We start from the raw sequence: 56,701 nt of genomic DNA, 5'->3' as shown, positions 1-56,701 counted from the left end.
GTCGAGCGGACCGTCGGTTGGATGGACGAGGACGATGACTGACTCAACACAGCGGATCCGCGCTCGCGAAGAGCTGCAGCACGGCAAGTTCGACGTCGTCGTGGTCGGCGGCGGCATCCTGGGCATCGCGACCACGTGGGCCGCGGCCCGTTCGGGACTGCGGGTCGCGCTGATCGAGAGCGGCGACTTCGCGGGCGCCACGTCGTCCGCGTCGTCCAAGCTCGTGCACGGCGGCCTGCGCTACCTCGCGATGGGCCCGTCGGCCGTGCCGATGGTGCACGAGAACCACAAGGAACGCCGCGCGCTGGGCGACCACCTGGCCCCGCATCTGGTGCGCCCGCTGCCGTTCCTCGTCCCCGTCTACAAGGGCGGCCCGCACAGCCGGTTCGTGCTGGGCGCGGGCGTCACGTTGTACTCCGCGCTGTCGGGCTTCGGCGACGGCATGGGGAAGGTGCTGTCGGCGCGCAGGGCTGCGGAGTGGGTGCCTGACCTGCGCGCCGACGGTCTGCGCGGTGCCGCGATGTACTACGACCACCAGATGAACGACAGCCGTGTGGCGATCACCGCCGCCCGCGCCGCCGCCGAGGCCGGTGCCGTGCTGCTCAACCACATCTCGGTCGTGGGCCTGCGCAAGACCGGCGCGAAGGTCACCGGTGTCGACCTGCGCGACTCGCTCGGCGAGTTCGGAGTGGACGCTCGCGTGGTGGTGAACGCGACCGGCCCGTGGCTCGATGTGCTGCGGCGCATGGAAGATCCCGCCGCCGACCCGTCGATCCGCCTGTCCAAGGGCTCGCACCTGGTGCTGAAGCAGACCTCGGAGTGGAAGGCCGCGCTGACGATCCCGGTCGACGACGTGCGCGTGTCGTTCGCGATCCCGTGGGAGGGCCACCTCCTGCTCGGCACCACCGACGAGGCCTACGAGGGCGACCCGGCGGCGGTCGCCTGCACCGACGACGACATCGACCAGATCCTGAGCGAGGCGGGCGTCGCGGTGTCCGGTTTGGACCGTGCGCGCATCGCGTACACGTTCGCGGGCTTGAGGGTTCTGCCCGGCGGCCCCGGCGACACCTCCCACGCCAAGCGCGAGACGGTGATCACCGCCGGCTCCGGCGGCATGATCAGCGTGGCCGGTGGCAAGTGGACGACGTTCCGCAAGATCGGCGCCACCGTCCTGGCCCGCGTGAACTCCGAACTCGGCCGCACCTTCGACGGCCCGCTCGACGGCGTCGCACTGCCCGGCTCGGCGCAGCCCGACACCGTGGGTTCCGTGCTGGGCCACGCTTTCGACGCGCTGCCCGACGACGTGGTCCGCCACCTCGCCACGCACTACGGCACGACGTCGCACGAGGTCGTCGCCCTCGGCCTGGAGAACCCGGCACTGCTGGAGCGCGTCCACCCGGACGGCCCGGACATCTGGGCCCAGGTCGAGCACGCCCGCCGCACCGAGTGGGCGTCCGAAGTGGACGACGTGCTGCGCCGCCGCACCACCGTGATGGTGCGCGGGCTCGACTCCCCCGAGGTGCGTTCGCGGGTGTCGGAGTTGCTGGCTTCTTAGAGTTTTATGGCGCGTTCCACGAGGTAGTCGGCCAGTTCGGGTGCCGAGTGGAACGCGCTGCGCAGCGCCAGCGTCCCGTCGCAGCCGAGCACGACCGGCAGACCGCCGCCGCCGTCGTCGGTGCGACAGGCCGGAGCATCACGCGAGTCAGCGGTACGGGTCGGTGATCTCGCCGAGCATCTCCAACGCCTCGCGGAGCTGTGCCATGCGCCGCCTGCCCAGGTGCCGTTCCCATTCCACTTCGATCCTGGCCAGTTCCTCGTTCGCGACGGGCACCGCGCCCAGTGCCTTCCCGGTGACCTTCACGAGCCGCGCCCTGCCGTCCGCCGGGTCGGGCACGCGTTTCACGTACCCGGCCTTCTCCAACTGGTCCACCAGGAAACCGGCGGTCTGCTTGGTCACCTGGGCCGCCTCCGCGAGCACGGTCAGCCGCGTTCCCTCCGGGTCGACGCGCATGAGCACCCGCGCCTGCGCCTGCGTGACGTCGAAGCCCGCCGCGTTGACCGCCGCCAGGACGCGGTTCTCCACGTCGCGGTTCGGGATGAAGAGCAGCAGCCCGATGTTCACGCGAACTCCCGTTGCTTTTAGTCAGATGCTCTGATTAAAGTAGTCAGTCACTCGAACTAAATCAAGAGGAGGACGGCCATGGACGACACCCAGATGTGGCAGACGATCGACTCCGAACGCGCGGCGACCGCGGACCTGCTCGCCGGACTCAGCGACGTCGAGTGGACCTACCCGTCGCTCTGTGAGGGCTGGACGGTGCGCGAGGTCGCCGCCCACCTGTCGCTCGCGCACCGGATCAGCGTCGGCACGGCGTTCAAGGCGTTCGTCCGGGCTCGCGGGAGCTTCAACCGCATGATCGACCAGACCGCGCGCGACGAGGCACGCAGACCGGCCACCGAACTCGTCGCGGAACTGCGCGGCGCCGTCGGGCACCACCGGCTCGCGCCCGGCCAGACGCTCAAGAACGCGCTGATGGACACCATGGTCCACACTCAGGACATGGCGCTGCCGCTCGGCATCGAACGCCACATGCCCCTCGACGCCGCCGTGGTCGCGGCGGACGACGTGTGGCGGATCGGGTTCCCGTTCCACGCGCGCCGCAGGCTGGCCGGGCACCGGCTCGTCGCCACCGACGCCGACTGGGCCGTCGGCGAGGGTGCCGAGATCAGCGGGCCGATCGAGGCGCTCCTGATGCTGCTCGCCGGGCGCACCGCGACGATCCCGCGGCTGACCGGCATCACGGTCTGAGTTCGCGCACCATCCTGCGGCACACGTGGACGCGCTCGAACCGTTGGCGCATCTCGGCTTCCCGCTCGATCCGGGCGTGCAGGAACGCCCCTGCCGGCACCAGCCCGTGCCTCGCGGTGAGCACTGTGCCGAGCTCGTCGGCGGACGCGTGCACGTGCAGGTAGTGCTCCGACTCCGTGAAACCGTTGCGCGCAAACCAGTTCAGCGCGGGTCCGTCCTCGCGGGTCCAGGCGTCGAGCGTCCGCACCCCGCACCGCTCCAGCCGCGGCACCGCCTCCGCGAGCAGTGCCGTCGCGATTCCCTCGCCCTGGCGGTCGGGATGCACCACCACTGTGTCGATGGTGGCGTCCGCGCCGGGCACCGAGACGTCCAGGATTCCAGCGATCACGTCGCCGTCGAGCGCGACGAGCTCCAGGTCCGTGCGGCGCTTGGCCTGGCAGACGTCGTCGAAGTGGTTCGTCGCGAGGAATCCGAGCACCCGGCACCTCAGCCAGGACGCCTCGTCGGCCGGTTCGTAGTTCCTGATCTCCGCTGGCCGCCCCGGCGTGCCTCTGGACCTGCCCGACGCTCCCAGCAAGCACACTTCCCCGGGTCGCCCCGGTGCGGCGTCCACCACTCGTCCCCCAGTCCACTTCCCGCCGGACGTCTCCGGCACGGTCCAGGGTTCCTGATGCCGGGACCGCACGCACGCCTGTTTCCGCGTCACCGTTTGCCAGGAACATACTCGGTATGCATACTCAGTATGCATGTCGGTCAAACACGGTCTGCTCGCGCTCCTGGGGCGCGGCCCCATGTACGGCTACCAGCTGCGGACGGCGTTCGACTCGGCCACCGGCGGCACGTGGCCGTTGAACATCGGGCAGGTCTACACGACGTTGTCGCGCCTGGAACGCGACGATCTGGTGGGCGCCCTCCCCGAGAACGAGGGCCAGCGGCCCTACGAGATCACCCCGCACGGCCGCGACGAGCTGAAGAGGTGGTTCGCCACGCCCGTCCAGCGCAGTGACCGCCCCCGTGACGAGGTGGCGATCAAGCTCGCCCTCGCCATCACCACGCCGGGCGTCGACGTCGCCAAGGTCGTGATGACCCAGCGCACGGCCACCATGCGCACGCTGCAGGAGTACACGAGGCTCAAGACCCAGCCGGGCGACCTGCCGTGGCTGCTCGTGCTCGACGCGATGATCTTCCAGGGCGAGGCCGAACTGCGCTGGCTCGACCACTGCGAGGCGAGCCTGCTGCGCGACGCGCACCGCGCAATGCCCTCATACCGGGCGTATTCGGGCTTTGCGGCGGTGCCGTCTCCGGGGCCCTCGGCCGCGACTATCGCGGACGAGACCTGCAGGACAGGGCCTAGGCTCGCCACATGACCACCTTCGCCATCGCGCACGGAGGGGGCGACGTCGGCTGGTCGTGGCACCTGGTAGCAGAAGCCTTGCAGGCCAAGGGCCACACAGTCGTCGCCCCCGACCTCCCCATCGAAGACGAGTCGAAAGACCTCACAGACTGGGCACGAACGCTGACCGACGCGCTACCGTCCACAGAGGACGTAGTAGTGGTGGGCCACTCTTTCGGCGGCTTCGTAGCGCCGCTGGCCGCGGCCAGCATCAACGCCAAGGCCTTGATCTACGTAACGGCGATGCTTCCCACCCCGGGCGAAGCGCCAGGCGACTGGTGGGACAACATCGGCTACACCGACTCGGGCCTGGAGGACAAGTTCTTCCACGACGTCCCCGCTGACCTGGCCGCGGAGGCGCAGAAGCGGGAACGCGGCATGTCCGAGAACTCGATGGCCAAGCCGTGGCCGTTGGACGCGATGCCGGACGTGCCCACGCACTTCATCCTGTGCACGGAGGACCGGTTCTTCACCCCGGACTTCATGCGCAAGGTGGTGGCCGACCGGCTGGGCGTCGAGCCGGTGGAACTGGCCGCGGGCCACTGCGCGTCGCTGAGCAAGCCGAACGAACTGGCAGAGCTGCTGGTGGCCTGCGCGGGCTGACACGTCGCAAAGCGGAAGGTCCCTGGGAAGAACATCCCAGGGACCTTCCGTAGCAAACAGACCTACTTGGACTCGTCGTCCGGCGGCAGCTCGACGTCCTCGACGGCCTTGCCGTCCTTGGTGGGCGCGGGCATCAGACCGTCCAGCGCGGCACCGGCGATCCGCCGGAACGCGCGCCGAGGCCGAGCCCGCTCCAGCACCGCGACCTCGAGCTTCGCGGCGGGAAGGATCTCAGCGGCCCCGTTCTGAGTGGACGGAGACCCGGCGGACAACGCCTTCACCGCGACCGGAACGGCCTCCGCCAGCGAAAGCCCGTCGGCGAAGGCTTCCTTCAACGCCGTGTTGGCGGCATCGACGGTGCCACCCATCACGATGTACTGGGGCTCGTCCACGATGGACCCGTCGTACGTCAGCCGGTACAACGTGTCCGTAGCGGCGGTGTCGCCCACCTCGGCGACGGCGATCTCCACCTCGAAGGGCTTGATCTGCTCGGTGAAGTAGGTGCCGAGCGTGGTGGCGTAGACGTTCGCCAGCGAACGGGAAGTGACGTCGCGCGGGTCGTTCTGGTACCCGCGGACGTCGGCGAACCGGATCCCGGCCTGGCGGAGGTTCTCGAACTCGCTGTAGCGGCCCACCGCGGCGAAGCCGATGCGGTCGTAGATCTCCGAGACCTTGTGCAGCGTGCTGGAGGGATTTTCCGCGACGAAGAGAATGCCGTCGGCGTACTTGAGCACGATGACGCTGCGACCCCTGGCGATGCCCTTGCGGGCGTACTCCGAGCGGTCGCGCATCACCTGCTCCGCCGATGCGTACAGCGGCATCGTCATGGGTGGTGCTCCTGACGTCGAACCTGTGGGGGACTCAGCCTGCGGGGCGGGACCGGCGGCCTTCGACGACCGCGTTGGCGATCGTGGCGACCTGGGGTTCCGGCACCTCGACGGCACCGTCGGCGCCGTTGATGGTGACCACGATCGGGTAGAGGCGGCGGACCGGGTCCGGGCCACCTGTCGCCGAGTCGTCGTCCGCCGCGTCGTAGAGAGCTTCGACGACGGAACGGATCGCGGCTTCGACGTCCGCGTCCGGGTCGTAGAGCTTCTTGAGCGCCGACTTCGCGAACAGAGAGCCCGAGCCGACGGCCTGGTAGCCCTGCGACTCCTCGTAGCGGCCGCCGGTGACGTCGTAGGACACGATGCGGCCGGCGCGGTCCGAGTCGGTGGCCGAGGTGTCGTACCCGGCGAAGAGGGGCACCACGGCGAGGCCTGCCATGGCCGCGTCGAGGTTGCCCCTGATCATCGCCGAGAGGCGGTTCGCCTTGCCGTCCAGCGACAGCGGCACGCCCTCGATCTTCTCGTAGTGGCGCAGCTCCACCGTGTACAGGCGCACGATCTCGATCGCGATGCCGGCCGTGCCCGCGATGCCGACGGCCGAGTGGTCGTCGGTCACGAAGACCTTCTTCATGTCGCGCTGGGCGATCACGTTGCCCATCGTCGCGCGCCGGTCGCCGGCGATCACGACACCACCCTTGTAGGTGGCCGCGACGATCGTCGTCCCGTGTGGGGCCTGGACGGTCCCCTCCGGGAGCTTCCGGCCACTAGGCAGCATGTCGGGTGCCTGTGCCCGCAGGAAGTCCGTGAACGACGACGAGCCCGGCGTGAGGTACGCCGAAGGCAGCGCCGCGGCCGGGTAACGCCCGGTCGAGCTGTTGTCCATGTGTTGGTTGTTCTCCCGTCCCCGAGTTGGTCAACAGGCCCCCGAAGGCCTACTGACCACCCTTTTGCACGTATGCGCGGACGAAGTCCTCCGCGTTCTCCTCGAGCACGTCGTCGATCTCGTCGAGGATCGCGTCCACGTCCTCGCCGAGCTTCTCGCGGCGTTCCTGACCTGCGCCGGCGGCGTCATCCGCGCCGTCGTCGCCGTCGCCACCACCCTGGTGCTGCTTCTGTTCCTGGGACATCTCGGCCTCCCACTGACTCGCCTGACAAGAACACTACCCAGCGGCACCGACAAAAATCCTGAGCCACTCGGGTAGACGATCACCCGCGAGTCAGCGCGTCCACCAGTTGCTCGGCGGTGTCAGAGGCCTCCAGAAGGGCTCCGACGTGCGCTTTCGTCCCGCGCAGCGGTTCCAGCGTCGGAATTCGCACAAGGGATTCTCGACCGAGATCAAAGATCACCGAGTCCCACGACGCGGCCGCGACCGAGGTCGGGTAGCGCTCCAGGCACCGGCCGCGGAAGTACGCACGCGTGTCCTCGGGCGGCGAGGTGATGGCCGCGCGGACCTCTTCCTCGCTCACGAGCCGCTTCATCGAGCCGCGCGCGACCAGGCGGTTGTAGAGGCCCTTGTCGAGGCGGACGTCGGAGTACTGCAGGTCGACCAGGTTGAGCCGGGCCGCGCCCCACTCCAGGCCGTCGCGCTGCCGGTAGCCCTCGAGCAGCCGCAGCTTCGCGACCCAGTCGAGCCGGTCGGCGCACTCCGCCGGGTCGCGCGCCAGCGCGTCGAGGACCTCGCCCCAGATCCGCAGGACCTCGCGGTCGCCGACGCCCTCCTTCTCGACGAACGCCAGCGCCCGCTCGTGGTAGGCGAACTGCACGTCGAGACCGGTGAACTTGCGCCCGCCGGTCATCTCGACCTTGGTCTTCAGGGTCGGGTCGTGGCTGATCTGGTGCACCGCGCGCACCGGGTCGACCATGCGCAGGTCGTCGAACCGCTGCCCGGCCTCGATCATGTCGAGCACCAGAGAGGCGGTGCCGACCTTGAGGAACGTGGAGTACTCGGCCAGGTTCGCGTCGCCGATGATGACGTGCAGGCGGCGGTACTTGTCCGCGTCAGCGTGCGGCTCGTCGCGCGTGTTGATGATGCCGCGCTTGAGCGTCGTCTCCAGGCCGACCTCGACCTCGATGTAGTCGGAGCGCTGCGAGAGCTGGAAGCCGGCCTCCTCGCCGGACTGCCCGATGCCCACGCGGCCGGACCCCGTGATGACCTGGCGTGACACGAAGAACGGCGTGAGGCCCGCGATGACGGCCGTGAACGGCGTCGAGCGCTGCATCAGGTAGTTCTCGTGCGTGCCGTACGACGCGCCCTTGCCGTCGACGTTGTTCTTGTACAGCTGCAGGCGGGGCTGGCCGGGCACGGACGCGGCCTTGATCGCGGCCTCCTCCATGATCCGCTCCCCCGCTTTGTCCCAGATCACCGCGTCACGCGCGTTGGTGACCTCGGGTGCGGAGTACTCGGGGTGCGCGTGGTCGACGTAGAGCCGCGCGCCGTTGGTGAGGATGACGTTCGCCGCGCCCAGGTCCTCGACGTCGGAGTCGGCAGGGTGCCCACCGGGCGATCCCAGGTCGAACCCGCGCGCGTCGCGCAACGGTGACTCCACCTCGTAGTCCCAGCGCGCCCGCCTGGCGCGCGGTATGTCCGCCGCCGCCGCGTACGCGAGCACCACCTGTGTCGAAGTGAGCACCGGGTTCGCGGTCGCGTCACCCGGCACTGAGATGCCGTACTCGACCTCGGTTCCCATGATCCGCCGCATGCGCAACACCTTATGACCTGACCCCGGCACAAGCGTGTGGGGAGCCTCGCGTTGAAGCTCCCCCCACCCTATTCACCCGGATGCCCGATCCGGGGGTCAGCCGGAGGCGAGTCCGGCGGCCGGACGAATCCGCGACGCGCCGCGGGAAGGCCCGAACGCCGCCAGCACCGCGAGCACCACGACCGCCACCGCGCCGATGACCAGCGGCAACACGACCTTCAGGCCCGGCAGCGACATGTCGATGCCGGTCGAGAGGATCGCGATCTCCGCGTAGCCGAACCCGAGCACGCCGCCACCGATCACGCCGACCAGGGCCAGCATGATCGCTTCAGCGATGACTCCGCCCTGCAGTCCGCCCCTAGTGACACCCAAGGCGCGCCTTAGTGCGAGCTCCTTGCGGCGTTCCTGCACGGAGATGGTCAGCGCCGTGCCGATGCCGGTCACCGCGACCGCCACGGACAGTCCGAGCAGGACCGTCATCAGCACGGTGCCGAGGTGCATGTACCGGCCCGCCTCGGCGCGTTCGTCCGCGTCGGTCTGCACGATCACGGTCGGGTTGTTCGGCAGCGCGGCCTGCAGTCCCACCCGGAACCGGGCCGGGTCGACGCCGGGCTTCAACGCGACGAGCACCTTCTCGGCGGGTCCCGAGGTGGGGCCGGCGATGATCGGCGTGTAGCCGGTGATGCTGCCGGGGACCGTGCCCACGACCTTGTACTGCCTGCCGCCGGCCTCGACGAACGGCCGGTCCGCCCAGTGCGGTGGCACGATCGCGGTCCCGGCGGTGAGCTGCTCGGCACCGGACACGTTCTGCGCCTTCAGCCAGGCCTTGAACTCCTCGGGGTCGACGCTCGCGGCGCCGTCCGAGGTCTTGTGCAGCACGACGCTCGCGGCCACGTCCGGCTGCGCGGGGATCGCCGGCAACGGCCGGTCGCCCGCGTCCACCACGGTCGCGTCCGGGCGTTCCTCGTTGGCGTACTGGTACGTCATCTCCTGTGCTCCACCCAGCAGGACCAGGAAGAACGTCACCATCGAACTGGCCAGCAGCAGCGGCAGCGCCACGGACGCCGACCGCTGCGGCATCCGGCGCACTTCAGCGCCGGCGAGCTTCCATTGCGTGCCGCCGATCTTGCCGAACAGCCGGGCGATGAACGGCACCGTGACGGGGCCGAGGATCCAGAACAGCCCGGTCACCGCTGCGATCGCGGAGAACGTCACGGCGAGAGGAGCCGCGACGGTGCCCTTGGCGGCGATGGCCATCATCGCGAGCAGTGCGGCACCACCGGTGAACAGAACACCGAACACGAGCCGAAGGCGGCGAACGGACCGAGGCGGCACCTCACTGTCCGCGTCACGCAGTGCGGCCAGCGGCGACACACGCGCGGCGTTGATCGCGGGACGAACGGCCGCCATCACACTCAGCAGAGCGGCAACGACGACTCCGAGGATCACGTAGCCAAGCGACGGCAGCAGCTCGGGGCTGAGCTCCACCGCGCCGAACAGCGCCGAGATGCCGGTGGCGTCGAACGTCCGCGCCAGCAGCCACGCCATCGGCCCGCCGAGCAACGCGCCACCGACGCCCGCCGCCGCACCCGTCACGAACGCCTCGAACAGGCTCCTGCGCACCAACGGCCCGCGCTGGGCACCGATACACCGCAGCAACGCCGTCTGCCGCTGCCGCTGCGCGTAGACCGCGCGGAACGTGGCCGCCGCGACGAAGACCGCCGTGGCCAGCGCGAGCACGCTGAACGGCAGCAGGATGAACGTCAGGTCATTGCCGATGCTGCCGGCGTCCGGCACCGGGTCACCCACGATGTACGAGGCACCTGCAGCCGCCTTGACGGCGTCCCGCGCACCGCCGAGCACCCAGATCTCCTTGGTGAACGGCTCCGGGTCGATAGCGCGCGCCAGGTCCGGACCGGCGACCAGGATCGGCCGCGCGTCCATCCCGCCCTTCTTCATGACCCCGCTGACGGTCACCTCGACCGGCTTGCCGTCCGCGGCGGCGAGCTTGATCCTGTCGCCGGGCTTCAGACCCCGCTCGTAGGCGGTGATCTTGTCGACGGCGACCTCACCGTTCGCCGCCGGAGCCTTGCCCTCGGCCAGCGGCCAGCGCACCAGGTCCGGTTGCTGGACGTGCACTTCGGCCCGGTGCTGCCCCGCACGGCCGTTCGCATCGAGCAGGTCGGCCTGGGCCACCTGCACCGGCACCGCCCTGCCGACGGCGGAGAGCTTGGCCAGCACCGCGTCGTCCAACTTCGGCCGGTTCACCTCGGCGGTGCCGCGCTCGGCGGGTTTGGTGTCCACCACGTGACTCACCGACGACGGTGTGAGGGGCGCGCCCTCGTCGACCGAGCGGGTGAGCGCGTCGCTCAGCACGAGGGCGGCCAGCAGGCAGGCCACGCCGACGACGAGCGCGACGCCGGGCAGCAGCGCGCGGCCCGGCCGGGCGCGGAACTCGGCTACGCCGAGCCGCAGGGAAGTGGACACGAATCCTCCTCGGTGACGTCTGACGTTCACGAAGGTAGGAAGGAAGGCGATCAGCGGGCGTCGGACTGGGGTAGCAAGCTCGCGTACGACCACAGGAGGACACGGGGATGATCAACCTCTACGACGAGGCCGCGAACGTGGTCGGCGAGGTGACCCGCGAGCGGATGCGCGCGGAGAACCTCTGGCACGGCTGCGCCACGATCGTCGTGCTGTCCCTGAACGGCGAGCGCGTCTACGTGCACCGCCGCACCGACATCAAGGACATCTTCCCCGGCCTCTACGACTGCACGGCCGGCGGTGTGATCGACGCGGGCGAGACCCCCGGCGAGGCGGCGGTCCGTGAGCTGCGCGAGGAACTGGGCGCCGAGACACCGCTCACGTTCCTCTTCCAGACCACCTACGTCGACGAGTGGACGCGCTACCACGCGTGGATCTACGAGACGCGCTCCGACGGCCCGTTCACCCACCAGCCGGAGGAGGTCGCCTGGGGCGGGTGGATGAGCCTGGACGAGCTGCGCGGCAGGATCGAGGATCCTGGCTGGCCGCTCGTCCCGGACGGCCGGGTCGTGGCCCAGGAGTGGTTGCGCCGTACTAGTTCCAGGTAAGCCCGGAACGGATTTTCCAGTACTGTTCGGCGGGCTCGGACAGGTCCGGCAGGTCCACGTCGACGCGCAAAGCATCCACATTGGACCGCAGCTGCTCCGGGCTCGCCGCGCCGGACAGCACGACGTCCGCCCACGGCTGCCGCGCGATCGCCGCCAGCGCGACCGCGTCCGGCCCGACACCCAGCGCCTTCGCCTGTGCCGCAACCGCTTGCGGCGGCTCCACGACGAGCCGTCCGTTGGCCACGCCCTCCTTGACGATCACCCGGAGCCCGGCGTCGTGCGCCTCCCGCAGGGCCTCCCCGGCCGAGGTCTCCAGCAGGTTCCAAGTGGACTGGACGGACCGGAAGATGCCGAGGTCCAGGGCTTTGCGGATGGCGTCGGCCTGCTGCGGCCCGGACGTCGAAAACCCCAGCGGCACGCCGATCCCGGCCATCGCCTCCTGCAGCGCGCGGTCGGCGAACAACGGGCTGTCGGCCGTCAGCGAGTGCACCTGGTAAAGATCCACTCTGGGCAGCAGGGCCGAGGTCTCCTGCCACTGCCGGGCGAACCGGGCGAGCGAGTGCTCCTTGACCTCGTGCACCTCGGCGTCGGGCCGCCAGTCCGCGGTGTAGGCGTAGCCCCACTTGCTGGAGACCGTCACGTCGTCGTGGCCGGGCAGCCACGACGACAGGAAGTCCTCCGACAGTCCGTACGAGCGAGCCGCGTCGACCCAGCGGATGCCCAGTTCGTAGGCCGCGTCGAGCACGAGGTGGCACTGCGCGCGCATGGACTCGACGTCGCGCACGACCGGCAACGCGTCCTCTCGGCCGAGGTTGATGTACGCGGGACGACCGAGGGACGCGAGACCGAGCGCTAGTTGAGCCATGCCGTCAAAGGTAGGTCACCACTGGTCGGGCGACCGCACGACGTCCCGCACCCAGACGCCGGCCGGCTTGAGCTTGCTCGTGCCGCTGAACGACGTGCCCGAGCAGGTGCCGGCCTTGAACACCGCGCCCGAACGCTTGTCGTCCGAGAAGTTCCAGTTCGCCCACGAGATCTTCTTGCGGGCCATCAGGTCGACGTACTTCTTCGACATGGTGAAGTCGTTCGGGCCGTCACCGCTGGCATCCTGCGTGCCGAACTCCGTCACGAAGACCGGGACCTGGCTGGACACGCGGTCCAGGACCGCGAGGTGCGAGTCCCTGTGCTCGTTCGCGTAGAAGTGGAACGAGTACATGAAGTTCGTCGCCTTGACCCTGTTGTTCAGCACCACGGCCGGATCCTGCTGTTCGGAGTGCCCGAACGTCGACCAGCTGTTCGTGCCGGAGATGATCAGGCTGTCCGGGTCCTCCGCGCGGATGACCGGGATCATCTGCTCGGCGTAGGACTTGATCCTCGCCCACGACACGTGGTTCGGTTCGTTGGCGATGTCGTAGATGATGTTCGTCTTGTTCTTGTGCCGCTGCGCGATCTCCTTGAAGAACGTCTTCGCCTTGGCCGTGTAGACGTTCGGGTCACCGGGGTTGAGCTGGTGCCAGTCGACCAGGACGTACAGACCGCGCCTGGTCGCTTCCTCGATGTAGCTGTGCATCAGGTCCGTGAACTTGCGCGGGTCGGTCTCGTAGCCGCCCTCGCCTTTCGCGACGTACATCGCGACGCGGACGAAGTCGGCCTTCCAGTCGTTCTGCAGCGCGTCCCACCACTGGGACTTGTTGCAGCCGTTGAACCACTGGATGCCGTGCGTGCTCATGCCGCGCAGCTGGATGGCCCTGCCACTGCTGTTGCACAGCTGGACGCCACACACCTTCAACTGACCGTTGACCGCCGCGGGCGAACCCGGCGGCAACGCGGCCGCGGCGGTGGTGGCACCCACCGCGAGGCCGCTCAACGGAAGTGCGACCGCCGCGGCGAGCGCCAGGACAGACTTCTGCCAAGCCATTCGTGCATCCCCTCTAGACCACTTCGGCGGCGATGCACGAAAACTCCCCCACCCGAGCGGAGATGGTCAACGTACGGCGCTTGAAAATGCACCAAAGGGCAAGCGGTACAACGAAGAACGGCGGCCCCGGAGGACCGCCGTTCCACTGGCCCGCCGGGGCCGGTCGATCAGGCAGATCAGAAGTCGTCAGCCGTGCGGATGTGGTTGCGCACCCACTTGCCGGAGTCCTTCAGCGGACCCTCACCGGAGAAGCTGCTCCCGGAGCACGTGCCGCTCTTGAACACCGCACCCGTGCGGTGGTCGTCGGAGAAGTTCCAGTTCGTCCAGGAGATCTTCGCCTCCTTCATGAACGAGATGAACTTGTTCGCCATGGTGAAGTCGTTGGGACCGTCACCGGAGGCCTCCTGCGAACCGAACTCGGTGACGAAGACCGGCACCTGGCTCGAGACCGTGCGCAACGCGTTGAGGTACGAGTCGCGGTGGTCCTTCGCGTAGAAGTGGAACGTGTACATCAGGTTCGAGGCGTTGACCTTGTTCTGGCTGACCTCGTTGATGTTCCTGCCGTCGGACAGGCCGAACGTCGACCAGCCGTGCGTGCCGACGAGCACGAGGCTGTCCGGGTCCTCCGCGCGGATCGTCGGGATGACGGCCTCCGCGTAGCTCTTGACCCGCGACCACGTCACGCCGTTCGGCTCGTTGGCGATGTCGTAGATGATGTTCGTCTTGTCCTTGTGCCGCTGCGCGATCTCCTTGAAGAACGTCTTGGCACGCGTGGTGTTGTGGTTCGGGTCGCCCGGCGAGAGCTGGTGCCAGTCGACGAGCGCGTACAGGCCGCGCTTCGTGGCCTCCTCGATGTAGCCGTGCACCATGTCGGTGAACTTGCGAGGGTTGCTCTCGTAGCCACCTTCCTGGATGTACATCGAGATGCGGAGGACGTCCGCCTTCCAGTCGTTGGCGAGCGCGTCCAGGGACGCGGTCTTCACGCACTGGGAGTACCACTGGATGCCGTGCGTGCTCATGCCGCGCAACTGGATCTGCTTGCCGTTCTTGTTGCACAGCTTGACGCCACAGACCTTGAGCTGACCGTTGACCGCCGCGGGCGAACCCGGCGGCAGCGCGGCAGCGGCGAAGTCGCCCTCGGGAGCGGCGGCGACGGAGCTACCCGCCATCACACCGGTCAGCGGGAGCACAACTGCCGCGGCCAGCGCCACCACAGACTTCTGCCAAGACATACAGCGTCTCCTCTCGGACTGCTGGCGGCGGATTAGTTAGGTAAGTTTCCTTACCGTTAAAGGTATAGATGACCATAGGGCCGCCCCCAGGACGAGTCAAGCGTCTCGTCGCAGAAGAGTCACTGTTCCGGCACCCAGAGTCACCAATGCGTAAAGTGCCAAAACTGCAACGGCGGCCGATGGACCCAGCGGTGCGTCGTCGATGACGCCCGCGACCTCCCACACCAGGTACGGGACCATCACCGCGGACGCGTCCATGTTCCACGGCTCCGGCAGCATCGGCGTGATCGCGGGCAGACCCCACAGCAGCACGCCCACCACGACGATCGTGACGGCCGTCGACCTCACCGCGAGACCGATCCCGAGGCCGGCCAGACCTGTCACCAGGATCGACAGCACGGCGGCACCGGCCCACGGCAGCACGTCACCCAGGGCGTCCCAGGGCGCGATCGGTGGCGGCCGGTCCCCCATGATCAGCCAGCTGCCGCCCATACTGAGGGCGAGCGTGACGACGCCGATCACCACGGACACGGCGGCGACGAGCGCGGTCTTGGCGGCCAGCAGGCGTTTGCGGTCCGGCACCGCGGTCAGCGCGGTCAGCCTCGGGTCGGAGGTGGCGACCAGGGCGCCGAGCGCGGCGACGAGGAACTGGACGACCGGCGTGATCACCACGCTGTTGTCGGCCGACGCGAACCGCGCCTGCTCGGCGGCCGGGGACGTGTCGTAGTCCTGGACGATCAGCCACGACAGCAGCGCGCCCGCGACCACCATCAGGCCGACGGCACCGGCCAGCCCGTACGACGCGCGGACGGTCCGGAGTTTCAGCCACTCCGCGGCGAGCGCGTTCTTCACAGTCCCCTCCCGGAGGTGAGTTCGAGGTAGGCGTCCTCCAGCGAACCGTTGCGGGTCAACGCCTCCATCGGCGTCTCCTTGACCAGCTGTCCTCTTGCGACGATCACGACGTGGTCCGCGGTCAGCGCCATCTCGCTCATCAGGTGGCTGGACACGAAGACCGTGCGGCCCTCCTTCGCGAGCCCGCGCATCAGGTCGCGGATCCACCGCACGCCCTCGGGGTCGAGGCCGTTCACCGGCTCGTCGAACATCAGTACCGCGGGGTCGCCGAGCAGTGCCGCCGCGACGCCCAGCCGTTGCTTCATGCCGAGCGACAACGCCCTGATCCGCTTGTGCCGCACGCCTCCCAGGCCGACCTGTTCCAGCAGCTCGACCGCGCGCTCGCCGCCGATGCCGTTGCTCGCGGCGAGCCAGCGCAGGTGGTCGAGCGCCTTGCGGCCGTGATGCACGGCTGCGGGGTCGAGCAACGCGCCGACGTGCCGCAACGGCCGGTCCAGGTCCTGGTAGCGCCGGCCGGCGATCAGCGCCTCACCACCCGTGGGCCGGTCCAGGCCGAGGATCATCCGCATCGTCGTGGACTTGCCGGCGCCGTTCGGGCCGAGGAAGCCCGTCACCTGTCCGGGGTGGACGGTGAACGACAGGTCCTCGACTGCCGTCGTGTCCCCGTATCTCTTCGTAAGGTTCCGCACCTCGATCATGTGGAAGAGAGTCGGCCGAATCCTGCGGGAAGGGATCGGCCCGTGCTCCGATCCCGGGAATCAGACCGTGGTCCGAGGCGGTTCGGACGCACGCTCGTTACCGTCGGCGTCGTGATCGCGAGACTGCACCTCTATCTGGTCGACGTGACCGCGGCGCTGGTGATCGGCGTTCTCGTGGGCTACGCGATGCTGGAGCACCAGGAGCAGCCGTGGTGGCTCGTCGTCCCCGGCATCCTCCTCGTCGCGCTGCCCGTCGCGGTCCGCCGGATCTGGCCCGTGACCGCCCTGGTGGTCACCACGGTCGCCACGGCGGCGGTGGTGATCGCCGGGGTGCTGCCGACGGAGGCGCTCGGCGCCCCGGTCGGAGCCGTGTGCTTCGCGCTCTACACCGTGGCCGTCGACCGTTCCCGGACCTGGTCGCTCGCCGGACTCGCGGGCGCCGTGGTCGCGATCGCCGGCGTCTCCGGCGGCGAACCGGAGAACCTGCTGGTCGTCCTCGCGGCGATGAGCGCCGTCTGGGTCATCGGCTACACGACCCGGATGCGGCGGTCGTTCCTCGCACGGGAAACCGCGCAACAGGCCGAACAGGCCCTCTCCGACGAACGCCTGCGCATCGCCCGCGAACTGCACGACGTGGTGGCGCACAACCTCTCCCTGATCACCGTGCAAGCCGCGAACGCCGCACACGTGCGGTCACCCGAGCACGCGTACGAGGCGTTGCAGGTCATCTCGGAGACGAGCCGGGCAGCGCTGACCGAGATGCGCGGGCTGCTGGGCGTGCTGCGCTCCGACGCCGACCTGGCGCCCTCCCCCGGCCTCGGCGGGCTCGCCGGCCTGGCCGACCGCGCGTCACTCGCGGGCGTGCACGTCACGCTGGACATGCGTGGTGATGCCGCTGTGCCGGAAGGCCTCGGGTTGTCGGCGTACCGGATCGTGCAGGAGGCGCTGACGAACGTCGTGAAGCACGCGGCCCCCGCGTCGTGCACGGTGCTGGTAGACGTGACACCGGAAGCCGTCCGCGTCGAGGTGGCGGACGACGGGCCTGGGGTGAAGGAGCTCGGAGTGGGACACGGGTTGATCGGCATGCGCGAACGCGTGGCCGTCTACGGCGGCACGTTCAGCGCGGGCCCCGGTCCCGCCGGTGGTTTCCGGGTCGTCGCGGAACTCCCGCAACGATGACCCGGGTGCTGATCGCCGACGACCAGGCGTTGCTGCGCGCCAGCTTCCGGATGCTCGTCGACCACGAACCGGACCTCACCGTGGTGGGCGAGGCCGGCACCGGCGCCGAGGCCGTCGCGCTGGCGTCCGAACTGGAACCGGACGTCGTGCTGATGGACATCCGCATGCCCGAGATGGACGGCATCGAGGCCACCCTGCTGCTCGACGGGCCGCGCGTGCTCGTGCTGACGACGTTCGACCTCGACGAGTACGTCTTCGGGGCACTGCGGGCCGGCGCCTCGGGCTTCCTGCTCAAGGACACGCCACCCGCCGAGCTGCTGACCGCGATCCGCGTGGTGGCGTCCGGCGAGTCGCTGCTGTCGCCGACGGTCACGCGCCGGCTCATCTCGGAGTTCGTCCGGCGGCCCTCCTCGCCGGTGGTGCGCGGGCTGGAACGCCTGACCGAGCGGGAGAAGGAGGTGTTGCTGCTGATCGCCCGCGGGCGGTCCAACGCGGAGATCATGGCCGAGCTGCACGTCAGCACCGGCACCGTGAAGACGCACATCGGGAACCTGCTGGCGAAGCTGCACGCCCGCGACCGCGCCCAGCTCGTGATCGCGGCCTACGAGTCCGGCCTAGTTCGCTAGCAGAAACACCACCAACAGCGCTGCCAGCGTCAGCCACGACGCGGGATGGCCCAGGTTGAGCGTCCACCGTGAACCGACGCGCTGGTGCACGAGCAGCGCCGGGTCGGTGCGGTTCGCGTACACGAGACCGCCCACGTGCCAGTGGCGGTCGTCATCGCGTTGCGCCACGCCGGTGTTCTCGCTGTCGTCGCTGTCGAGGCGGTGTCCGGCGTCGCCCGCCCGGACCAGCCACACGACGGCGACGACGGCCGGTGCGGCCACCAGCGCGACGGTCAGCACGGTCCAGCCGACCCCGGACACGATTCCCCACATCTCCAGGGCTTTAACGGCCAGTGCGGCGATCACGGCCGTGGACAGCAACGTGACGATCCGCAGGTTTCCCGCCAGATAGGCGCGATAGGACCGTGCGGAGCTCTCCGGCCGTGCGGCGTCCAGTTCGGGGCGCGCTCGCGGGAGCGTCACCGCCACAAGCACGGCGATCACCAGCACGACGATCTGGTTCGTCAGCGGCCACAGCAGGTCCCACGGTGTGTCGCGGGCCAGACCGAGCACCGCCGTGCCCACGACCAACGCGGTGGCGGGCACCAGATGCGGCCAAGGCAGGCGGACCGGATCGGTGCGCAGGCCGGTGTCGGTCGTCACGCCCTGCCGGACCACGGGCCACGACCGCTTGGCCCGGGAGACGAAGCCCGCCGCGGCCCAGTGCGCGAGCAGGCACGCGACGACGAGGGCGGCCACAAGTCCGGCGGCGCCGAGCAGTGTGGCGACCGCGGCGACAACGCCGAACGCCACGACGGCGAGCCGGTAGCCGACGCGGATCGAGTGGACCTCGCCCGTCCGCTCGTGCGGCACCCGGACGCCGAACGGCAGCGTCGGCCTGGCCGTCGACGGCAGCACGAGGAACGCCGCCGTGACCAGCACGAGCCAGCCCACCTGCCCGGTCATGCGCGTGCCCCCTCGAAGCCGTTCAGCACGTCCTGGCTGCGCCCGAGCACGTCGTCGCGGGAGAGACCCTGCGTCGTCGCCTCGGCGAGCAGTGTGCGCAGCCTGGCCTGCCACGCGTCGGCGAACCCCGCGTCCGGTGGCCCGGAGCCGTGGTCGCGCCGCACGACGGCGCCGCTCTTGCGGTTGATCCGGATCACCCCCTCCTGCCGCAGCAGGTCGTAGGCCTTGCTCACGGTGTGGAAGTTGATGCCGAGATCGACCCCGAGCTGCCTCGTGGACGGCAGCGGGTCGCCCGCCTTCAGCGTCCCCGTGGCGACCGCTTCCACCACCCGGTCGCGGATCTGCTGGTAGATCGGCGCGTCGCTGTCGAGGTCGATCGTCAGTAGCACGACCTCAAGTCTATCTGTTATACAAGTAATAGAACAGATGCTCACCGGGGAGGAAGCGTCCATGGCGACAACAGCGATCCACGACGGCAGGCTCGTCATCGAGTTCACCGCGTGGGAACGGATCTTCACGTGGCAGCGGCGCTTCGAAGTGCCGCTGGGGGCGATCCGCGAGGTACGACGAGAGCGGCACCCGTTCCTCACGTTGCACGGCGTGCGCATCGCCGGCGCCGAGATGGCGGGGATCGGCAAGGCGGGCATCTGGATGGGCAGGCGCGGGCGTCAGCTCGTGGCCGTCCGAAGTGGACGAGCGGCGGTCTGGATTGTCACGGAGGGGTACGGCGAGGTCCTGGTGACCGCGCCGGACGACGTCATCGCGGCGCTGGCGGCGGTGGTGACGTGACCAGGCCGGTGTGGACGTTCCTCGGGATCGCGTTCTCGGTCCCGTGGCTGCTCTGGTCGTTCAAGCAGGCGACGGGCGTGGACGTCATCGCGCCGGGAGGGATGCTGGGGGTCGGGCTCGCGATGCTGGTCGTCGTGCGCCGGTTCGACCTGGACGACACGGGCCTCACCCGGCAGCCCGCGCGGCAGGTCGCGAGGCAGAGCGCGGTGGCGCTCGCGGCGCTCCTCGGCCTCGCCGTGCTCGCCGTGGTGATCGCCGTCCGGCTCGACCTCACGGGGTTCTCCGGACTGCACCAGGTCCACGGAGAGGGACCGACGGGCGAGGTGCTGCTGACGGCGCTGATCCGCGCCGGCCTGCTCTTCCTGCTGGTGCTGCCACTCGCGTTCTGCGAGGAGTGGGGCTGGCGCGGTTTCCTGCTACCGCGCCTGATGCGGTTCGGCAGGTGGGGCGCGTTCGGGCTGAGCGGCGTGATCTGGGCCGCGTGGCACCTGCCGGGCCATGTCGGGTCGCTGCCGGCGTTCATCCCGTTCGCGGTGTTCACCGTGCTGTTCGGCACGTTGCTGGGCATGCTGCGACTGCACACGAACTCGGTCTGGGCGTGCTCGATCGCCCACGCCGCGAACAACACGTTGGTCATCGCCTTCGTGAACATCGCCTTCACCGACGCCTCGGAGTTCGCTCCGCCCGACCCGTGGACGCTGGGTCTGAGCGGCTGGGCGGGCTGGGTCGTGATGGCGGTGCTGACCGCGGCGCTCACCGCGTTCACCAGGAGACGCGTCACCGCATGAAAGAACCGCCCCGGCCGTGTGGTGCAGCGACCGGGGCGGTTCGGTGAAGCGGTACTACAGGTACGTGCCGGTGTTCGCGGCCGTGTCGATCGCGCGGCCGGCGTCCTGGTTCTTCCCGGTGACGAGCGTGCGGATGTAGACGATCCGCTCGCCCTTCTTGCCCGAGATGCGAGCCCAGTCGTCCGGGTTCGTCGTGTTCGGCAGGTCCTCGTTCTCGGCGAACTCGTCGAGAATGGCGCCCTGCAGGTGCCGGACGGAGAGTCCGGGCTGCTTGGTGTCCAGCAGCGACTTGATCGCCGCCTTCTTCGCCCTGTCGACGATGTTCTGGATCATGGCCCCGGAGTTGAAGTCCCGGAAGTACAGGACCTCCTTGTCACCGTTGGCGTAGGTGACCTCCAGGAACCGGTTGTCCTCGGACTCCTCGTACATGCGCTCCACGGTGTGCTGCACCATGCCCTCGATGCAGGCCTTCGGGTCCCCGCCGAACTCGGCGAGGTCGTCGGCGTGCAGCGGGAGGTTGGGCGTCAGGTACTTGTTGAAGATGTCCTTCGCGCCCTCGGCGTCCGGTCGCTCGATCTTGATCTTCACGTCGAGTCGGCCGGGGCGGAGGATCGCCGGGTCGATCATGTCCTCGCGGTTGGAGGCGCCGATGACGATGACGTTCTCCAGGCCCTCGACGCCGTCGATCTCGGCGAGGAGCTGGGGCACGATCGTCGTCTCGACGTCGGACGACACACCCGAACCACGGGTGCGGAAGATCGAGTCCATCTCGTCGAAGAACACGATCACGGGGGTGCCGTCGGACGCCTTCTCGCGAGCCCGCTGGAAGATCAGGCGGATGTGCCGCTCGGTCTCACCGACGAACTTGTTGAGGAGCTCGGGGCCCTTGATGTTGAGGAAGTAGGACTTGGCCTGCTTGTCGGTCTCGCCGCGGATCTCCCGCACCTTCTTGGCCAGGGAGTTCGCCACCGCCTTGGCGATGAGCGTCTTGCCGCAACCGGGAGGGCCGTAGAGCAGCACGCCCTTGGGCGGGCGCAGCTCGTACTCGCGGAACAGGTCGGCGTGCAGGAACGGCAGCTCCACGGCGTCGCGGATCTGCTCGATCTGCCTGGAGAGGCCACCGATGTCGCTGTAGTCGATGTCCGGGACCTCCTCGAGCACGAGGTCCTCGACCTCGGCCTTGGGGACCCGTTCGTAGGCGAAACCCGCCTTCGAGTCGACCAGCAGCGAGTCGCCGGGCTTCAGCGGCGAGTCGAGCAGCGGCTGCGCGAGCCAGACCACCCTCTCCTCGTCCGCGTGGCCGACGACCAGCGCGCGGGAAATGGTGTCCAGACCGTCGTCGTCGGTCAGCACCTCCCGCAGAGAGCAGACCTCGCCGGAACGCTCGAACCCGCCGGCCTCGACGACCGTCAGCGCCTCGTTGAGACGCACGGACTGGCCGTAGGCGATCTTCTCCGGCTCGACCGCGGGGGACACGGCTACGCGCATCCTGCGGCCGGACGTGAAGACGTCCACGGTCCCGTCGTCGAAACGTGCCATGAAGACGCCGTACCCACTGGGCGGTTGCGCCAGCCGGTCGACTTCCTCACGCAGCGCGAGCAGTTGACTTCGTGCTTCGCGGAGGGTGTCTATGAGCTTCGTGTTTCGCTCGGTCAGCTGGCTGACGCGCTCTGTCGCCTCAGCCAAGCGCTGCTCGAGCAACCGCGTGTGCCGCGGCGACTCGGTCAGCTTGCGACGCAACGACGCGATCTCGTCCTCGAGGAACCTGATCTGCGCAGTCAGCTCAGCAGAATTGTTGCCTTGGTTCAGCTCGCCACCCTCATCGGGTTGGCTGCCGGGATGACCGTGCTGCATGTCGGCACCCTCCTCCCGTGTTCGTACCGATTACGGTACCGGCGATCACCGACAAAATGGGGTACTCACAACATCATCTTCGCTCGTGTGGTGCAACGGTGAGGCCTCCAACAGAGGTCAACTGCTCCATCTCGGTGTCCGGTTCGACCGCCTACCCGCTACGGTGCGTCCCAGAAACCACGACCGGCGTTTCGTGTCTCGACACGCCAGACGACCTGCGAGAAGCCCGAGGAGAGGGTCATGGGAGCACCAGGGCGGCGGCCCGGTCCCTACGGTCCGCGACCCCCCTCGGACGACAATGGACACGCCTGGTACGGCTCGCGACCCGGCGACGGGCGGCGATCCGCCATCGTCCCACCAGGTGGACCAGTCGTTGATCCGTTCGGCGGTCACGCACCGCAACCCACCCCGTTCGTGCCCATCGGAGGACCCGCGCGAGCGGGACTCCGTTGCGACCGGCCGGCGTGCCGCCAACCGGGTGGTCCCACCGACGCGACCGGCGCACCACCCCGACAGCGCAGTGCATCGCACTCGATTCCCGGTGGAGTTGCCACAATCGTTATCAGACACGACCTTCGCGCGGCCGGAACGCGACTCCAGCGCCACTTCAGACCGTGTGCATAACCACTCGTGCGTGTCGATAGATCTCATTCGCCCGCGGGTTACCGGGCGAAGCACCACAATGTCCAGCAGAAGATCACCTCATCCACATCGGGGGAGTTTCGATGACCTACCCGCCGCAGCAGCCCGGTCCCTACGGGCAGCAGCCGCAGCCCGGTGGGCCCTACGGGCAGCAGCCGCCGCAGCAGCCGGGTCAGGGCCAGCCGGGTTACGGCCAGCCGCAGCAGCCCGGATACGGCCAGCAGCCGCCACCGGGGTACGGGCAGCAGCCCGGCCAGTACGGCCAGCCGCAGCAGGACCCGTTCGGCCAGCAGGGACCGCCGAGCGGCGGGTTCCAGCAGCAGGGCCAGTACGGCCAGCAGCCCTACGGTCAGCAGCCGTACGGCCAGCCCGGCGGGTTCGGCGGCCCTCCGCCCAAGAAGAGCAACACCGGCCTGATCGTCGGCGTCGTCGTCGGCGTGCTGGTGCTCCTCGGCGGCGGCATCACGGCGGCCGTCATGCTCACCGCCAACAGCTCCAGCAGCTCCAGCAGTTCGTCGCCGGACTCGGGTTCGACTGACAGCGGCAGCAGCGGTGGAGCCGAGGCCGACGTGAAGAAGGCCGTCGAGGAGTACATCTCCGTCGTGAGCTCGAAGAACGAGAGCAAGGCCAAGTCGATGGCCTGCAAGGCCATGCTCGACGAGGCTGCCGAGCTCGAGAAGAAGCTGACCCCCGAGCAGCGGAAGCTGGCCGAGGAGGCCAAGAAGATGCCGGTGCCGAAGATGACGTACAAGGGCGCGACCGTCTCCGGTAACGAGGCGACCGTCAAGCTCACCATCAGCGGTAGTTACGGTGGCACGACCCAGACCATCGACTCCGAGCTGAAGTTCAAGAAGGAGTCGGGCGACTGGAAGGTCTGCACGCTGGCCAAGGACATCAAGATCCCGACGACCAGGTAGTCGTCAGCCGGCCGGTCCGCTTCATCCACTTCGGGGGAACTCCATGACCTACCCGCCGCAGCAGCCGGGCCCCTACGGGCAGCAGCCGCCGCAGCAACCCGGTTACGGCCAGCAGCCGCAACCGGGGTACGGACAACAGCCGGGGCAGCCGCAGCAGCCTGGCCAGTACGGCCAGCAGCCGCCACCCGGCTACGGGCAGCAACCCGGTCAGTACGGCCAGCAGCAGGGCCAGCCCGGTCCCTACGGCCAGCAGCCGTTCGGCCAGCCCGGCGGGTTCGGCGGTCCGCCGCCCAAGAAGAGCAACACCGGCCTGATCATCGGCGTCGTCGTCGGCGTGCTGGTGCTCGTCGGCGGTGGCATCACGGCCGCGGTCCTGCTCTCCGGCGACTCGGGCGGCGGCGACAACACCGCGGCGACGAACACGAGCACGAACACGGAGCCGACGGGCGGCAGCTCCTCGAAGCCGACCACGCCGTCGTCGAAGAGCTCGTCGAGCGGCGGTGACAGCGACGCCGAGGACGTCGCGAAGGAGTTCACCGACAGGATCATCAAGGGCGCTCGCGCGGGCAACAGCACCCCGAACGACGTCAAGGACCTCGTGTGCTCGGCGGAGTTCCCCAAGCTGAAGCCCCAGACCGCCGCACCGAACCCGAGCGTGAAGGCCACCGTGTCGGAGGTCAGGACGTCGGGCAGCACCGGCACGTTCAGGCAGAGCCTCACCGGGCTCCAGGACCCGAACAACCCGGGCAAGGTCGCGTCGGGCTCCATCATCTACAAGCTGCTCAAAGAGAGTGGCGACTGGAAGGTCTGCGGCATCGAGAAGCTCGAGAGCAACTAGTGCCGTGACCGGCAACCTTCGCCGCGTCTTCCGGCGCTCAGCAGGGCGCCTCGCGGCACCGGCCCCACGCCCGAATCCAACCAGGATGAGGACGTGGGGCCGGCACCACGATGCACCCGTCTGACCACCGAAATACGGGGCAAAGGCTGCCGGTCACGGCACTAGCCTGACGCACGAGGGCCCCGCACTTCGGTGAAGTGCGGGGCCCTCGGCGTCGCGAGGTCAGCCCTTGCTGGGGCGGCGCTGCGGCCTGGGCGCCGTGACGCCCTCCGCGAGCCGGCGCGTGGTCAGCAGGAACGCGGTGTGCCCGATCATCCGGTGCTCCGGCCGCACGGCGAGTCCGACGACGTGCCACGGGCGGACGAGCGTCTCCCACGCGTGGGGCTCGGTGAAGCACGTCATCTCCCGCAGCGCCTCGGTGACCACGGAGAGCTGCGTCGTCGTGGCGACGTAGACGACCAGGACGCCGCCGGGGATGAGGTTCTTCGCGATCGTGGGCAGGACCTCCCACGGCGAGAGCATGTCGAGGATGACCCGGTCAACCTCGCCCTCGTGGTTCTTCACGTCGTCGACGGTGATCGACCAGTTGCCGGGGCGCTCGCCGAAGAACGTCTCCACGTTGCGGATGGCGTGGACCGCGTGGTCGTCGCGCACCTCGTAGGACTGGACGCTGCCCTTCTCCCCCACCGCGCGCAGCAGCGAGCACGACAACGCGCCGGAGCCCGCCCCTGCCTCCAGAACGCGCGCGCCCGGGAAGATGTCGCCATACATGCAGATCTGCGCGGCGTCCTTCGGGTAGATCACCTGCGCGCCGCGCGGCATCGACAGCACGTAGTCCGGCAGCAGCGGGCGCAGCGCCAGGAAGGTCGTGCCGCCCACCGACTGCACGACGGACCCCTCGGGCTGCCCGAGGAGCAGGTCGTGCGGGATGGCGCCGCGGTGGGTGTGGTACTCCTTGCCGGGCTCCAGAACGACGGTGTAGTGCCGTCCCTTGGGGTCGGTGAGCTGAACCCGGTCACCCGGCTGGAACGGTCCACTTGCGCTAATCACCGCGCAATGGTGTCAAACGCCCTTCTCAATGGCCGCACGCAGGTCCTCCCTGTGCAGCACACCCGCCGGACGGCCCTCCAGGTCGACGACGAGGAACTGCCACGCGGCGGTGCCCTGGACGCGTTCGACGATCTCCTCGCCGGGCTCGTCGGCGAGCAGCACGGTCTCGGGCAGGATCGGCTCGGCCGCCTGCTCCGCGGGCGCGAAAGGGCTTGCCGCCGCGAGCTTTTCGGCCGCCACGGTGTCGAGCAGGCCGGCCGCGACGCCGTCCGCCCGCACCAGCACCACACCGCGCCCGGCCGAGGTGCTCAGCGCGTCCGCGACGGGACTCTCCGCCGGCAGCTGGAGCACCGGGCGGATCAGGTCGGCGAGGGTCAGACCGGCGGGCCAGGTGCGACGGCGTTCGCTGGCGAGTTCGCTCCTCGCGCCGACGACGACACCCCACGCCGTCAGCACGCACACGCCGAAGCGCAGCCAACGGTCTTCCGCGCCTTCCGCGACGCCGTACAGCGCCCACGCCACCAGTGCGATGGCCACGGCGATACCACCGACCACGGCGACACGCGTGCCCGTCGCCCGTTGCCCGGTCATGGCCCACACGCCGGCCCTGACGATCCGGCCGCCGTCCAGCGGCAGGCCGGGCAGGAGGTTGAAGACGGCGACGGCGGCGTTCGCGGCGGCGAGCTGGAAGACCAGCACCCACACGACACCGTCCTGGTTCATGACCATCGCGCCGATGCCGAACATGATCGCCAGCACGACGGACACGGCCGGACCGGCGCCCGCGACCGCACCCTCGTGGCCGGGTTTGCCGGGTGTGCGCATGATCTCGGTGGACCCGCCCAGCAGGAACAGGTGCAGTCGCCTGACCGGCAGGCCGAGCCGCAGCGCCACGACGCAGTGACCGAGCTCGTGCGCGAGCACCGACATCCCGAGGAAGAGTGCGAGCAGCACCGCCATCAGCAGCCCGACGCCCGGCGCCGTGCCGGGAGCGAGGTCGTCGACGAACGGGGCGTAGAACGCCACCACGATCGCCGAGCCGATCCACCACGACGGCGCGAGCAACACCGGGATGCCCGCCACCCGGAACAGCAGCAGGCCGCCCACTCGATCACTGATCCGCGCGGCCACGGAAGCACTGTAGAGGGGGTGGTGTGATCTCGCGGTTCGGTGTGAATCGCCTGAGGTGGTGGTGCTTCCCGCGCACGTCTTCAGGACCCGCCCTCACCGGCTTCGGGCGGGCGGTATCCAGGTGGCGCTCCCAGGATTGTCAGACCCCTGTCCTAGGGTGCGAACCATGAGCACCACGTTGCGCAGGCCCGCGCTCTCGCCTTCCCGGGCAGGGGACTTCAAGCAGTGCCCGCTGCTCTACCGGTTCCGCGCGGTCGACCGGCTGCCGGAGAGGCCGACGAAGGCGCAGGTGCGCGGCACGGTGGTGCACGCGGTGCTGGAGGACCTGTTCGCACTGCCCGCGGCCGAGCGGGTGCCCGATCGCGCGCGTTCGATGATCACGCCGGCCTGGGAGCGGGTGAAGGCCGAGCGCCCGGAGTTCGCGACGCTGTTCGAGGTCGAGGGCAGCGAGGAGGAGGCGGAGTGGCTGGCGTCGGCCACGAAGCTGCTCGACGGCTACTTCGGCCTGGAGGACCCGCGGCGCCTGGAGCCGGAGTCGCGCGAGCTGCTGGTGGAGTCCGAGCTGCCGTCCGGTGTGCTGCTGCGCGGCTACATCGACCGGGTCGACGTGGCCCCGACGGGTGAAATCCGCGTCGTGGACTACAAGACCGGCGCCGCGCCCCGCCAGGTGGGCGAGGCGAAGGCGTTGTTCCAGATGAAGTTCTACGCCCTGGTGCTGTGGAAGCTGCGCGGCGTCGTCCCCCGCCAGCTGCGCCTGATGTACCTCGCCGACCGCCAGGCCCTCGCCTACACGCCGGACGAGTCGGAGCTGGCCCGCTTCGAGCGCACGCTCGACGCGATCTGGCAGGCCATCATGCGGGCCGCGCCGACGGGCGACTTCCGCCCCAACCCCAGCCGCCTGTGCGACTACTGCGACCACAAGGCCTTCTGCCCGGCGTTCGACGGCACCCCGCCGCCCTACCCTGGCTGGCCGGAGCCGGACGACACCGAGACCCTCCAGGACCGCGACTGATGCCTGCCTTCTACCTGCCGCTGGGCGGCGACACGTTCCGCTCCACCGAGCACACCGTCGGCCCGTGGGGCCCGGACAGCCAGCACCTCGGCCCGCCCTCGGCGTTGCTGGTGCGGTCGTTGCTGGCGCTGGACAACCCGTCGTCGGCCTTGGCGCGCGTCACGTTCGAGGTGCTCGGCCCGGTCCCGGTGGCCGACCTCACGGTGTCCACCTCGGTCGAACGCCCCGGCCGCTCGGTCGAGCTGCTGGCGGCTTCGCTGTCCCACGAAGGCCGCACCGTGCTCACGGCGCGAGCGTGGCGCATCGTCACCTCGGACACGGCTTCCGTGGCAGGCGGCGAGGTTCCCGCGCTGGCACCGCCCGAGTCCGCCGTGCCGATGGAGATCCCCGAACACTGGGGCGGCGGTTACCTGGCCGCCGTCGAGTGGCTTTCCGTGTCGGGCGGCATCTTCACGCCGGGCGATGCCCGGGTGTGGGCCCGCCCGCGCGTGGCCGTGGTCGAGGGTTCCGAGCCGTCACCGGAGGAACTGCTGTTCGCCGTGGTCGACTCGGCGAGCGGTGTCTCGTCCCGTGTGGACATTCGCAAGTGGTACGCCATCAACACCGACCTGACCGTCCACCTGCACCGCCGCCCCGTCGGCGAGTGGGTCGGGATGGACGCGCGGACGACCATCGGGCCGGACGGCGTCGGGCTCGCGACCAGCGTGGTGCACGACGTGGCCGGGCCGGTGGGCACGACGGCGCAGGCGCTGTTCGTCCGCGAACGCTGAGACCCACAGTCCCCCTTCATCCCGATGACCACCGACATCATCGGCCTGTTCGACTGAGCGGGGAGGGGCGTAGCGTCAGCGGGACTGTGAAGAGGTTCGCGAACCGGCAGGAAGCGGGCCGCGCCCTCGCCGCGCGACTCGCGGACCTCCCGTGGCACGACCCGCTGGTCCTCGGCCTCCCGAGAGGCGGCGTCCCGGTGGCCAAAGAGATTGCACAACATCTCAACGCCGAACTGGACGTCGTAGTGGCGCGCAAGATCGGCGCCCCGGGTCACCCCGAGTACGGCGTAGGCGCCGTCACCGCGGACAGCGAACCCATCTACGACCCGAGAGCGCTCAGGGCCCTGAACCTCACCGAAGAGCAACTGGGCCGCACCTGCGACGAAGAACGCGCCGAAGCCCAACGGCGCACGGTCCTCTACCGCGGCGACAAACCGCTCGTCATCAGGGACCGCGACGTGATCCTCGTGGACGACGGCCTGGCCACCGGCGTCACCGCCAGAGCAGCACTCCACTGGATCGCCAGACGCGAACCGAGAAGCGTCACCCTGGCCGTCCCGGTCGCCGCGAGAGAGTCCCTCAAGAGCTTCACGACGAGAGTGATCGCCGTCCTCACACCGGCGCACTTCCAGGCCGTGAGCCGCTGGTACGAGAGCTTCGATCAGACCACGGACGAAGAGGTGCTCAACGCGCTCTCGTAGTGCGACACCTCGGGGAACGGCGAGTAGAAGCGGTGCAGCAAGGCCGACCACCGCTCATATGTTGGTCCCTGCCGGAAACCCACGGTGTGCGATTCGACCGTGTCCCAGCGCACGAGCAGCAGGTAGCGCGACGGCGTCTCCAGGCATCGCAGCAGTTCGAGGCCGCGGAAGCCCGGCGAGGCGGAGATCAGCTCCCGCGCCTCGCCGAACGCCCACTCGAACTCCTCGGCACTACCCGGCAGCACGTCCAGCAGGGCGTGCTCGGTGATCACAGCCGGCAGAACCTGATGTCCGAGGCCAGCACGGCCTTGGCACCGATCGCGGCCAGCTCGTCCATCACCTTGTTCGCCTCCTTGCGCGACACCATCGCCCGCACGGCCGCCCAGTCCGGGTTGGCCAGCGGCGCGACGGTCGGTGACTCCAGGCCCGGGGTCAGCGCGATCGCGTCGTCGAGCAGCGAACGGGGGCAGTCGTAGTCGAGCATCAGGTACTGCTGCGCGAACACGACGCCCTGGATGCGGGCCGTCAGCTGCTTCTTCGCCGCGGTGACCTCTGAGCCGTTGCGGTGGATCAGGATCGCCTCGGACTCGCAGATCGGGTCACCGAACGGCACCAGGTCGTGCTGCTTGAGAGTCCGGCCCGAGCCCACGACGTCGGCGATCAGGTCGGCCACGCCCAGCTGGATCGAGATCTCCACGGCGCCGTCGAGACGGATCACCTGGGCGGTGATGCCACGGGCCCTGAGGTCGCGGCCCACGAGCTTCGGGTACGCGGTGGCGAGGCGCTTGCCTTCGAGATCGGAGACCTTCCAGTCGGTGCCGCGAGGCCCGGCGTAGCGGAAGGTCGACGAGCCGAAGCCCAGCGCCAGCAGCTCCTCGACGGAGGAGCCGTTGTCGTCGGCGCCCGAGTCGGCGGCCAGGTCCCGGCCGGTGATGCCGAGGTCGAGGTCGCCGGACGCCACGTAGATCGCGATGTCCTTGGGACGCAGGAAGAAGAACTCGACCTCGTTGTTGTTGTCGAGCACCGTCAGGTCGCGCGGCTCGTGCCGCTGCCGGTAGCCGGCCTCGGTGAGCATGGCGGAGGCGCGTTCAGCGAGCGCGCCCTTGTTCGGGACTGCAACGCGCAGCATGTGGAAGTCTTCCGTCAGAGGTACTTGTAGACGTCTTCGAGGGTGAGGCCACGGCCCAGCATGAGCACCTGGAGGCGATAGAGCAGCTGCGAGATCTCCTCGGAGAGCTTCTCGTCGGACTCGTACTCGGCGGCGATCCAGACTTCGCCCGCCTCCTCCAGGACCTTCTTTCCCTGCGCATGGACCCCGGCCTCGAGCGCAGCGACGGTGCCGGAATGCTCCGGCCTGATGGCGGCTCGTTCGGTCAGTTCAGCGAACAGGGAATCGAAGGTCTTCACGGCACGACATCCTCCCATCCCGGCGCCCCCAGTCCACACCGCGGTCGCATCTGTCCCAGGCGGTGGACGTGATCTGTCCTGCATAGACACCCGGTAGCGTGAACTTCGTGTCCGAGTTCGCCGAGGTCCTCGAAGCACTCCGCCGGGTGCGCGGAATCAACCCCTTCTTCGCGCTCGACGTGGGCCGCCCCGACGATTCCTGGTTGCCGGGAACCGCATTGCTGGAGGGCCCGGCGCTCAAGGCCACGATCGACGCCATCGCGAACCGGTACAAAGCCGACGAACCACGCGTCGCGGCGAGCCTGTTCTTCCTCAGCTACACGGCACGGCTACTCAGCCCGCTCACGGCCGCGAACATCCCGATCGACATCCGCCCGGAGAACCTGTGGTGGCAGCACCACCCGGCGAACGGCCTGAGCGTCCGCATCGACCAGCCGCGACTGGGCCCGGAGGCCGCGGAAGCGCTCGAACCGGTGGTGGAAGCGATCCAGCAGGTCACCCCGGTGGCACGCGGACTGCTGTGGGGCAACGCGATGTCGAACATCGCCGGCGCGCTGAAAATGGTTGTGCGCGCACGCATGCTCACCGCCGAGGAAGCGGAAGAACGGGGCGAACAGCTCATGAGCGCACCGCCGTTCGAACAGGCCGGAGAATTCCTGACTTTCCCCGGCGAGGTCACGTTCCTTCGTCGGTCGTGTTGTCTCTACTACCGCGTCGCCGCAGGTGGGAAGTGTGGTGACTGTCCACTCGTGAAGTAAGGAACACAACAACTCTTATGGCCGGTTGTGCTTATCGGGCCGCTCAACTTACGGTGCACGCGCCGCAGTGACGGGAAGCCGGTGAGAATCCGGCGCGGTCCTCGCCACTGTGACCGGGAAGCGATCCCCGCCGAGCACGTCACTGGTCCCCGCCGGGACTGGGAAGACGCGGGGGCAGCGTTGATCCGGAAGTCAGGAGACCGGCTGCGGCGCCGCAAGGAGAGTTGACCTTCCACGAGGTATGGAGGAGCCCGTCATGACGAGCCCCGCAGCAAACCTGTCCGCCGTCCGCGTGCCCAAATGGGCCTTCGCCGTCTCAGTGCTCGGCCTGATCGTCACCTACCTGGTCCTGCAGGAGAACGGCCTCGCGCTCGGCGCGAGTTCCGAGTTGCTGCACGAGTTCTTCCACGACGGCCGCCACGCCCTCGGCGTCCCCTGCCACTGATCAGATCCACCGATCAAGCAGATGACGACGTACAAGTCTCTTGCGCTGCGCGGAGTCGCGGCCGGCGGCATCGCCGGTGTCGCGTCCGCGCTGGTGCAGCTCCTGGTGACCGAGATCCCGATTCGTGCCGCGCTCGCGGTCGAAGAGGCCCGGGCACCCGCCGGTGAGGAAGCCGGCCACTCGCACGGTGGCGGGGAAGAACTGGTCAGCCGCGGCGCCCAGGTCGTGGGCGGCATGCTCGGCGTGGTGATCGTCGGCATCGCGGTGGGCCTGGTGTTCGCCACGGCCTACGCGCTGTCGAAGCGCTGGTTCACCGGCAGCACGCCGTTCAGCCGCAGCTTCGCCTTCGGTGCCGCCGTGTTCGGTGCCGTGGCGCTGCTGCCGTGGCTCAAGTACCCCGCCAACCCGCCCGCAGTGGGCGACCCGGAGACGGTGAACTACCGGACCGCGCTCTACCTCGGTGTGGTGGTGGCCGGTCTGGTGATCGTGTGGGCCGCCAGCCGGCTCGCCGAGCGGCTACGCGCTCAGCCGCAGCCGGTGCGGGTCACCGCGGTGCTGCTCGCGGTGGCCGCGGCCGTCGCGGTGGTGCTGCTGGCGTTCCCCGCGCCGCCGGACACGATTCCCGCGGACATGCCGGTGAACGTGCTGTGGCAGTTCCGCCTCAGCTCGCTCGCCCAGCTCGCCACGCTCTACGTCGGCATCGGCGTGGTGTTCGGCCTGCTGATCGACCCGGCCACCCGCAAGGCCACCGAGAAGGCCGCAGTCGCCTGATGATGTGGGGTGGCCGCACCAGCGGCCACCCCATGGTTCGGCATGATGACGACATGACGGAGAGCGGTCTTCAGTGGTGGGAACGGATCCACAACTGGTTGCGCGACAACGCTCCTCGCACCTTCGACCAGATCACCGCAGCACCGGACGCAGATGGATTCTGGCATCTGGCCGGAGCAGGCAATCTGATCCCCACGGCGTACACCCCACTGTCCTCGGAGAACTCGAATCGGGAACGCATCCGCAAGACCACTCGATTCCAGGTCGAGGCGGAACCCGCGGGCACCACGTCCGGGATCTTCCTCGGAGAGTTCGTCCCTGTCGCCGCGGACGGCATGGGCGACTATGTTTTCGTCGATGAACGACAAGGCCGTGCGTCAGGCTGCATCCGGGAGTGGGACGTCGACGAAGGAAGCCGCCTGCCGACACTGTGGCCAAGCCTCGACTCGATGCTCACCGATATCGCGCGCTCGCTGGAAACAGGTGAACCAGTGCTTCAGGAGCACGCGAAAGCCGCCAGAGCCAAGTTCTTCAAGGTCTCCGTCTACGTGCCCGAGGTGCGTGACGGCATGCTGAGCTGGCAGCCGGTGCGAGCCTAGAGCGCCTTCAGCACGTCCAGATCGACGCCCACGAGCGAGTCGCGGAGGATCCGCCGCTCCCCCGCCTCCACCTCGACGTCACACGGCACGACCAGCACGGTGCACCCAGCGGCCACGGCAGCGGCCACCCCGGTGGGCGAGTCCTCGACCGCCACGCACCGCACCGGGTCCACGCCCAGCAGCCGGGCCGCCTTCAGGTACGGCTCGGGCAGCGGCTTGTTCAGCCCGTCCACCTCGTCGCCGCACACGGTCACGTCGAACAGGTCCCGCCCGATCGTGTCCAGCGCGACCTCGGTCAGCGAGCGCTCGGTCGACGTCACCAACGCCATCGGCACACCCGACTCGCGCACGGCCCGCAGGGCTTCCTGGGCACCCGGACGCCACGGCAGGCCGGCGCGGAAGACCTCCTCGGTGCGGCGGGAGATCCACGCGGCGCCGTCGGCCATGTCGGCCTCGGTGGGCTCGATGCCGACGTCGGCGAACAGCAGGCGCATCGTGGTGGGCACGTTGCTGCCGACCATGCGTTCGCGGGTCTCCGGCGACAGAATCCCGCCGAGCTTCTCCGCGTACTCGTAGAGCGGGATGTCCCACAGCTTCTCGGAGTCCAGCAGCGTGCCGTCCATGTCCCACAGCACTGCTCGCAGGTCAGACATTGAAGTACTTCGCCTCCGGATGGTGCGCCACGAAGGCGTCGGTGGACTGTTCCGGGTGTAGCTGGAGTTCCTCGGACAGCGAGACCCCGATGCGCGACGGCTCCAGGAGCTCGACGATGCGCCGGCGGTCTTCCATCTCGGGGCAGGCGCCGTAGCCGAACGAGTAACGCGCACCCCGGTAGCCGAGTTTGAAGTACTCCTCGACGTCGGCCGGGTCCTCGGCGGCGACAGTGCCGCCCGTCGGCCACACGAGTTCCTCGCGGACCCGCTTGTGCCAGTACTCGGCCAGCGCCTCGGTGAGCTGGACCCCCAGTCCGTGGACTTCCAGGTACTCACGATACGCGTTCTTGCCGAACAGTTCGTTCGCGTAGCCGGCGATCGGCTGGCCCATCGTCACGAGGTGGAACGCGATCACGTCGACCTCGCCGGACTCCTTCGAACGCCAGAAGTCCGACAGGCAGAGGCGGCGATCCCTTTTCTGGCGCGGAAAAGTGAACCGGAAGCGCTCGGCGGCGTCCACCGACCGCTCCGTCAGAATCACCAGATCGTCGCCATCGGAGACGCACGGGAAGTAGCCGTAGACGAGGGCGGCGTGGGCAAGAACACCTTCGGTGGCAAGACGTTCCATCCAGTAGCGCAGGCGCGGGCGGCCCTCGGTCTCGACCAGCTCCTCGTAGGTCGGGCCGCCTCCGCGCGTGCCCTTCAGGCCCCACTGGCCCATGAACGTCGCACGCTCGTCCAGCAACGCCGAATAGTCCGCGACCGGGATGCCCTTCACGACCCGGCTGCCCCAGAACGGCGGCGCCGGGATCGGGTTGTCGGTCGCCACGTCGGAGCGGCCGGACACGGCTTCTTCTTCCCCCGCAGCGGCTTTGCGGGCCGCCGCGATGCGCAGCGACCGTTCGCGGCGGGCTTTGCGTTCCAGAACTTTCGCCTGGGCCTCGGAGTCCACCATCGGGGTCCCGCCGCGCTTGGCCGCCATGATCGCGTCCATCAGCCGCAGGCCCTCGAAGGCGTCGCGGGCGTAGCGGACGTCGCCGAAGTACATCTCCGTCAGGTCGTTCTCGACGTACGCGCGGGTCAGCGCCGCGCCGCCCAGCAGCACCGGCCACCGCGCGGCGACACCCCGGGAGTTCATCTCCTCGAGGTTCTCCTTCATGATCACGGTCGACTTGACCAGCAGGCCGGACATGCCGATCGCGTCCGCGCGGTGTTCCTCCGCGGCCTCCAGGATCGTGTTGATCGGCTGCTTGATGCCGATGTTCACGACCTCGTAGCCGTTGTTGGACAGGATGATGTCGACGAGGTTCTTGCCGATGTCGTGGACGTCACCCTTCACGGTGGCGAGCACGATCCGGCCCTTGCCTCCGTCGTCGGAGCGTTCCATGTGCGGTTCGAGGTGCGCGACGGCGGTCTTCATCACCTCGGCGGACTGCAGCACGAACGGCAGCTGCATCTGACCGGAACCGAAGAGTTCACCAACGGTCTTCATGCCGGCGAGCAGCGTGTCGTTGATGATCTGCAACGCCGGGCGCTCGTCGAGTGCGGCGTCCAGGTCGGCTTCCAGGCCGTTGCGCTCACCGTCGACGATCCGGCGCTGCAGGCGTTCGAACAACGGCAGCGCGGCCAGTTCCTCGGCACGGGTAGCGGAGTTCGACTTCGTCGTGACGCCCTCGAACAGCTCCATGAGCTTCTGCAGCGGGTCGTAACCCTCGCGGCGGCGGTCGTAGACCAGGTCGAGGGCCACCGCGCGCTGCTCGTCGGGAATGCGCGCCATCGGCACGATCTTGGACGCGTGCACGATCGCGGTGTCGAGGCCCGCCTGCACGCATTCGTGCAGGAACACGGAGTTCAGCACCTGCCGCGCGGCCGGGTTGAGTCCGAAGGAGACGTTCGACAGGCCCAGAGTCGTTTGCACGTCCGGATAACGGCGCTTGAGCTCGCGGATCGCCTCGATCGTCTCGAGGGCGTCGCGGCGCACCTCCTCCTGGCCGGTGGAGATCGGGAACGTCAGGCAGTCGACGATGATGTCGTTGACCCGCATGCCCCAGTTCGCCGTCAGGTCCTCGATCAGGCGGGCGGCGACGCGGACCTTCCACTCGGCCGTGCGGGCCTGGCCCTCCTCGTCGATGCAGAGCGCCACGACCGCCGCACCGTGTTCGGAGACGAGCCGCATGATCTTCTGGAACCGGGAGTCGGGACCGTCGCCGTCCTCGTAGTTGACCGAGTTGACGGCGCTGCGGCCGCCGAGGCACTCCAGACCGGCCTGCAGCACGCCCGGTTCGGTGGAGTCGAGCACGATCGGCAACGTCGACGCGGTGGCCAGCCGCGAGGCCAGCGCACGCATGTCCGCCTCGCCGTCGCGGCCCACGTAGTCGATGCAGAGGTCGATCAGGTGGGCGCCCTCGCGCGTCTGGTCGCGCGCGATCTCGATGCAGTCCTCCCACTTCCCGGCGAGCATCGCCTCGCGGAACGCCTTGGAGCCGTTGGCGTTCGTGCGCTCACCGATCATCAGCACCGAAGCGTCCTGTTTGAACGGGACGGCCTGGTACAGAGAGGACACTCCGGGCTCCGGGCGCGGCCGGCGCGACGACGGACCGAGGTCGCGCACCGCGTCGGCCACCTGGCGCAGGTGCTCGGATGTCGTGCCGCAGCAGCCGCCGACGAGCCGCGCGCCGAACTCACGAACGAACCCCGCGAGCGCCTGCGCCAGTTCCTCCGGCGACAACGGGTAGACCGCGCCGTGGGGTCCCAGTTCGGGGAGTCCGGCGTTCGGCATCACCGACAACGGGATGCGCGCGTGCTTGGAGAGCGTCCGCAGGTGCTCGCTCATCTCGGCGGGACCGGTGGCGCAGTTCAGCCCGATCAGGTCGATTCCCAGCGGTTCCAGCGCGGTCAGCGCGGCGCCGATCTCCGAGCCGAGCAGCATCGTGCCGGTCGTCTCCACGGTCACCTGGGCGATGATCGGCACGAACCGGCCCTCGGCCGTCATCGCGCGCTTGGCGCCGATGACGGACGCCTTGGTCTGCAGCAGGTCCTGCGAGGTCTCGACGATGATCGCGTCCACCCCGCCGACGAGCAGCCCCTTGCACTGCTCCTGGTAGGCGTCGCGCAACGTCGCATAAGGAGCGTGACCGAGCGTCGGCAGTTTGGTGCCGGGACCGACGGAGCCGAGCACGAACCGGGGCTGCCCAGGCGTGCCGAACTCGTCCGCCACCTCCCTGGCCAGCGCGGCACCCCGCTCGGACAGGTGGAAGATCTGGTCCGGAATGTCGTACTCGGCGAGGTTCGCGAGGTTCGCGCCGAAAGTATTCGTTTCCACGGCATCGCAGCCGACTTCGAGATAACCGCGATGCACCGCCTTGACGACGTCCGGGCGGGTGACGTTCAGGATCTCGTTGCAGCCCTCAAGACCGTTGAAGTCGTCGAGAGAGAGGTCAACGGCCTGAAGCATCGTGCCCATGGCCCCGTCAGCGACGACAACACGGTTCACCAGCGCTTCCAGCAACGGCGACTCTCCGCGATCACGCATGGGCCAAGCCTACGATGAGTTGACTGGCGGAACCCGTAGTCTGGCGCCGTGAACGATCCGTCCCAGGAATCCCCGACCCCCTCGAACCCGCGCATCCCGCTCACGGCTCCGATCATGGTCTGTGCGTTCGAAGGCTGGAACGACGCCGGAGACGCCGCCAGCACCGCGATCGAGCACCTCCAACTCACCTGGGACGCCACCCCGCTCGCCGAGATCGACCCGGACGACTACTACGACTTCCAGGTGACGCGCCCCAGCGTCCGCATGGTGGACGGCGTCACCCGCAGGGTCGACTGGCCGACGACGCGGCTGTCGGTGTGCAGGCCTCCCGGCTCGGACGTGGACGTCATCCTCGTGCACGGCATCGAGCCGAACATGCGGTGGCGCAAGTTCGCCGCCGAACTGCTGGGCCACATCGACGCCCTCGGGGTGACGACGGTGGTGACCCTGGGCGCACTGCTCATGGACACGCCCCACACCCGCCCGGTCCCGGTCACCGGCACGGCCTACGACGCGGACGCCGCCGAGAAGTTCGGCCTGGAGCACTCTAAGTACGAGGGCCCGACCGGCATCGTCGGCGTGTTCCAGGACGCGTGCGTGCAGGCGGGCATCCCGGCGATCTCGTTCTGGGCCGCCGTGCCGCACTACGTCTCGCAGCCGCCCTCTCCCAAGGCCACGCTGGCCCTGCTGCACCGGGTCGAGGAGGTGCTCGACATCGAGGTCCCGCTCGGCGCGCTGCCGGAGCAGGCCGAGGAGTGGGAGCGCACGGTCACCGAGATGGCCGACGAGGACGAGGACGTGCGCAACTACGTCCGCGCCCTGGAAGAGCGCGGCGACGCGGAGCTGCAGATCACCGAGGCGTCGGGTGACGACATCGCCGCGGAGTTCGAGCGCTACCTGCGCCGTCGCGGGCGTGGTCCGGGCTGGCCGTCGACCGGTCCGCGCTAGTCCTGTTCTGGCCGCACGCGGGGACGCTACGAGCGCACGAAAGCTCCCCGCGTGCACTTGAACAGCGGAGGTGTCAGACCCCCTCGCTAGGCTTGAAATTGGGGGTACCCGGCCGGCGCCGTGTGTGTGGTGTGTACGCGTAGGCCGGAGGTGTCCGTGGGGCGGTTGGCACGCGCCGGGTTGTACGCGGGCGCTTTGATCGGGCCGTTCGGCGGCGCCGTGACCACCTCGATCCTGCCCGAGATCGGCGCCAGCTTCGGGAGGTCGGCGGGCAGCGCCGCCTCGACGCTCACCTACTACCTCGTGCCGTTCGCGGTGCTGATGCTGGCTTCCGGCACGCTCGCGCAGCGCTGGGGTCCACAACGGACCATCCGGATCGCCTACGTCGCCTACGCGTTGACGTCCGTGCTGGCCGCCTGCTCGTGGAGCTTCGAGGTGCTGCTGGCCTCCCGCGCGTTGCAGGGCGCGGCGAACTCGTTCACGACGCCGGTGCTGCTGGCGGTGATCGCCGCCTCGACGCCGAGGGAGAAGCTCGGCCGGGCGCTGGGGTTGTTCGGGGCGATGCAGGCGGCCGGGCAGACGTCCGCGCCGCTCGTGGGCGGGCTCACCGCCGAGGTCGACTGGCGGCTGGCGTTCGTGGTCATCGCGGTGGTCGCCGTCGCGCTGGCGGTCCTGGGCGTGCCGCAGACGGAGGGCGAACCGCAGCGCGACGCGAGTCTGCGCAGCGCGTTCGTGCCGAGCACGCTGCGGCCCGCGCTCATCGCGTTCGTCTGCTGGGGGTGCCTGGGCGGGCTGTCGTTCCTCGTGGCGTTCCGGCTGGACGACGTGTTCGGCCTGGGCGCGGGTGAACGCGGTCTGCTGCTCACCGGCTTCGGCATCGTCGGGTTCCTGACCGCGCGGCAGATCGGCAAGGCCGTCGACAGGTTCGGTGCCGCCACCACGGTCGTCGCCGGCGCGACGCTGGGCGCGGGGCTCGTCGCGGCGGTGGGCACGGTCCCGGTCGCGGCGGTCGCGGTCATCGCGTGGGCGCTGACCGGGGCCGCCGCGCAGGGCGTGCTGGTGAGTCTCAACGCGCTGGTGCTGCAGAGCGGCAGCGCCAACAGGGGCGGCAGCGTCAGTGTCGTGCAGTCACTGCGCTTCATGGGCGCCGCCGCGGCCCCGCTGGCGTTCGTCCCGCTCTACCAGTCGCATCCGCTGGCGGCCTTCCTCGTCCCGGCGGCGCTGCTGGTGACCGTGCCCGCAATCCTCACGTGGACAGGTCGCGCCGGCGGAACCCGGCGAACCCCGCCGCCAGAAGCACCACCGCCACCACTGTGAGCCACGCGAGCGGCCCGAAGGTGATGTCCGGGTACTTCGGGACGTGCGTGAACGGCGAGAGATCGATCATCCACTGGTCGAGCTGCAGCGCGGGGCCGAGCAGCGTGAGCACCAGCGCCACCGACACCACCGCCCAGCTCACGCCCGTGAGCTGGGGGAACAGTCCGAACAGGACCAGTGCCACGCCCGCGATCACCCACGCGGCCGGGAGCTGGACCAGTGCCGCGCCGAGCATCTGCGGCAGGACGGTGCCCAGGTCGTTCGTCTGCACCCCGTAGACGAGGCCCAGGCCGAGGCCGGCCGCCGCCAGCACGACCGCGCCGCCCACCAGGGCGAACACCGCGTGCGAGGCCACCCAGCCCCAGCGCGAGACCGGCGTGGCGAGGATCGGTTCCGCGCGGAACGACGTCTCCTCCGACCGCAGCCGCAGGACGGCCTGCACGAGGTAGATCGACGAGATCAGCCCGAGCAGCTGGGTGACGGTCGCGAAGAACGCGTCGACCATCGCGTCGGCCCCGCCGATCTTGCTGACGATCTGCCCGAGCGCCGGGTTGTCCTGCACCATCTGCCCGACGGCCTGCGCGACACTGCCGTAGATCACGCCCACCGCGAACAACGCGATGGACCAGCCGATCAGCGAGCCCTTCTGCAGCCGCCACGCCAGTCCGAACGGGCTGCCGATCGTGCCCTGCGGCGGGCCGAGCCGGGCGGCCAGCAGACCGAGCCCCACGTCGCGGCGGGACACGATGTACGCGGAAACGCCCGTCAGCAGGACGAACGCCGCCAGCGGGAGCAACAACACCCAGAACCTGTTGTCCGCGAACGACCTCACGTGCTCGGTCCAGCCGATCGGCGAGAACCAGGTCAGCCACTGCGGCCCCGACTCCCCCGCCGCGTCGCCCGCCGCGCGCAGCAGGTAGGTGACGCCGAGGAACCCGCCCGCGATCGCGTTGGACACGCGCGAGTTCTCCGAGAGCTGCGCGGTGAACGCGCTGACCGCGGTGAACACCAGCCCGACGCTCGCCGTGGAGAGGCCGAACGCGAACGCGCCCGCCGGGTCCAGGTCCGTGCCGATCAACGCCAGCGCCTGCAGGAGCCCGATCAGCAGGCTCGTGCCACCCGCGACGATCACCGCGGCGGCGAGCGGCGCGTGCCGTCCGACGACCGTGGCGGCGATGAGCTCGGTACGGCCCGCTTCTTCTTCCGCGCGCGTGTGCCGGGTGACGACCAGCATGGCCATGATGGCGACGAACAGGCCGGAGAAGACACCCCAGCGCCACACCACCAGGCCGCCCAGCGACGACCAGTCGTGCAGCGGACCGAGCATCGCCAGGAACGCGGAGTTCGCGTTCGCGGTCACGCCGAGCAGGTCCCGGGACTGCTGGGTGTCGTACAGCTCCGCCAGCGCGGTCGTCGTCGAGTAGGTGACGCCGACGAGGAAGAGCACCCAGATGGGCAGCAGGATCCGGTCGCGGCGCAGCGCCAGGCGGACGAGTTGCCAGGTGCCGATCATTTCGCGTCCTCGTAGTGGCGCAGGAACAGCTCCTCCAGCGTGGGCGGCTGGGAGGTCAGCGTGCGCACGCCCGTCGACACGAGCTGCCTGAGGACGGGGTCGAGCTGGTCCGAGTCCACCTCGAACCTGACCCGGTTGCCCTCGGCGACCAGGTCGTGCACGCCGGCCAGGTCCGTGAGGCCGTTGGGCGGGCCCGCGAGCTCGGCGGAGATCGACGTGCGGGTGAGGTGCCGCAGGTCGGCGAGCGTGCCGGTCTCGACGATGTGGCCGTTGCGGATGATGCTCACCCGGTCGCACAGGGCCTCGACCTCGGCGAGGATGTGGCTGGAGAGCAGCACGGTGCGGCCGCGGCCGCGTTCGTCGTTGATGCAGTCCTGGAACACGGCCTCCATCAGGGGGTCGAGGCCTGAGGTCGGCTCGTCGAGGATCAGCAGTTCGACGTCGCTCGACAGGGCGGCGACCAGCGCGACCTTCTGCCGGTTGCCCTTGGAGTAGGTGCGGCCCTTCTTGCGCGGGTCCAGTTCGAAGCGCTCCAGGAGCTCGGCGCGGCGGGCCTTGTTCAGGCCGCCGCGGAGCCGTCCGAGCAGGTCGATGACCTCGCCACCGGTCAGGTTGGGCCAGAGGTTGACGTCGCCGGGGACGTAGGCGAGGCGGCGGCGCAGGGACGCGGTGTCCTTCCACGGATCGCCGCCGAGCAGCCGCGCGGTGCCGGAGTCGGCACGCAGCAGGCCTAGGAGGACCCTGATCGCCGTCGACTTGCCGGCGCCGTTCGGGCCCAGGAAGCCGTGCACCTCACCGGTCCGGACGTCCAGGTCCAGATCGTCCAGCGCGCGCGTCGGACCGAAGGTCTTCACCAGGCCCGACACGGATATCGCAGATGTCATGGCGGGTAAGCTACGCTTCTTTCACAACTTCGTGAAGCATGTAAATTTTGCCCGATCGGCTGACGAAAGGGATGATGCCGCCGTGACGAGTGCTACGGAGCGTGACACGCAGGCGGTGAGCCAGTTCGTCGAACGGTTCGGCGGGATCCTGGCGGACACCGGCGTGCCCCGCATGCCGGCTCGCATCCTCGCGGCCCTGCTGACGACGGACTCCGGACGGCTCACCGCGGCCGAGATCGCCGACCTGCTGCAGATCTCGCCGGCGGCGGTGTCGGGCGCGATGCGCTACCTGACCACCGTCCAGATCGTCAGCCGCGAACGCGAGCCCGGATCACGCCGCGACGTCTACCGGATGCGCGACAACGTCTGGTACGAGGCGACGTTCCGCAAGGACCAGATGCTCGGCATGATCGACGAGGTGCTCGGCGAGGGCGTCGAGGCGCTCGGCGCGGACTCCGACGCGGGGACGCGGCTGGACGAGACGCGCGAGTTCTTCCGGTTCTGCCACGGCGAGATCGGCTCGATGCTGGACCGCTGGCGGGTGCACCGCGAGAAGTGGCTGTCCAAGCGGCCTTCCTGAACAGCGAAAAGGGGGAGCCTCCACGGGTGGAAGCTCCCCCTCTCCGGTCGCGTCAGCCCGTCGTGAGCGTCAGGTTGTACACCGAGAGGATCTCGTTGAGCGGCTGGTAGTAGGTCGTGCCGCCGCTGGTGCAGTTGCCGGAGCCACCCGAGGTGACGCCCTGCGCCTGCGTGCCGCTGACCCACGAGCCACCCGAGTCACCGGGCTCCGCGCACACGTTCGTGCGGGTGAGGCCGCTGACCGAGCCCTCCTGGTAGTTCACGGTCTGGCTCTTGGCCTGGACCTCGCCGCAGTGCCAGCCCGTGGTCGAGCCGGAACGGCAGATCGAGGCGCCGACCGCGGACTCGGTGTGACCGGAGACGATCACGTCCGCGCCGCCGTAGTGGTTCACCTTGGCCGTGGACGTCCAGGACGAGTTAGTCCTGACGAACGCGTAGTCGTTGCCCGGGAAGGACGACTTGTCGAACTCGCCCATCGCCGTCCTGTCGACGCCGGTCACCGTGTCGCCGGGCGAACCGCAGTGCCCGGCGGTCACGAAGCCGCCCTCGACCGCGAAGCCGACGGAGCAGCGTCCGGCGTTGTTGATGTAGTAGGCGTCGCCACCGCGGGTGTCCTTGAACAGCCGCGGCGCCTCGTCGGTCTCGACGACCTTCGCGACCGGGCCCGCCTTCTCCACCAGCGCCTGCGCCGCCTGGGTCTGGCCGCGCTTGACGGTGATCGTGACCGCGTTCGCCTTCGTGTCGACGTACCAGCCGGTGACCTCGGCCGGAGCCGGCGACGCGTCCAGCTTCTCCTTGGCCGCGTCGAGGTCACTCGCCTTGTGCGCGACCGTGCGGGGCTCCGCGCCGAGCTTGCGGAGCCGGTCGCTCTTGGCCTCGTCGGTCACGCCCACGACGAGCTTGCCGATGGACGCGTCGAACCACGCGCCGCCGAAGCTCTCGCCGGCGAACCCTTCCGCGACCCGCTGCAGGACCGTGGCCGCGCTTTCCTGGCGCAGCCTCTCCGCCGCCTGCGTGGCGTCCAGGCCGAGGTCGCGCTGCATCGCGGCGAGCAGGTCGGCGGAGGGTCCCTCGGCGGCGACGGCGGCAGGGGAGACCGTCGTCGCGAGAGCGCCCGCCAACACGGCCACAGCTGCGACAGCCATGCGCTTCATAGGCAATTCTCCTTGGTCTTCGGTTTTGTGCAGGGCCGGTGTAACGCCGGACCGGGCAACCGCGATGAGGAGATCAGCTGTGCTGCAACACAGCCCGTACGACACCGGATGAATGGCGTCCCCAGGCGGCGAACTGCCCGATCAGTTCGTTCCTCCGTCTGGGCGACGCTACTTCGGCATGCCTACCGGACGGTAGGGTCGTTCGAGGGGTGGACCTCGCGGCGTTCGGGTTGATATAGGGAATCCAAATGCGTCCTCTCAGCCTATTTCCGTGACGCAGAGCAACCATTCGCTTTGACACGCAATGTCAAATCTGTCAACAGTTCGCACTCGCTGGCGTATCCCTCTGACCTGCGGTTTAGGGCTAGCGTCAGGGCACCCTGTTCCCTGCACGAGGGAGAACCCTGCCATGCGAAGAGTCTTGGGTGCGGGACTCACAGCCGCTGCCGCCATGTGTTTGGCCGCCGCTGTGGTCCCGGCTGCGTCAGCTCAAGAAAACGTGGGGACGATTCTCGGCGCCGACCGCGCCGATGTCGTGAAGGACAGCTACATCGTCTCGCTGAAGGCCGATTCGGCGTCGAGGGCCGCCGCACCGGGCTTGGCGAGCAAGTACGGCGGCCAGGTCGGTCAGGTCTGGCAGCACGCGCTCAACGGCTTCTCGGTGAAGATGACGGCCAAGCAGGCCGCCCGTCTCGCCGCGGACCCGAAGGTCGCGTTCGTCCAGCAGGACGCCGAGGTGCACGCGCTCGACGTCCAGCAGAACCCGCCGTCGTGGGGCCTGGACCGCGTCGACCAGCGAGACCTGCCGCTGAGCAACAGCTACCAGTACGACACCACGGCGTCCAACGTGACGGCGTACGTCATCGACACGGGTGTGCGCACGACGCACTCCACGTTCGGCGGCCGTGCGACGTGGGGCACCAACACCTCCGGTGACGGCAACAACAGCGACTGCAACGGCCACGGCACGCACGTCGCCGGCACCATCGCGGGCTCGCAGTACGGCCTCGCGAAGGCCGCCAAGGTCGTCGCCGTCAAGGTGCTGAACTGCTCCGGCTCCGGCACGACCGCCGGTGTCGTCGGCGGTATCGACTGGGTGACGGCGAACGCGGTCAAGCCCGCTGTCGCCAACATGTCGCTCGGCGGCGGCGCGGACGCCACCCTGGACGCGGCCGTGCGCCGTTCCATCGCGTCCGGCGTGACCTACGCGATCGCCTCCGGCAACTCGAACACCGACGCCTGCAGCACCTCGCCGGCACGCGTCGCCGAGGCGATCACGGTCAACTCCTCGACGAACACCGATGCGCGTTCGTCGTTCTCCAACTACGGCTCCTGCACGGACATCTACGCTCCGGGCTCCAGCATCGTGTCGGCGTGGCACACCAACGACACCGCCACGAACAACATCTCCGGCACGTCGATGGCCACCCCGCACGTCGCGGGCGCGGCAGCCCTGTGGCTCGCCACGCATCCCACCGACTCCCCTGCCGCCGTGTGGAACGGCATCAACGCCGCCTCCACGCCCAACAAGATCACCAACGTCGGCGCCAACACGCCGAACAAGCTGCTGTACTCGCTGTTCGGTGCCCCCTCGGGCAACCCCTCGGTGACGAACCCCGGCACGCAGAACTCCACCGTCGGCACGGCGGCGTCGCTGCAGCTCTCGGCCTCGGGCGGCACCTCGCCGTACACGTGGTCCGTCTCCGGTCTCCCGGCCGGTCTGTCGGCGAACGCCTCCGGCGCGATCTCCGGCACCCCGACCACGGCGGGCACCTCCACGGTGACCGCGACGGTGACCGACGCGGCGAACAAGACCGGCACGGCCACGTTCTCCTGGGTCGTGAGCACGGTCGGCGGCAGCTGTGACGCCCGCACCAACTCCACCCCTGTCCGCATCCCTGACAACACCACCGTGACCAGCACGATCGTCGTCTCCGGCTGCGCGGGCAACGCGTCGGCCACCGCGTCGATCAAGGTCTCGATCACCCACACCTACAAGGGCGACCTCGTGGTCGACCTGGTCGCGCCGGACGGCACTGTCGTCAACCTGCACAACCGCAGCGGCGGCTCGACCGACAACATCAACGAGACCTACACCAGGAACCTCTCTGGTGAGGCTGCCAACGGCACCTGGACGCTGCGCGTGCGTGACGCGGCGTACTGGGACACCGGCACGTTGAACAACTGGACGCTCGACGTCTGAGCATCTCCTCGCTGAACGAACCGCCCCCGGTGCTTCCGCCTCGGGGGCGGTTCCACGTCGTAGGCGCAGCCGGCGTCGAAGTTGGCACGCTTGATCGCGAAGTGCCGTCCACACCTTTGCCACCGGTCCATTGTGGCCGTGTCGCATACTCTGCCGGTGATTTCTGGGGAGAGGTGGCAGGTCGTCGTGCACAACGACGACCACAACGTGTTCGCTGTCGTTCACCACCTGATGCGCAAGGTGTGCGGTGCGAGCGATGCGGTCGCGCGGGAGAAGACCACCGAGGTCCACCGCGGCGGGCGTGCGGTGGTAGGCGAGTACGGGAGTCGCGACGAGGCCGAGACGATCGCGCTGGACCTGATCAGGTTCGGCCTGCGCACGTCGTTCGGGAAGGTGTGAGGTGGAGGAGTCCGTCTTCGTCGCGGTCTCGATGGGCGACGGCCTGCTCGTACGGGCGCCGGACGCGTTCGTCGCGTCCGCGCTGCCCCTGCTGGCCGAACTGCTCGATCTGCTCGAGGACGGCGTGGTGCCGCGTGAGCGCAAGAAGCGGTTCTGGCGTGCTCCGACCGCCGAAATCCTGATGCGCCAGATGTTCCCCGACGCGTCCGGGTCCTCTGCCGAGGCGAATGCCTTCTGGGAACGTCACCGGGACGTGCTGATCGACCCCAAGCCCGCGTGGCGCGTGCGGAAGCGGTGCGCGGAGCCGACTCCGTGGTTGCTCGGGTTCGACGAGGTCGACGACTGGCTCATCACGTTCGCACAGTTGCGAGGGCTGCACCTGACGTGGACCCGCGCGACCACGACCAGTGCCGTGGCCTACAGCGGTGTGCAGCAGGCGCTGGTGACGGCCCTCGAACCGAGGACCGCCACCGGATGGCCTGCCGTTTAGAGGTCCACGCCCAAAAGCGCGTCCACCGCGTCACGCATCTGCGACGGCCCGTGCCTGTCCGATCCGCCGTGCGCCAACGCCTCGTCGGCCCAAGCGTCGACAGCGGCCAGCGCACGAGGCGTGTCGAGGTCGTTGCCCAGGTGGTCGCGCAGCCGCGTCACGGTGTCCACTGCGGACGGTCCGGTGTCGAGGTCCGCGGCACGACGCCACTTGTCCAGCCGGACCAGTGCGTCGTCCAGCAGCGACTGGGTCCACGGGCGGTCGGCGCGGTAGTGGCCCGCGAGCAGCGCGAGGCGGACGGCGTTCGGGTCGACCTTCTGCGACCGCAGCTTCGAGACGAAGACCAGGTTGCCGCGCGACTTCGACATCTTCTCGCCGTCGAGGCCGATCATGCCCGCGTGCACATAGTGGCGGGCGAACGGGTGCTGGCCGGTCTGGGCCTCGGCGTGGGCCGCGGAGTACTCGTGGTGCGGGAAGATCAGGTCGGAGCCGCCGCCCTGGACGTCGAAGCCGGCGCCGAGGCGGTTGTGGGCGATGGCGCTGCACTCGATGTGCCAGCCGGGGCGGCCCTCGCCCAGTTCGGACGGCCACGCGGGCTCGCCGGGGCGCTGCATGCGCCACAGCAGGGCGTCGAGCGGGTGGCGCTTGCCGGGACGGTCCGGGTCGCCGCCTCGTTCGGCGAACAGCCGGAGCATCTCCTCGGAGGAGTAGTTCGACTCGTAGCCGAAACGGCCCGTGGCGTTGTGCGAGAAGTAGATGTCCGGGTACTCGGAGTCGTCCGCACGGTAGGCGTGGCCGTCGGCGAGCAGCTTCGCGACCACCTCCACGATCTCGGGGACCGCCTCCACGACGCCGACGTAGTCCTGCGGCGGCAGGACGCGCAACGCCTCCATGTCCTCGCGGAACAGGGCGGTCTCGCGCATCGCGAGCACCTCCCAGTCGTCCTTGTCCCGCAGCGCCCGCTCCAGCAGCGGGTCGTCGACGTCGGTGACGTTCTGGACGTAGTGCACGTTGTGGCCGTTGTCGAGCCACACGCGGTGCACGAGGTCGAACGCCAGATAGGTGGCGGCGTGGCCTAGGTGAGTCGCGTCGTACGGCGTGATCCCGCAGACGTACAACCTGGCGGTGTCTCCTGGAGCCGTCGGACGCACTTCGCCCGTAGCCGTGTCGAACAGCCGCAGCGGGCGGGGGTCCCCCGGAACCCGTGGCACAGGAATCGATGACCAGGTCTGCATGTATCCGACACTAACGCGTGCCACCGGGTCGAGCGTGATCTGCGGGTGTCGGGACGACCACGCCGTGGTTCGTTCGGGCAGAAAGGCAGGACGGTCCTGAGCTGAAAACTGTCAGACCCCGGGCGTACCGTTGGAGATCAGGGCATTCGCCGGTGAAGGGCGGGTCTCATGATCGTCTTCGAAATCCTCGGTGGGCTGGTCGTGCTCGGAGGCCTCGGCCTCGCCATGAGCGCCAGAGTGATCAAACAGTACGAACAGGGGCTGGTGTTCCGGTTCGGCAAGCTCCTGCAGGGCGTGCGCGGGCCGGGGCTGACGATGCTGGTCCCCGGGGTCGACCAGCTCCGGAAGGTCAACCTGCAGATCGTCACCCTGCCCGTACCGGCGCAGGACGGCATCACGCGTGACAACGTCACCGTGCGCGTGGATGCCGTCGTGTACTTCAAGGTGCAGGATCCGGCGAAGGCCGTCATCAACGTCGAGGACTACCGGTTCGCGATGCTGCAGGTGGCGCAGACGTCGCTGCGGTCGATCATCGGCAAGAGCGAGCTCGACGACCTGCTGTCCAACCGCGAGCGCCTCAACCAGGGCCTGGAGCTGATGATCGACACCCCCGCGCTGACGTGGGGCGTCGACATCGACCGCGTCGAGATCAAGGACGTGGCGCTGCCCGAGAGCATGAAGCGCTCGATGTCGCGGCAGGCCGAGGCCGAACGGGAGCGGCGCGCCCGCATCATCACCGCCGACGGCGAGCTGCAGGCGTCCAAGAAGCTCTCCGAGGCCGCCGGGACCATGGAGGCCACGCCCGGCGCGCTCCAGCTGCGGCTGCTGCAGACCATCGTGGAGGTGGCTGCGGAGAAGAACTCGACGCTGGTGCTGCCGTTCCCGGTGGAGCTCCTACGTTTTCTCGAGAAGAACACCAACGTCGAACTACCGAAGGGTGATTCGTCCGAGTGAGTTAACCCGAGTAACACCCTTCTGCGCCGGACGACGTGTGTGTAGGGGGGTGACAACTTTTCTGGGATACGTGAGCGATCGCGACTCGGCGTGATCGAACGTATGTGCTACTTTTGCGTCGAAGGAACCCAGCGGGCTGGCGGGAGCCAAGACGGCGCGCTGGGAACCTGGTTTCCCAGCCGCTGGCTGGGTGGCGGCGAGTTGCGTCGTGACAGCCCGATGGAAACTCATGTAAGACCCACACACGTGGGCGACGGGTACTGCCACGGGAAGACCACACCACCAGTGTGGCCAACGCCGGCACCGCAAGGTACGGCTGCCTGAACCGTAGCGGACTCACGTTCGCTCACGCTTCAGGTAACGGTAGTGACGCATGCAGGAAAGGGTCAGAGGCAGGTTCGTCGGCATCGGTACCAGCTCGTACGAGCTGGTACCGCCGCTGCAGCACGCCGTGAGCGACGTGCGGGAGCTGCGTGCGCTGCTCAAGGGCTACGAGGGCGACCCGCTCGCGGACCCGACCGAGGACGAGATCCGTGCGCACATGAAGGCGCTGCGCCAGCAGCCGCAGGACGGCGGCGCGCTGGTGGCGTTGTGGAGCGGGCACGCGATCCCCGTCGCGGGCAACCTCAGGCTCCTGGCCAGGGACAACGACGGCGTGGTCGACGGGGTCATGCTGCACGAGTTCGCGCTGTGGTGCGCCGCGTCGGGCGCCCACCAGGTGCTCATCATCATCGACGCCTGCTACTCCGGCGCCCAGCTCGACGAGGCCGTCCGCACGGTCGCCGCCCTCCAGGAGGAGCTGCTGGCGGGCCAGGTGCACTGGGCGGGCGTGCTGGTGTCGTGTTCGAGCGTCGAAACGGCCCGTGACGGCCTGTTCGGCGGCAAGCTCCGCAAGCTGCTGCGTGCCGGTCCCACAGCCGATGAGGACGCACGACGGTGGAGCGACCGCATCGCGTTGGTCGACGGTGGCGCGGTCGGCACGGCGTTGCTGAACGCATGGGACAGCGACGTCCAACGGCCGCGCTTCATGCAGTACGGGTCCGCGCAGCCGATGCTGCCGAACCCTCTCTACGCCGCGAACACGGTCGTGAAGCACCTCCTGCTGGCGGCACGCGGTGGTGACTCCACGTCCGGCCGTTCGTGGTTCACCGGCCGCACCGCCCAGGTCGACAAGGTCGTGAGCTGGGCGAAGTCGGAGTCAGCCGGCCTGCGGGTGGTCACCGGGTCGCCGGGCACCGGCAAGTCCGCGGTCGTCGGCCGGGTCGTCAGCCTGTCCAACCCTGCCGAGCGCGACCTGCTGCTGAGCACCGGGCCGTCGTTCCGGCACGCCGACCCCGGCCCCGGCTCGGTCGACGCGGCCGTGCACGCCCGCGCGATGGACGCCGACCGCGTGGCCGACCTGCTCAGCCGCCAGCTCGTCGCCGCGGGCCTGGTCCCCGCCCCCGACGGCCCACGCCGGGGCGCCGCCGAACTGGTCGGTGTGGTCAGCGCGCTGGCCTCGCCGCCGGTGCTGGTGGTCGACGGTCTGGACGAGGCGCGCGGTGAGTCGTTCGCGATCGCCACCTCGCTGCTGACCAAGCTCGCGAGCTACGCGGTCGTGATCGTCTCGACGCGGCAGGCACAGCGGGTCGCGGGTGGTGCTCCCCTGCTGACCGAGCTGTCGCCGGTCGAGGTGCTGGACCTGGACGATGCGGACAGCGAGTCCGATGTCCGCGAGTACGTCGTGGCGCGGCTGGGCCCCGGCGCGGCGCAGTCCACTGTGGACGAGCTGGCGAAGCTGCCGTTCCTGACCGCGTGGATGATCACCGACCAGGTGCTGGCCGACGGCGGCGCCGATCTGAAGCTCTCGCTGCACGCGGCGTTCGACCGTGAGCTCGCGAAGGTGCCCTCGGCCCGTGCGCTGCTGACGGCGCTGACGTGGAGCTACGGCGCGGGATTCCCCGAGGCCGAGTGGAGGGCTGTCGCGCAGGCGTTGTCGGGCGAGGAGTTCACCCGTGACGACATCACCGCCGTGCTCACCGAACTGGGCCGTCACGTCGTGCAGGACGGTGAGGAGGGCACGGCGGTCTTCAAGCTGACACACCAGACGTTCGCCGACCACCTGCGGTCCCCGTTCGCGCCGAGCCGGGACGAGGTGTTCGCGCCGGACGCGGAGAAGGTGGCCTGCGCGCTGATCGAGCTGTACCGGCAGCGGATGGAGGCCGGGGTCCCGCCGAACGTGCCGGGCTACCTGTGGAAGTACGCCTGGCGGCACTGCGGGCACGCGGGCACGCGGGCGTTGGACGGGTTGCGTGCGCTCGCGGTGATGAACCGGATGTTGTTGCCGGACATCGCACTCGCGGCCACGACGGCGGCGAACGAGCTGATGCACTGGGGTCGCGGCGACGAGGCCATCCCGCCTCTCGAAGAAGCCGCCGAGCACTTCCGCGCGCTGGTGCCGACGCTGCGGATGTACCTGGCGGACTTGGCTTTCGTGCTGAACAAGCTGGGCCGCCGGTTCCGCGAGGCCGGACGGCTGCAGCAGGCCGTGGCGCCTGCCGAAGAGGCCGCCGTGCGGTACCGCGAGCTGGTGGCGTCGACTCCGACGACGGCGGAAAGCCTTACGCACAAACGGCTTGCGCAACGCATCGCAAAGACGACGACGCAGGGCGGCGACAACCCGACGTACGCGGCGCACCTCAGTGGCGCGCTGGTGGACCTGAGCGAGGTCTACGCGATGCTCGGGCGCAGGCGAGACGCGCTGTCCACGGCCCGTGACGCCGTTGCGGCCGTGGAGACCGACGCACCGCTTGCGCGCGCGATCACGTGTCTAGCCGCACGGTGCAGCGACTCCGGGTTGCGCTATGAGGCGATGCAACGGTCGAAGCAGGCCGTCGAGCTGTACTACTCGCTCGCGCAGACGAATCCGGTGTTCCTCGCGGACCTGGTCAGCGCCCTGGTCGAACTGAGCCGCGACTGCCTGGCGCTGGGCAGGCTGTCCGACGCCGGTAGCATGACGCAGCAGGCCGCGGACATCAGCGGCACGCTCGGCCGGCACGCCGCGTTCCGTCCCCAGCTCGCCGACGCGGCGCTGAGCCTGAGCGTCGCGTACAGCATGGTCGGCCGCACGGACGCGGCACTGAACGTCGCCCGGCAGGCCGCGGACCTCGCTGACGGCCTGCCGGTGCACGGCCAGGCGCTGCACAACCTGATGCGCCGCCAGCGTGACGCGGACAAGCCCCGCGAGGCCCTGGCCACCGGTCTGCGGACCGTCGAGGTGTGCCTGCTGCCGGAGAACACCGACAGGCTGTCGACGCTGGCGGCGGCGTTGTTCACGCTCGACACTCTCTGCGCGGGCCTGAAGCAGCCCGAGATCGTCGACGAGACCTGGGAACGGGTGACCGCGCGGTTCGCCGGCCCGCACCTCGCGACCCTGCTGATGCTGCGGGCGGCGGCCACGAGGGCCGGTGATCCGGCGGCGGCGAAGTGGCTGTGCCAGGCACTCACGCACGTCGGCCAGTCGCGGCAGGCGATCCACGACGTGCACGACATCGCCCGCCGCCACTACGACTCGGGTCCGTGGCCGTGGGACACCACGCCGGACTGGCTGTCGGTGGATCGGACGCTGCTGCGGACCGCCCGCTCGTGGGTGTTCGCGCGCTCGTACGTGGAGGAGCAGGACATCCTGCTCCGGCACCCCGAGTTGTTGTCCACGGACGCGGATGTCGCCGTCACGGAGGCGTTGTACGGGACGAGCCTGATCGAGGCGCAGGTCATCCAGGCGCGCCGGGTGAACGCACAGCAGCAGGGCGTCGTGCTCGCCTATCGGCCGTGGCTGCTCGCGAGTCTCGCGGACGAGTTCGTGGACGCCACGCCCGCACGCCGGCGCGAACTGTTCACTACGCGCCGGGAGGAGTTGCTGGACAAGGAAGTGCTGAAGAACGTCCGCGACAACCGGCCCGTGCACGCGTTGCTGCTGCTGGCGGACGAGGACGCTGATGTGCTCGACCTCGTGCTGGACGCCATGGAAGACCCTGCGCGTGTGACCGACGTCCTGCGCGGGCTCGCCGCTGGTGCGTCACCTCAAGCGCTCACCCAGGCCGTGACGGCGTTGGAGCCGCACGCGTTGGCAGCGCTGTACAAGGTGGTCGCGCGCGCTCGGGCCGGCGACTCACGGCTGGCGTTGCCCGCGCATGGTCAACGGCTGGCGTGGATCCGCGAGCTGACCTACCTGGTGCCCGCGAACTTCGCGTTGCTCTCCCTCATCCGCAAGCTCGCCGAGGAGTCTTGATGACCGATCTGGTGGTGGTCCTGCCCGGAATTCTCGGCAGCACGCTGCGCAACGAGGACGGCATGGTCTGGGAGGTGTCGGGCAAGGCCGCGTTGCGCGCGGTGCTGACGCTCGGCCGCAGCCTGAAGAAGCTCAAGCTCCCGGCCGGCATCGGCGACGAGCACCCCGGCGACGGCGTCGAGCCCGTGGGGCTGATGGCGGATCTGCACGTCATCCCGGGCATCTGGACCCCGTTGAAGGGCTACGACCGGGTGACCAGGCGGATGAACTCGCTCGGCTACACCGTCGAGAAGGGAAACCTGCTGCTCTTCGCCTATGACTGGCGGCTGTCGAACCGCTACAACGGCGCGTTGCTGGCCCGGCGGGTGGACGAGGCGCTGGACCGGATCGGGCCGGACGCCAAGGTGAGCTTCGTGTGCCACTCGATGGGCGGGCTGGTCGCGCGGTGGTGCGTCGAGCAGTGCGGGATGGCCGAGCGGACCGCGAAGCTGATCACGATGGGCACGCCCTATCGAGGGGCGGCCGCCGCGCTGGACCAGCTGGTCAACGGCGTGCGCAAGGAACTCGGGCCGCTGGCGATCGACCTGACGGAGTTCGCGCGGTCGATGCCGTCGCTGCACCAGCTGCTGCCCGAGTACGCGTGCATCGAGTCCGCCGGTGGCCTCCTCAAGACCACTGAGGTGTCGTTGCCCGAGCTCGACACGAAGATGGTCACGGACGCGATGGCGTTCCACGGCTCGTTGACCGACTCGTTCGCCGACAGGACGTACGCGATCCTCGGCGGTAAGCAGCCGACGGCCACCACTGCTCGTATCGCCGACGGCAAAGTCACCTGCTATCGGACGTATGAGGGCGACGACCTGTACGGGGACTCGACCGTGCCGATGCTCGGTGCCGCACGCCGTGGCCTGGCATTGGACTCGAACACGCTGCACCGCGTGACGGAGCAGCACACGTCGTTGCAGGACAACGCCGCCGTGCTGGACGCCGTGGAGTCGTTCCTCACCGCGAAACCCATCGTCCCGCGCAACGTGACCGCGACCGAGCCGCAGGTCAGCGTGCCGGACCTGGCGCTGACCGGGGAGGACCTGGAGGTCACCGTCGAGCTGAAGGACACGCCGGCACGGGCCTTGAAGGTGGCGTTGCTCGACGAGAACGGCAAACAGGTCGAATCGCGCGGTCCGGCGATCTCCGAGAGGATGTCGATCAGATTCGGTGAATTGGCCCCCGGCGCCTACTACGTGCAGGTCAGCGGCATTTCCGTCGGCGCTCCGGTGGTCCCGGTGACCAGTGCGGTGCTCGTCGTGGATTGCCCCTCGGTCTGACCGGGAGGACGATTTACCTCTGGCACGGAGGAGGCGCGATGACCACGATCAAGCCAACGCCCGTAGTGCCCCATCCGGGGGCGGCACGAGCACGGCCGAAGGGCTCGTACTTCCTCCAGCTGTTCAAGACGACAGATCCCAAGCAGATCGGGATCATGTACCTGACCACGTCGTTCGCGTTCTTCATGATCGGCGGCGTGATGGCGCTGCTGATGCGCGGCGAGCTGGCGCGGCCGGGGCTGCAGTTCCTGTCGAACGAGCAGTACAACCAGCTGTTCACCATGCACGGCACGATCATGCTGCTGCTGTACGCGACGCCGATCCTGTTCGGGTTCGCGAACTTCGTCCTGCCGCTGCAGATCGGCTCGCCGGACGTCGCGTTCCCGCGCCTGAACGCCTTCTCGTACTGGCTCTTCCTGTTCGGCGGCACCACCGTCGTAGCGGGATTCGTGACCCCGGGCGGCGCGGCGGACTTCGGCTGGTTCGCCTACACGCCGTTGTCGTCGGCGATGCACTCGCCGGGTATCGGCGCAGACCTGTGGATCATGGGTCTGGCGGTGTCCGGTCTGGGCACGATCCTCGGCGCGGTCAACATGATCACCACCGTCGTGTGCCTGCGGGCACCGGGCATGACGATGTTCCGGATGCCGGTCTTCACCTGGAACATCCTGGTGACGTCCGTGCTGATCCTGCTGGCCTTCCCGATCCTGACCGCGGCTCTGATGGGCCTGGCGGCGGACCGGCACCTCGGGGCACACGTGTTCGACCCGGCCAACGGCGGCGTGATCCTGTGGCAGCACCTGTTCTGGTTCTTCGGCCATCCCGAGGTGTACATCGTCGCGTTGCCGTTCTTCGGGATCGTGACGGAGATCTTCCCCGTGTTCAGCCGCAAACCGTTGTTCGGCTACAAGGGCCTGGTGTTCGCGACTCTCGCGATCGCGATGCTGTCCGTGGCCGTGTGGGCGCACCACATGTACGCGACGGGTGCGGTGCTGCTGCCGTTCTTCGCGCTGATGACGTTCCTGATCGCGGTGCCGACGGGCATCAAGTTCTTCAACTGGATCGGCACGATGTGGAAGGGGCAGCTGACCTTCGAGACGCCGATGCTGTTCTCGATCGGCTTCCTCGTGACGTTCCTCTTCGGTGGCCTGACGGGCATCCTGCTGGCCTCGCCGGCCGTCGACTTCCACGTGTCCGACACGTACTTCGTGGTGGCGCACTTCCACTACGTGCTGTTCGGCACGATCGTGTTCGCCACGTACGCGGGCCTCTACTTCTGGTTCCCGAAGATGACCGGCCGGATGCTGAACGAGCCGCTGGGCAAGCTGCATTTCTGGACGACGTTCTTCGGCTTCCACGGCACGTTCCTCGTGCAGCACTGGCTGGGCAACGAGGGCATGCCGCGCCGCTACGCCGACTACCTGCCCACCGACGGCTTCACGTTCCTCAACACGCTCTCCACGATCGGCGCGTTCCTGCTCGGCGCGTCCGTGCTCCCGTTCGTGTGGAACGTCTTCCGCTCCTACCGCTACGGCGACCCGGCCCCGCAGGACGACCCGTGGGGCTACGGCAACTCGCTGGAGTGGGCCACGACCTCACCCCCGCCGCGGCACAACTTCATGGAGCTGCCGCGGATCCGCTCGGAGCGTCCGGCGTTCGAGCTGCACTACCCGCACATGGTGGAGCGGATGCGCGACGAGGCGCACTTCTCGCTGACCCATCCCGGCAAGCACCGGGTGGGCAAGGACGAGGTCACCGAGAAGGCGCTCGCGTCGACCGAACGGGACGGCACCGACACGGACTAGGGCGTGTCCCGTAAGTCCGTTCGATGAGAGTCACGGTCGAGAGTCCCGGAGGCGGTGCCGCCGCGACGGCCTCATACCGGGCGTATTCGGGCGT

General features: G+C 69.1%; 54 protein-coding genes, 1 pseudogene and 1 riboswitch (1 of these 56 cut by a window edge). Of the genes and pseudogenes, 29 read left to right on the top strand and 26 right to left on the bottom strand.

The features are described from left to right. Together glpK and IG04_RS0114390 are read left to right on the top strand one after the other, a co-directional pair. Positions 1-42 carry the 3' end of a glycerol kinase GlpK gene (gene glpK / locus IG04_RS0114395; protein ID WP_245816195.1) on the top strand. Its footprint begins 1,428 nt before the window's first position, so 42 of the gene's 1,470 nt are visible here — the last part of the coding sequence; the start codon falls outside the window, past its left edge; its stop codon occupies positions 40-42. After that, complete coding sequence (locus IG04_RS0114390) at positions 35-1,555, top strand: glycerol-3-phosphate dehydrogenase/oxidase (protein WP_030477132.1); 1,521 nt, start codon at positions 35-37, stop codon at positions 1,553-1,555. Before glpK ends, IG04_RS0114390 begins: the two co-directional genes overlap by 8 nt. Before the next feature lie 147 nt (positions 1,556-1,702). Here the strand turns inward: IG04_RS0114390 and IG04_RS0114380 are convergent, their stop codons facing one another. Further along, positions 1,703-2,122 carry a MarR family winged helix-turn-helix transcriptional regulator gene (locus tag IG04_RS0114380; RefSeq protein WP_030477131.1) on the bottom strand — a complete coding sequence of 140 codons (420 nt, stop codon included), beginning with the start codon at positions 2,120-2,122 and terminating at the stop codon, positions 1,703-1,705. A gap of 78 nt (positions 2,123-2,200) precedes the next feature. Between IG04_RS0114380 and IG04_RS0114375 the strand changes: the two genes are divergently transcribed. Then, complete coding sequence (locus IG04_RS0114375) at positions 2,201-2,809, top strand: maleylpyruvate isomerase family mycothiol-dependent enzyme (protein ID WP_030477130.1); 609 nt, start codon at positions 2,201-2,203, stop codon at positions 2,807-2,809. Here IG04_RS0114375 and IG04_RS0114370 read toward each other — a convergent pair. Then, positions 2,799-3,386 carry a GNAT family N-acetyltransferase gene (locus tag IG04_RS0114370; RefSeq protein WP_211257758.1) on the bottom strand — a complete coding sequence of 196 codons (588 nt, stop codon included), beginning with the start codon at positions 3,384-3,386 and terminating at the stop codon, positions 2,799-2,801. The genes IG04_RS0114375 and IG04_RS0114370 overlap by 11 nt on opposite strands. A 169-nt stretch (positions 3,387-3,555) precedes the next feature. Between IG04_RS0114370 and IG04_RS0114365 the strand changes: the two genes are divergently transcribed. Continuing rightward, entirely contained in the window at positions 3,556-4,176 is a 621-nt protein-coding gene (locus IG04_RS0114365) for a PadR family transcriptional regulator (protein WP_084590005.1), read from the top strand. After that, positions 4,173-4,805, top strand: coding sequence for an alpha/beta fold hydrolase (locus tag IG04_RS0114360; RefSeq protein ID WP_030477127.1), 633 nt, complete (start codon positions 4,173-4,175; stop codon positions 4,803-4,805). Before IG04_RS0114365 ends, IG04_RS0114360 begins: the two co-directional genes overlap by 4 nt. A 62-nt stretch (positions 4,806-4,867) precedes the next feature. Here the strand turns inward: IG04_RS0114360 and prcA are convergent, their stop codons facing one another. The 5 genes from prcA to IG04_RS0114335 form a co-directional block, all read right to left on the bottom strand. Next, entirely contained in the window at positions 4,868-5,632 is a 765-nt protein-coding gene (prcA, locus tag IG04_RS0114355; protein ID WP_030477126.1) for a proteasome subunit alpha, read from the bottom strand. A gap of 34 nt (positions 5,633-5,666) precedes the next feature. After that, entirely contained in the window at positions 5,667-6,515 is an 849-nt protein-coding gene (prcB, locus tag IG04_RS0114350) for a proteasome subunit beta (RefSeq protein ID WP_030477125.1), read from the bottom strand. Positions 6,516-6,564: 49 nt separating this feature from the next. Further along, positions 6,565-6,759 carry a ubiquitin-like protein Pup gene (locus IG04_RS0114345; protein WP_030477124.1) on the bottom strand — a complete coding sequence of 65 codons (195 nt, stop codon included), beginning with the start codon at positions 6,757-6,759 and terminating at the stop codon, positions 6,565-6,567. A gap of 79 nt (positions 6,760-6,838) precedes the next feature. After that, positions 6,839-8,332, bottom strand: a complete 1,494-nt coding sequence (gene dop, locus IG04_RS0114340; protein WP_030477123.1) for a depupylase/deamidase Dop — start codon at positions 8,330-8,332, stop codon at positions 6,839-6,841. Between the two features lie 96 nt (positions 8,333-8,428). Next, positions 8,429-10,819 carry an FtsX-like permease family protein gene (locus IG04_RS0114335; protein WP_030477122.1) on the bottom strand — a complete coding sequence of 797 codons (2,391 nt, stop codon included), beginning with the start codon at positions 10,817-10,819 and terminating at the stop codon, positions 8,429-8,431. A gap of 107 nt (positions 10,820-10,926) precedes the next feature. Between IG04_RS0114335 and IG04_RS0114330 the strand changes: the two genes are divergently transcribed. Continuing rightward, entirely contained in the window at positions 10,927-11,424 is a 498-nt protein-coding gene (locus IG04_RS0114330; RefSeq protein WP_030477121.1) for an NUDIX hydrolase, read from the top strand. Here IG04_RS0114330 and IG04_RS0114325 read toward each other — a convergent pair. The 5 genes and pseudogenes from IG04_RS0114325 to IG04_RS0114305 form a co-directional block, all read right to left on the bottom strand. Then, on the bottom strand, positions 11,411-12,289 hold the full coding sequence (locus IG04_RS0114325) for an aldo/keto reductase (protein WP_030477120.1): 879 nt from the start codon (positions 12,287-12,289) through the stop codon (positions 11,411-11,413). The genes IG04_RS0114330 and IG04_RS0114325 overlap by 14 nt on opposite strands. A 15-nt stretch (positions 12,290-12,304) precedes the next feature. Next, on the bottom strand, positions 12,305-13,342 hold the full coding sequence (locus IG04_RS0114320; protein WP_030477119.1) for a glycoside hydrolase family 5 protein: 1,038 nt from the start codon (positions 13,340-13,342) through the stop codon (positions 12,305-12,307). Positions 13,343-13,518: 176 nt separating this feature from the next. Beyond that, the gene (locus IG04_RS0114315; RefSeq protein WP_030477118.1) at positions 13,519-14,574 is read right to left on the bottom strand and encodes a glycoside hydrolase family 5 protein; all 1,056 of its coding nucleotides are present in this window, start codon (positions 14,572-14,574) and stop codon (positions 13,519-13,521) included. Positions 14,575-14,670: 96 nt separating this feature from the next. After that, positions 14,671-15,426, bottom strand: coding sequence for an ABC transporter permease (locus IG04_RS0114310; RefSeq protein ID WP_030477117.1), 756 nt, complete (start codon positions 15,424-15,426; stop codon positions 14,671-14,673). 56 nt (positions 15,427-15,482) lie between these two features. Further along, positions 15,483-16,124 (bottom strand): annotated as a pseudogene (locus tag IG04_RS0114305) (ABC transporter ATP-binding protein); the annotation flags it as partial. A 111-nt stretch (positions 16,125-16,235) separates the two neighbouring features. Here IG04_RS0114305 and IG04_RS0114300 point away from each other — a divergent pair. Both IG04_RS0114300 and IG04_RS0114295 read left to right on the top strand, forming a co-directional pair. Further along, positions 16,236-17,303 (top strand): sensor histidine kinase, encoded by a 1,068-nt coding sequence (locus tag IG04_RS0114300; protein ID WP_030477115.1) that lies wholly within the window; start codon positions 16,236-16,238, stop codon positions 17,301-17,303. After that, positions 17,300-17,929, top strand: a complete 630-nt coding sequence (locus tag IG04_RS0114295; RefSeq protein WP_030477114.1) for a response regulator — start codon at positions 17,300-17,302, stop codon at positions 17,927-17,929. The genes IG04_RS0114300 and IG04_RS0114295 overlap by 4 nt, the downstream gene beginning before the upstream one ends. Here IG04_RS0114295 and IG04_RS0114290 read toward each other — a convergent pair. Both IG04_RS0114290 and IG04_RS0114285 read right to left on the bottom strand, forming a co-directional pair. Beyond that, positions 17,918-18,874 (bottom strand): hypothetical protein, encoded by a 957-nt coding sequence (locus tag IG04_RS0114290; protein WP_030477113.1) that lies wholly within the window; start codon positions 18,872-18,874, stop codon positions 17,918-17,920. The genes IG04_RS0114295 and IG04_RS0114290 overlap by 12 nt on opposite strands. Continuing rightward, positions 18,871-19,263: a GntR family transcriptional regulator gene (locus tag IG04_RS0114285; RefSeq protein WP_030477112.1), complete on the bottom strand. Its 393-nt coding sequence runs from the start codon at positions 19,261-19,263 to the stop codon at positions 18,871-18,873. Before IG04_RS0114285 ends, IG04_RS0114290 begins: the two co-directional genes overlap by 4 nt. 61 nt (positions 19,264-19,324) lie before the next feature. Here IG04_RS0114285 and IG04_RS0114280 point away from each other — a divergent pair, with 61 nt between their 5' ends. After that, positions 19,325-19,663, top strand: a complete 339-nt coding sequence (locus IG04_RS0114280) for a hypothetical protein (protein ID WP_144065367.1) — start codon at positions 19,325-19,327, stop codon at positions 19,661-19,663. Next, entirely contained in the window at positions 19,660-20,451 is a 792-nt protein-coding gene (locus tag IG04_RS43960; protein WP_051769874.1) for a CPBP family intramembrane glutamic endopeptidase, read from the top strand. Before IG04_RS0114280 ends, IG04_RS43960 begins: the two co-directional genes overlap by 4 nt. Before the next feature lie 54 nt (positions 20,452-20,505). On the opposite strand, the gene arc is transcribed toward IG04_RS43960, so the two are convergent. After that, positions 20,506-22,305: a proteasome ATPase gene (gene arc, locus IG04_RS0114270; protein ID WP_030477109.1), complete on the bottom strand. Its 1,800-nt coding sequence runs from the start codon at positions 22,303-22,305 to the stop codon at positions 20,506-20,508. Positions 22,306-23,030: 725 nt separating this feature from the next. On the opposite strand from arc, the gene IG04_RS43955 reads away from it, so the two are divergent. Continuing rightward, positions 23,031-23,864: an Rv0361 family membrane protein gene (locus tag IG04_RS43955; protein WP_051769872.1), complete on the top strand. Its 834-nt coding sequence runs from the start codon at positions 23,031-23,033 to the stop codon at positions 23,862-23,864. Between the two features lie 43 nt (positions 23,865-23,907). Beyond that, positions 23,908-24,702, top strand: coding sequence for a hypothetical protein (locus IG04_RS0114260; protein ID WP_030477107.1), 795 nt, complete (start codon positions 23,908-23,910; stop codon positions 24,700-24,702). A gap of 222 nt (positions 24,703-24,924) precedes the next feature. Here IG04_RS0114260 and IG04_RS0114255 read toward each other — a convergent pair whose 3' ends face one another. Together IG04_RS0114255 and IG04_RS0114250 are read right to left on the bottom strand one after the other, a co-directional pair. Then, entirely contained in the window at positions 24,925-25,752 is an 828-nt protein-coding gene (locus IG04_RS0114255; protein ID WP_030477106.1) for a tRNA (adenine-N1)-methyltransferase, read from the bottom strand. Between the two features lie 12 nt (positions 25,753-25,764). Beyond that, positions 25,765-26,883, bottom strand: a complete 1,119-nt coding sequence (locus tag IG04_RS0114250) for a site-2 protease family protein (RefSeq protein WP_030477105.1) — start codon at positions 26,881-26,883, stop codon at positions 25,765-25,767. Positions 26,884-27,049: 166 nt separating this feature from the next. Here IG04_RS0114250 and IG04_RS0114245 point away from each other — a divergent pair, with 166 nt between their 5' ends. From IG04_RS0114245 to IG04_RS0114235, 3 genes are all read left to right on the top strand, one after another. Further along, the gene (locus IG04_RS0114245; RefSeq protein ID WP_051769870.1) at positions 27,050-27,895 is read left to right on the top strand and encodes a RecB family exonuclease; all 846 of its coding nucleotides are present in this window, start codon (positions 27,050-27,052) and stop codon (positions 27,893-27,895) included. After that, entirely contained in the window at positions 27,895-28,665 is a 771-nt protein-coding gene (locus IG04_RS0114240; protein ID WP_030477103.1) for a thioesterase family protein, read from the top strand. Before IG04_RS0114245 ends, IG04_RS0114240 begins: the two co-directional genes overlap by 1 nt. Positions 28,666-28,751: 86 nt before the next feature. Then, on the top strand, positions 28,752-29,366 hold the full coding sequence (locus IG04_RS0114235; RefSeq protein WP_030477102.1) for a phosphoribosyltransferase: 615 nt from the start codon (positions 28,752-28,754) through the stop codon (positions 29,364-29,366). On the opposite strand, the gene IG04_RS0114230 is transcribed toward IG04_RS0114235, so the two are convergent. The 3 genes from IG04_RS0114230 to IG04_RS0114220 are packed head-to-tail and all read right to left on the bottom strand — an operon-like array spanning position 29,327 to position 30,773. Then, positions 29,327-29,638, bottom strand: coding sequence for an antibiotic biosynthesis monooxygenase family protein (locus tag IG04_RS0114230; protein ID WP_030477101.1), 312 nt, complete (start codon positions 29,636-29,638; stop codon positions 29,327-29,329). The two genes, IG04_RS0114235 and IG04_RS0114230, sit on opposite strands and share 40 nt — an antisense overlap. Next, on the bottom strand, positions 29,635-30,495 hold the full coding sequence (gene hisG / locus IG04_RS0114225) for an ATP phosphoribosyltransferase (RefSeq protein ID WP_030477100.1): 861 nt from the start codon (positions 30,493-30,495) through the stop codon (positions 29,635-29,637). Before hisG ends, IG04_RS0114230 begins: the two co-directional genes overlap by 4 nt. 14 nt (positions 30,496-30,509) lie before the next feature. Continuing rightward, a complete protein-coding gene (locus IG04_RS0114220; RefSeq protein WP_030477099.1) occupies positions 30,510-30,773 on the bottom strand; it encodes a phosphoribosyl-ATP diphosphatase in 264 nt (87 codons plus the stop codon). 107 nt (positions 30,774-30,880) lie between these two features. On the opposite strand from IG04_RS0114220, the gene IG04_RS0114215 reads away from it, so the two are divergent. From IG04_RS0114215 to IG04_RS0114200, 4 genes are all read left to right on the top strand, one after another. Then, complete coding sequence (locus tag IG04_RS0114215) at positions 30,881-31,531, top strand: (2Fe-2S)-binding protein (RefSeq protein ID WP_030477098.1); 651 nt, start codon at positions 30,881-30,883, stop codon at positions 31,529-31,531. Positions 31,532-31,579: 48 nt separating this feature from the next. Beyond that, positions 31,580-31,754: riboswitch (cobalamin riboswitch) on the top strand. A gap of 33 nt (positions 31,755-31,787) precedes the next feature. Beyond that, the gene (locus IG04_RS0114210) at positions 31,788-31,976 is read left to right on the top strand and encodes a CbtB domain-containing protein (RefSeq protein ID WP_030477097.1); all 189 of its coding nucleotides are present in this window, start codon (positions 31,788-31,790) and stop codon (positions 31,974-31,976) included. A gap of 21 nt (positions 31,977-31,997) precedes the next feature. Beyond that, on the top strand, positions 31,998-32,747 hold the full coding sequence (locus tag IG04_RS0114205; protein WP_030477096.1) for a CbtA family protein: 750 nt from the start codon (positions 31,998-32,000) through the stop codon (positions 32,745-32,747). Further along, the gene (locus IG04_RS0114200) at positions 32,747-33,346 is read left to right on the top strand and encodes an SMI1/KNR4 family protein (protein WP_144065368.1); all 600 of its coding nucleotides are present in this window, start codon (positions 32,747-32,749) and stop codon (positions 33,344-33,346) included. Before IG04_RS0114205 ends, IG04_RS0114200 begins: the two co-directional genes overlap by 1 nt. On the opposite strand, the gene IG04_RS0114195 is transcribed toward IG04_RS0114200, so the two are convergent. Together IG04_RS0114195 and metH are read right to left on the bottom strand one after the other, a co-directional pair. After that, a complete protein-coding gene (locus IG04_RS0114195; protein ID WP_030477094.1) occupies positions 33,343-33,999 on the bottom strand; it encodes an HAD family hydrolase in 657 nt (218 codons plus the stop codon). The genes IG04_RS0114200 and IG04_RS0114195 overlap by 4 nt on opposite strands. Beyond that, positions 33,992-37,531, bottom strand: coding sequence for a methionine synthase (metH, locus tag IG04_RS0114190; RefSeq protein WP_030477093.1), 3,540 nt, complete (start codon positions 37,529-37,531; stop codon positions 33,992-33,994). The genes IG04_RS0114195 and metH overlap by 8 nt, the downstream gene beginning before the upstream one ends. Positions 37,532-37,579: 48 nt before the next feature. On the opposite strand from metH, the gene IG04_RS0114185 reads away from it, so the two are divergent. Then, complete coding sequence (locus tag IG04_RS0114185) at positions 37,580-38,479, top strand: PAC2 family protein (RefSeq protein WP_030477092.1); 900 nt, start codon at positions 37,580-37,582, stop codon at positions 38,477-38,479. Between the two features lie 156 nt (positions 38,480-38,635). Continuing rightward, positions 38,636-39,796: an MFS transporter gene (locus tag IG04_RS0114180; protein ID WP_245816197.1), complete on the top strand. Its 1,161-nt coding sequence runs from the start codon at positions 38,636-38,638 to the stop codon at positions 39,794-39,796. On the opposite strand, the gene IG04_RS0114175 is transcribed toward IG04_RS0114180, so the two are convergent. Both IG04_RS0114175 and IG04_RS0114170 read right to left on the bottom strand, forming a co-directional pair. After that, positions 39,726-41,309, bottom strand: a complete 1,584-nt coding sequence (locus IG04_RS0114175) for an ABC transporter permease (protein WP_036014628.1) — start codon at positions 41,307-41,309, stop codon at positions 39,726-39,728. The two genes, IG04_RS0114180 and IG04_RS0114175, sit on opposite strands and share 71 nt — an antisense overlap. Beyond that, positions 41,306-42,193, bottom strand: coding sequence for an ABC transporter ATP-binding protein (locus tag IG04_RS0114170; RefSeq protein ID WP_030477089.1), 888 nt, complete (start codon positions 42,191-42,193; stop codon positions 41,306-41,308). The genes IG04_RS0114175 and IG04_RS0114170 overlap by 4 nt, the downstream gene beginning before the upstream one ends. A gap of 82 nt (positions 42,194-42,275) precedes the next feature. Between IG04_RS0114170 and IG04_RS0114165 the strand changes: the two genes are divergently transcribed. After that, a complete protein-coding gene (locus IG04_RS0114165; protein WP_030477088.1) occupies positions 42,276-42,773 on the top strand; it encodes a GbsR/MarR family transcriptional regulator in 498 nt (165 codons plus the stop codon). A 52-nt stretch (positions 42,774-42,825) separates the two neighbouring features. Here the strand turns inward: IG04_RS0114165 and IG04_RS0114160 are convergent, their stop codons facing one another. Beyond that, entirely contained in the window at positions 42,826-43,926 is a 1,101-nt protein-coding gene (locus IG04_RS0114160; RefSeq protein WP_030477087.1) for a S1 family peptidase, read from the bottom strand. A 499-nt stretch (positions 43,927-44,425) separates the two neighbouring features. On the opposite strand from IG04_RS0114160, the gene IG04_RS0114155 reads away from it, so the two are divergent. The 3 genes from IG04_RS0114155 (at position 44,426) to IG04_RS0114145 (ending at position 47,018) form a co-directional block, all read left to right on the top strand. Beyond that, complete coding sequence (locus IG04_RS0114155) at positions 44,426-46,129, top strand: S8 family peptidase (RefSeq protein ID WP_338043531.1); 1,704 nt, start codon at positions 44,426-44,428, stop codon at positions 46,127-46,129. Positions 46,130-46,285: 156 nt separating this feature from the next. Continuing rightward, positions 46,286-46,528, top strand: coding sequence for an ATP-dependent Clp protease adaptor ClpS (locus tag IG04_RS0114150; RefSeq protein ID WP_159460469.1), 243 nt, complete (start codon positions 46,286-46,288; stop codon positions 46,526-46,528). 1 nt (position 46,529) lies between these two features. After that, entirely contained in the window at positions 46,530-47,018 is a 489-nt protein-coding gene (locus IG04_RS0114145) for a hypothetical protein (RefSeq protein WP_030477084.1), read from the top strand. Here IG04_RS0114145 and mshC read toward each other — a convergent pair. Then, complete coding sequence (gene mshC / locus IG04_RS0114140) at positions 47,015-48,253, bottom strand: cysteine--1-D-myo-inosityl 2-amino-2-deoxy-alpha-D-glucopyranoside ligase (protein WP_030477083.1); 1,239 nt, start codon at positions 48,251-48,253, stop codon at positions 47,015-47,017. The genes IG04_RS0114145 and mshC overlap by 4 nt on opposite strands. Positions 48,254-48,424: 171 nt before the next feature. Between mshC and IG04_RS0114135 the strand changes: the two genes are divergently transcribed. The 4 genes from IG04_RS0114135 to ctaD all read left to right on the top strand — a co-directional run bounded on the left by IG04_RS0114135 (position 48,425) and on the right by ctaD (position 56,607). Then, positions 48,425-49,207, top strand: coding sequence for a slipin family protein (locus IG04_RS0114135; protein WP_030477082.1), 783 nt, complete (start codon positions 48,425-48,427; stop codon positions 49,205-49,207). A gap of 373 nt (positions 49,208-49,580) precedes the next feature. Then, positions 49,581-53,477 carry a caspase family protein gene (locus tag IG04_RS0114130; RefSeq protein WP_030477081.1) on the top strand — a complete coding sequence of 1,299 codons (3,897 nt, stop codon included), beginning with the start codon at positions 49,581-49,583 and terminating at the stop codon, positions 53,475-53,477. Then, complete coding sequence (locus tag IG04_RS0114125; protein WP_030477080.1) at positions 53,477-54,802, top strand: esterase/lipase family protein; 1,326 nt, start codon at positions 53,477-53,479, stop codon at positions 54,800-54,802. The genes IG04_RS0114130 and IG04_RS0114125 overlap by 1 nt, the downstream gene beginning before the upstream one ends. Positions 54,803-54,840: 38 nt before the next feature. Next, positions 54,841-56,607: an aa3-type cytochrome oxidase subunit I gene (gene ctaD / locus IG04_RS0114120; RefSeq protein WP_030477079.1), complete on the top strand. Its 1,767-nt coding sequence runs from the start codon at positions 54,841-54,843 to the stop codon at positions 56,605-56,607. Positions 56,608-56,701: the final 94 nt, after the last annotated feature.

This window comes from Lentzea albidocapillata, from assembly GCF_000719115.1.
Lineage (GTDB): Bacteria > Actinomycetota > Actinomycetes > Mycobacteriales > Pseudonocardiaceae > Lentzea > Lentzea albidocapillata.
This window is presented reverse-complemented; position numbering and strand designations above follow the sequence as displayed.

Excerpts from the sequence above, each read along its gene's own strand:
- IG04_RS0114390 (WP_030477132.1), top strand. The coding sequence starts at position 35 with ATGACTGACTCAACACAGCGGATCCGCGCTCGCGAAGAGCTGCAGCAC.
- IG04_RS0114375 (WP_030477130.1), top strand. The coding sequence starts at position 2,201 with ATGGACGACACCCAGATGTGGCAGACGATCGACTCCGAACGCGCGGCG.
- IG04_RS0114365 (WP_084590005.1), top strand. The coding sequence starts at position 3,556 with ATGTCGGTCAAACACGGTCTGCTCGCGCTCCTGGGGCGCGGCCCCATG.
- IG04_RS0114360 (WP_030477127.1), top strand. The coding sequence starts at position 4,173 with ATGACCACCTTCGCCATCGCGCACGGAGGGGGCGACGTCGGCTGGTCG.
- prcA (WP_030477126.1), bottom strand. The coding sequence starts at position 5,632 with ATGACGATGCCGCTGTACGCATCGGCGGAGCAGGTGATGCGCGACCGC.
- prcB (WP_030477125.1), bottom strand. The coding sequence starts at position 6,515 with ATGGACAACAGCTCGACCGGGCGTTACCCGGCCGCGGCGCTGCCTTCG.
- IG04_RS0114345 (WP_030477124.1), bottom strand. The coding sequence starts at position 6,759 with ATGTCCCAGGAACAGAAGCAGCACCAGGGTGGTGGCGACGGCGACGAC.
- dop (WP_030477123.1), bottom strand. The coding sequence starts at position 8,332 with ATGCGGCGGATCATGGGAACCGAGGTCGAGTACGGCATCTCAGTGCCG.
- IG04_RS0114330 (WP_030477121.1), top strand. The coding sequence starts at position 10,927 with ATGATCAACCTCTACGACGAGGCCGCGAACGTGGTCGGCGAGGTGACC.
- IG04_RS0114325 (WP_030477120.1), bottom strand. The coding sequence starts at position 12,289 with ATGGCTCAACTAGCGCTCGGTCTCGCGTCCCTCGGTCGTCCCGCGTAC.
- IG04_RS0114320 (WP_030477119.1), bottom strand. The coding sequence starts at position 13,342 with ATGGCTTGGCAGAAGTCTGTCCTGGCGCTCGCCGCGGCGGTCGCACTT.
- IG04_RS0114315 (WP_030477118.1), bottom strand. The coding sequence starts at position 14,574 with ATGTCTTGGCAGAAGTCTGTGGTGGCGCTGGCCGCGGCAGTTGTGCTC.
- IG04_RS0114295 (WP_030477114.1), top strand. The coding sequence starts at position 17,300 with ATGACCCGGGTGCTGATCGCCGACGACCAGGCGTTGCTGCGCGCCAGC.
- IG04_RS0114290 (WP_030477113.1), bottom strand. The coding sequence starts at position 18,874 with ATGACCGGGCAGGTGGGCTGGCTCGTGCTGGTCACGGCGGCGTTCCTC.
- IG04_RS0114280 (WP_144065367.1), top strand. The coding sequence starts at position 19,325 with ATGGCGACAACAGCGATCCACGACGGCAGGCTCGTCATCGAGTTCACC.
- arc (WP_030477109.1), bottom strand. The coding sequence starts at position 22,305 with ATGCAGCACGGTCATCCCGGCAGCCAACCCGATGAGGGTGGCGAGCTG.
- IG04_RS43955 (WP_051769872.1), top strand. The coding sequence starts at position 23,031 with ATGACCTACCCGCCGCAGCAGCCCGGTCCCTACGGGCAGCAGCCGCAG.
- IG04_RS0114260 (WP_030477107.1), top strand. The coding sequence starts at position 23,908 with ATGACCTACCCGCCGCAGCAGCCGGGCCCCTACGGGCAGCAGCCGCCG.
- IG04_RS0114245 (WP_051769870.1), top strand. The coding sequence starts at position 27,050 with ATGAGCACCACGTTGCGCAGGCCCGCGCTCTCGCCTTCCCGGGCAGGG.
- IG04_RS0114240 (WP_030477103.1), top strand. The coding sequence starts at position 27,895 with ATGCCTGCCTTCTACCTGCCGCTGGGCGGCGACACGTTCCGCTCCACC.
- hisG (WP_030477100.1), bottom strand. The coding sequence starts at position 30,495 with ATGCTGCGCGTTGCAGTCCCGAACAAGGGCGCGCTCGCTGAACGCGCC.
- IG04_RS0114210 (WP_030477097.1), top strand. The coding sequence starts at position 31,788 with ATGACGAGCCCCGCAGCAAACCTGTCCGCCGTCCGCGTGCCCAAATGG.
- IG04_RS0114205 (WP_030477096.1), top strand. The coding sequence starts at position 31,998 with ATGACGACGTACAAGTCTCTTGCGCTGCGCGGAGTCGCGGCCGGCGGC.
- IG04_RS0114200 (WP_144065368.1), top strand. The coding sequence starts at position 32,747 with ATGATGTGGGGTGGCCGCACCAGCGGCCACCCCATGGTTCGGCATGAT.
- IG04_RS0114195 (WP_030477094.1), bottom strand. The coding sequence starts at position 33,999 with ATGTCTGACCTGCGAGCAGTGCTGTGGGACATGGACGGCACGCTGCTG.
- metH (WP_030477093.1), bottom strand. The coding sequence starts at position 37,531 with ATGCGTGATCGCGGAGAGTCGCCGTTGCTGGAAGCGCTGGTGAACCGT.
- IG04_RS0114175 (WP_036014628.1), bottom strand. The coding sequence starts at position 41,309 with ATGATCGGCACCTGGCAACTCGTCCGCCTGGCGCTGCGCCGCGACCGG.
- IG04_RS0114170 (WP_030477089.1), bottom strand. The coding sequence starts at position 42,193 with ATGACATCTGCGATATCCGTGTCGGGCCTGGTGAAGACCTTCGGTCCG.
- IG04_RS0114160 (WP_030477087.1), bottom strand. The coding sequence starts at position 43,926 with ATGAAGCGCATGGCTGTCGCAGCTGTGGCCGTGTTGGCGGGCGCTCTC.
- mshC (WP_030477083.1), bottom strand. The coding sequence starts at position 48,253 with ATGCAGACCTGGTCATCGATTCCTGTGCCACGGGTTCCGGGGGACCCC.
- IG04_RS0114130 (WP_030477081.1), top strand. The coding sequence starts at position 49,581 with ATGCAGGAAAGGGTCAGAGGCAGGTTCGTCGGCATCGGTACCAGCTCG.
- IG04_RS0114125 (WP_030477080.1), top strand. The coding sequence starts at position 53,477 with ATGACCGATCTGGTGGTGGTCCTGCCCGGAATTCTCGGCAGCACGCTG.
- ctaD (WP_030477079.1), top strand. The coding sequence starts at position 54,841 with ATGACCACGATCAAGCCAACGCCCGTAGTGCCCCATCCGGGGGCGGCA.